Here is a 55,718-nt window from a genome sequence, read left to right on the forward strand (position 1 = left end):
ACAGCCCGGGCGCCTTGCGCCGCGAGTCCGAGATGGCGTCCTCGACGGCGACCGCGGCTCGCTCGTGGACGCCGACGCCGTGACCGACGAGCACGCGCTCGGGGTCGAGCCCGGAGAGCGCGCTCGTCGGCGGGGTGAGCCGCAGCATCGGGTGGACGCCGAGGCGCTCGCGGTCGCCGCGGAAGTACGACGCGGACCCGAGCGACTCCGGGACGATCAGCGTCTCGCCGTCGAAGAGCCCGACCTCCTGCCACGGCGGCACCGACGAGTCGCGGATCCGGATCGCCTCGAAGCCGGTGTCCGCGAGCCGCGACCCGAACCGCTCGACGTCGACATCGGGGCCGAGATCCTCGGTGACGCCGGTCATCCACTCGGGGACGTACACCGGGGCGTCGTGGCGGGCGGCGAGTTCGCCGCTGTCGCGCACGTGGCGGTCCAGTCCGACCACGACGCCGGCGACGGAGCCAAGCCCGTCGAGGAGGTCGTCGACACCGGGCGCGTCGACCGGGTCGACGACCCACACGTCGTCCGCGTCCGCCTCCTCGTTCTCGACCGCGAACGCGTGGCTCGCGCGCTCCATCGTCTCGTTGGGGTACGCGATCCAGCCGACGCCGCCGTCGTACCGGTCGATCTCGTGGAGGTCCGGCTCGTCGCCTTTCATGCTCATACCACCCGTTCGACCCGGTCCCTTGTTAAGTCGTCTCTGTTAGTGCGGCGTTCCGACTTCGGGAGGGCGTCGGTCGCTCACTACCGTCCGCTACTCGCCGGGCCACTTGATGGAGCAGCCGCGCGAGGGCCGGTCCGGAATCTCGACGTCCTCACCCGCGAGGACGGCGTCGACTGCGTCGCGGATGTAGAGCTCTGTCGGCTCGTCGTCGGGGTTGAGCGCGTCGTCGAGCCGGCCGTGGTAGCGCAGCCGCCACTCGCCGTCCTCGCGGCCGAAGAGGAACGGGTCGGGCGTACAGACGGCGTCGTAGGCGGCCGCGACCTCGCCGGTCTCGTCGCGAAGGTACGCGTCGTACGCGACGGTGCCGTCGGCGACGGCCTCGCGCATCGCCTCGAAGGAGTCCTCCGGGTATGCGTCGGCGTCGTTGGGGTTGATCCCGACGACCGCGAGATCGTCGTACTCGGCCGTAAGCTCGTTCAGCAGGTCGATCTTCGCCTTCGCGTACGGGCAGTGATTACACGTGAACACGACGAGCAGCGCGTCCGTCTCGAAGTCGTCGCGCGCGTGGGTTTCGCCGTCCGCGCCGGGCAGTTCGAAGTCGGGCGCGGCGTCGTCGCGGTCGAGTTCCGAGTCGGATTCCATCTGGACCATACGCGGTTGTACGGGCGGACACTGAAAAGGCGTTGCGAGCTACTCTAGGTGTCGAGTCAGGGTCCACGACGGGCCGCACACTCGAGACCGGCGAGTCAATGTCTGATCTGATCTATTAACTACCTAACTCAACGCTAGCGTTTTATATGACCAAACAAAAGTATTAATAAGAAATAGTATAAGCGAGACGGAGTCTGAAAAGGTGGTGTCCGTAACGTCGCGCGGGCAAGCCACAATCCCGAAGAAGTTCCGTGAGGAGTTGGGTATCGACACGCCCGGCCGTGTGAAGTTCATTCGCACTGAAGAGGGCGACATCGTTGTCCGCCCCATCCGCTCGGTTACAGACCTGCGTGGAGTTTTGGAAGGAAAAACCGATGAGCAGGGGTGCTCAGCAACGGAGCGCCTCCAAGAGGAACGTACAGCGGACAAAGCCAGTGAAGAAGAGTTGCGACAGCGCTACGCCGGTGACGACGAGGCTGACGAACGACGGACTGCGCTGAGATTCCCGAAACGATCGTCTTCGACGCTGAACCACTAATCGCGTGTTTTTGTAACGAACCAGGGAGCGACACCGTCGAAACGTACGTTGACGCCATTGAAGGCGCAGCAGACGGTTACATCTCGGCGATCAATCTTGCCGAGGTCCACTATATCGTGCGGGCAATCGACGGCGAGGACCGGGCTGATGCCGTCGTCGACGTCCTCGAGGAAAGTGGCATCCGTCGCATCGACACCGAACAGACATGGGCGCGAGCAGCCGACTTCAAATTCCGCTACTCGCCAGCACTCGATGATGCTTTTGCGCTCGGGACAGCAGCCCACGTCAGCGGGGTGCTGTTGGTCGGTGCCGACGACGGCTACGACGATGTCATCGATGTTCCGATCACTCGGTTCCGGACCGAACCAGCTTGACTTCCTCCACGACTGTTGTGGGCTCTCCCCTCTGTTCTCTGTAAGGTCGGCCAGAACCCGGGCCACCGACAAGGCCACCCATTTGGGGGTGGTTGGTGACGGCAGACTAGCTGTGACCCGCTTTCCCTTCTTGGCCGCGACCGGACCCGCCGCTCAGTACTCGATCGCCGCGGAGTAACGATTCAGAACGGCCACGAGCCCGGCACCGACGAGCGCCGCCAGCGCGAACCGCGGGGCGGCCGCCCGCCACGACTCGCCGCTCTCGGCCAGCCGGGCGGACACCTCCACGAGCGGCGCGCGCAGCGCCCCGACGATCAGGCTCACGAGGAAGGCGAGCGTCGCGGCCCGCGCCCGGGCCAGCGCGTATCGGACGGCGTGGGCGATCGTGAAGAGCCCGCCGACGCCGCCGAGCAGGAACGCCGCCACCGGCGGCAGCGTCTCGACGAGCGCGTCTCCCCCGTTTCCGAGCGCGAGCGCGCCCGCGCCGTCGACGAATCGAGACACGACGCCGGACATGTACTCGTACTGGCCGAGGACGATAAGCAGCAGCGAACCCGAGATCCCCGGCAGCACCATCGCGCTGACCGCGACCGCCCCGGCGACGAAGACGACCGGCAGCGAGCTCCCGAGCGCGGTCGCGGCGACGCCCGACGCGAGGAACGCGAGCGCGAACCCGGCGACTGCGGCGGACTTCCGGCGCGGCGTCGAGAGGTCGACATCGCCGAGCAACACCGCGGCGCTCGCCGCGATCAGCCCGAAGAAGAAGCCGTACGTCGCCACCGGTTGCGTGGCGAGCAGGCGGTTCACCGCGCTCAACACGGTCACGACCGCGGTCCCGATCCCACCCCCCAGCACGAGGAGGAAGGCGCCGTCGACCTCCCGGAACGCGGCCCGAGCGTCGGCGCGGCGTCCGGGCCGCACGCCCGCGAGCACGCGGCGCGCTCGCTCGGGGTCGACCGCGGTGACCGCCGCGATCAGGCGCTCGTAGATCCCGACGATCAGGGCGATGGTGCCGCCGGAGACGCCCGGGACGGCGTCGGCGCTGCCCATCGCCACGCCCTTCAGATACAGCGTCGCCCAGTCGCGGAGTCCGGCCATTCGTACGATGAAAAGCGGAGCGTCCGTAATGAAAGACCCGAGATCAGGCGGCCGCGGGCTCGGTGGGGGCGACCAGTCCGCTCGCGGTCGTCGCCGCGGTCGGCTCGGCGCCGAGCGGCGATCCCGCGTCGGTCGAGTTCGTCGAGCCGCCGCCGTCACTCCCGCCGCCGACCGGGCAGTCGGCGTCGCCGCTCGGACAGTCCACGATTTGCTCTTCGAGTTCGACGGTGGCTGCGGCGTCGTCGGCGCCGACGACTTGGCCCTCGGTCACCTCGACTTGGCCGACGTGCTGTGTAGTGTAGAGGTCGTCGCCGGTCGTTCGCTCGGTGGTGACATTGTACGGGCCGGTCGCGCGGACGCTCGTGTTCGTGTACCCGTTCTCGGGGCCGAACTCGTCGTACCCCGTCGTCGAGTACGGGAGCGTGAACTCGAAGTTCCCGTCGTCGTCCGCGGTCGCGTACTGCGTGTACTCGAACGTCTGTCCGTTCGGCTTCTCGAGTTCGACCGTCGCCTCGACCTCCTGACCGGGGGCCGCGCCCGATCCCTCGACGGTCGCGCCCGGCACCCGCTCGAACGTCTTGACGAAGTCGTCGCTGAACGCGCCGAACAGCGACTGACCGAACGTCGCCCGGAGGTCGACGCCGAACCGCTGGGCGAGTATCTGCGCCTGCTGGGCGTACGGAGACCGACCCGGCGCCTGCGTGGCGTGGACCAACCGGTAGTGTTCGAGTGCGTCGATGCGGTCCGTCGGGACGCCCATCACGCCGCCGATCTGCGCCGAGCCGTCTTCCTCGACGTATGACCGCGCGGCAGAGAGGTTGTCGAACCGCTGGACCGGCTGTCCTTCGCTCGGCAGGACCTTGATATCGACCTGCTCGCCGGACTGGGTCTGTGCCGTCTGCGGCTCCCAGTCGAGCACGACCGGGTCCGGCTCGACCGCGCTCCCGTAGTGCTGGTAGAGCCGGATCATCTGGCTCTCGTGGTAGCGCTGGGTGCGCGTCTGGAGGGCCGGCCGGAGTCCTCCCTGCTGCCCGTTCTGCCCTTGGACCCGCTCGTAGAGTAGCTCGTTGAAGTCGTTGACCGACTCGTTCCCCGAGTAGAAGGTGACCGGCGCGTTGAACTTGGAGTTCGGCGACGCCATCTGCCAGTCGACCATCACGTAGCGGGTCTCGTTGCCCTCGGTGCTCTGGCTCGCGAGCACCTCCGCGGCCTCCTCCTCGCTCGGTGCGAGCAGGTAGTCGGCCGCCTCGCCCGCGTTCTGCTGGAACGGGTTGGCGTTCGGGATCCGCTCGGCCCGCGTGGTGATCCAGTGGCCGTAGTCCCACCACGACTGGACGCCGTACGCGCCCTCGGGGTACTCGAAGTCGCCGTCGGCCGGCCGCTCGTAGGTGCCGTACAGCTCCATGGGGTTGTCGGCGCCCTCGAGCTCGCCCGGCGCGGGCGTCTCGTCGTTCATCCACTGGAGGCTCTCGTCCCACTGGACGACGCTGCCGGGCTGGCTTGAGTTACCGGCCTGCCAAACGGGCGTGGCGACGCCGACGAGCGGGACGATGAGAACCGCGAGTACGGCAGCGACGGTTAGTATCTGCCACCCCTCGATCTCGCGGACGGCGTCGAACGATGTCAGGTCGAGCGCTTCGAATGCGATCTGGAGGAAGTACGCCGTGCCGACCGCGACAACGACGGCGAAGTAGTAATTGAACCGCCCCTGAGTGAACGCCGCGCTGGCAATGAACGTCGCCCACACGACGAAGTACAGCTCCTCGGCGTCGTACTCGACGAGCAGCGTCGCGCCGACTAGGAACGCCGCCGCGATGAGCAGGCCGATCACCTGCCAGTCGACACCGACGAGGCCGCCGACTGCGCTGTACGCCTGCGGAACCGCGTAGACGGTGCCGACGACGGCGAGCGCGGTCGGGATGTAGAGGGTGTGGTTGATGTCGTCAGACCGGTAGAGAGGTCGTGCGACGACGTAGAGGACGGCCGCCAGCGCGAGGAAGAATGCGAGTCCGTACTGCCCGAGGATGAAGTCGGCGAAGGAAGCCCCTTGGAGCGGAGGTTGAGCCTCGCCGATGGTGCGGGCATTCGCGGTCGCAGAGAAGCCGACGGTGCTGAGCAGTCGCCCAGTCAGAACGGACCACAGTGACGGAATTGCGACCCAAATAAAAACCGCTGAAGCGAGAATTAACCCCATGACGGCTGCGGGGTAGGTGTCGCTACCGAGTTCATGCGACTCCCATTGGCGCGCCAACCATGCGAGAAAGACCGAGCCGAGTGCGACACCTAGCGGAAGGATAATCTGAAGATAGGAGTACTCACTCACCGCAAAGCGGAACGTGTCAAGCGGGATCACTTGCATCAGGCCCGCAACCGTCATCGCGACGGCGCCGGCGAACGTGACCGGCTCGGGGCTTCTCCCGTGGTAGGTGTCGCTCGTAAGCTTGACTGCGAGGAAGATTCCCGTGAAGCCGACCATCAGGATACCAGGCTGCCACGTCCACATGTAGAGACCGAGCGCGACGCCGGCCGCGGCCGCGTAAGCGACGGGCCGACGGAGTGCCTCCCAGTCTTGATCGATGACGAGCTCCCACACCGGCTTCTCGCGTTCGGCGACGCCAAGCGCGACGAGGAACGCGAGGACCGCCGTACTTTGGAAGAGCACTTCGGCCGCGCTGTGGTCGGGGAAGCCGACGAGCGTGTACCGGAGGAAGGTGCCGGAGAACAGCGCCAGCGTCGCCGCACCCGTGAGTGCGGGCACGCGGTCGACGAACCGGCGGGCGATGGAGTACGTCGGTACCGCAACCAGTGCACCCGCGATCGGCGCCATCACGAGCATGACTTCTTCCGCGCTACCCATGATCGGCCGGGCGATCCAGATCCCGACGGCCATGATGTGGTCCCACAGCGTCCCGAACTGGCCGGCATTCGTTCCGAACGGGAAGCCGGTCCAGACGTCGTACGGCAGGGTACTCGGCCAGTTTTCGAGGAGATAACTCGTCGTGCGGAGGTGATACCACGCATCGTTGCCGCGGAAATACACCTCACCGTTCTGAATGAAGTTCCCGTACGAGCGCAGCCGCGTCCACAGCATGAACGCGACCACCCCGAGGAGGACGGGAACGTGGTACCACCGCGCGAGGAGATCGGACGGGGACGAGTCCGATTCGTCCGGCGGATCGTTCGAATCGCTCATTGTCCCATGGCACTGTCAAAACGCGCATAAGGCTTGTCATATACTCGCGTTCGCTTCGCGTGCCCGCGCTCATTCAACTGCGAATACTTCTGGTCTTGAGGTCGAGGCGGAAACCCTAAGCGCACGCGTCGAAAGCGTCTCGATGTGAAGATATCGGTCGTTGTCTGTACGTACACACTGGACATGTACGAGCACTTCCGCGAGGCTGCCGACAGCGTCCTCGCGCAGACGCACGATGACATCGAGCTCGTCGTGGTCGTCGACGGAACGCCCGAGGTGTACGAGCGCGTAGTGGAGGACTACGGCGACCGTGAGGACACGGTGCTCGCGTGCAACAACGAGAACGTGGGGCTGCTGGCGAGTCGAAACCGAGGTGCGGAGCTGGCTAACGGCGACGTGGTCGCGTTCATCGACGACGATGCGGTGGCGGACGAGGCATGGGCCGAGCGGCTGGTTCGTGCCTACGAGGAGGAGGAGGCGATCGCGGCGGGCGGAAAGATGACGCCCGAGTGGGTCGCCGGGAACCCCTCGTTTCTTCCCGAGGAGTTCTACTGGCTGGTCGGGGTGACGCATCGGGGATTCGCGGACGGCCCGGGTGAGGTGCGGAACACCTTCGGCTCAAACATCTCGTTTCGGGCGGACGTGTTCGCGGATTTGGGCGGGTTCGACGTCGACATCGGCGGGCGGAAGGGTGACAAAAATCTCCAGGGCGGGGAAACTGAGCTGTGTGCCCGGATGCGAGGGGAGTACGGACAGGGCGTGTGGTACGATCCAGGGGCCGAGGTGGCACACAAGGTGTTTGGGTATCGGACGGAGTTCCGGTGGTTGGTCGATCGCGCGTTTTGGCAGGGGTATTCGAAGCGGGCGATGGATTCAATGGTTGATGACAGCCATAGGAACGAGGAGAAGTTTCTCAAGCGACTGGTTATGGAGTTCATTCCCAGTCGTCTGGTGGCGCTTCTACGGAGCCCGTCCATCTCGGGAACGGTTCAACTGATCACACTGTTCGTATTTATCGCATCAGTCGGTGTCGGCTATTTGTACGGTTATACGCGCTACTGAATGAACAGCGATAAACTCTCGTCGGTTAAACAACGCTTCATGACGGACCGTGGATTCTGTGTCGTAACTCACCCGCTGAGTGCCGCCGGGGAGAACGCGACGCGGACTCTTTTAAATATTCTCGCAGAACTCGGACCGGTATCATTGATAACTGCGGACCTCCCGGGTGACTCCACAATCCGTGAAGATCGAGAGATTGTTGAACTGACACAGGAGGGAACAGGCGATAGCGTCCCAGTCGCAGCCATGCGATTCATCTTGAACCAGCTGCGGATGTGTGCCGCTATCTGGCGACGTCCCGAGGAGACGATCCTGTTCTTCGGAGCGACTGCGTACCTCTTACCGATCCTGTTTTCCCGTTTGATCGGCAAGACTGTCGTCGTCGAACCCCGGGGCGACGTGCCGCTAACATTGCGACTGACATGGGAACGGCGGATGCTCGACGCCTTCGCCGCGGCGCTTGCTGGATGCGTTCGCTTGCTCGAACGGATTGGGTTCCTGACTGCCCACACCGTAGTCACATACACGCCGAATATGGCTCGAGAATTGGGTCTCGATCCCGATTCCCCGAGGGTGTACGCCCGTGGTGCTAGGTATGTCGACACCAAAGCCTTCCGGCCGGTGATCCCGTTCGAGGAGCGTGACCCAGTCGTCGGATTTGTGGGTCGACTCGACGAAGAGAAGGGGATACGAGAACTTGCGGCGGTCGCAAGTCGACTCCCCGACGAAGTCACCTTTCGCTTCGTTGGCGATGGGCCTCTCCGGGAGTGGCTGGAATCGGAGTTAAGTGAGGAGATCGAAGACGGGAAAGTCGAACTTGCGGGATGGGTCAACCACGACGACGTGCCAGCGGAACTCACTCGGATGAAACTGCTAGTAATGCCGTCGCAGCCAACGGAAGGTCTCCCGACGACAATTCTGGAGGCGATGGCGTGTGGGACACCGGTCTACGCCACTCCTGTCTCGGGGATTCCCGATGTCGTCCTGGGTGAAAAGACTGGGTTCTCAATGAACGAGGTTGACCACGAGGAAATGACGCGACGTATTGGCTCAGCTCTCAAGAGCGGGGAATTGAACGAGATGAGCCGTCGGTGTCGGGAACTTATCGAGACGGAATACAGCTTTGACGCGGCGGTGCGGAGGTATCAGCGCCTCTTCAAGAAAGAAAGCTCGTAAGCGTCCATCGGCTTCCGAGCCGTTCGACGGCGGATCCGTCGGGGATGTCGGCAGACCGTTCGAATTATGAACGCCAAGAGGCTAGTTGTTGAAAGATGATCGAGTTCGACAATGAGCGGATCGGCCGAAATCAACGACCATACGTCGTCGCCGAGGCCGGTGTCAACTTCCGCGACGATATCGATCTTGGAAAGGCCTTCATTGAGGAAGCAGCCGCTGCGGGAGCCGATGCCGTCAAGTTCCAAACACACGTTCCAGACGCCGAGATGGTTGAGTCGGAGATGGATGCCCTTGGGATGTCCGACCTGTACGAGCGGATGGGAGTCTACGAACTCTCTCTGGAGGAGCATCGAGAGTTGAAGCATCACTGCGAGGAACACGGTGTCACCTTTCTCTCGACTCCGTTCTCGCCGGCAGCCGTCGAGCGCCTCGAAGAAGTTGGTGTCAGCGCCTACAAGGTCGGTTCAGGCGAACTAACCAACTATCACCTCCTCCAGACCATCGCCGAAACAGGCAAACCGATGATCGTCTCCACTGGTATGCACGACATGGAGACTGTTCGGGAGACGGCCGCACTACTCAACCAACACGCCTCGGCGTTCATGTTCCTTTACTGTGTCTCAGAGTATCCCACTGAGCCGTCGGACTTCAACCTCGGTCTCATCGAGCGGATGGCAGCGGAGTTCGACGTTCCGGTTGGATTCTCGGATCATTCGACCGGCGTCGAGGCCGCCGCGATCGCGATGGCGCGCGGGGCCGTTCTCGTCGAGAAGCACTTCACGATTGACCGACGTCTGCCTGGTGGTGATCAAGAAGTGTCGATCGAGCCCGAAGAACTCGAGAAGCTGGCCGAGTATGCGACCCTCTGCCACGAGACGACAGACGATGAGAAGGAAGTCCGGGACGACGAATCCGCGATCGCCGAGTGGGCTCGACACAGCGTCGTCACGGCGGATCCCATCGCGGCTGGCGAAACTATCACTGCCGAACAGTTAACTACCAAGCGCCCGGGAACCGGCATCCCAGCGGCTGATTTCGACGACATCATAGGCCGTGTTGCGGCCAATGACTTGGTCGCGAACACGATGCTCCGAGAAACGGATCTTGAGTAACACGTCGGATTTCTAAACGATAGCCAATCAACAGGATATTCGGTGGCCTTATATACAAACGCGGAAGCTACTGGCCCGTATCTCAAGAGGGATTTGTGAGCCCCTATCGGCCATATCTCAATTATCAGTGTTAAATCAATCTTCTTGTAGACTTTTACTCTAGTTAAGAAGTATACGGGAATATGCTGATCATGCCGTGAACCGGTTAGAGAGTTACCCACTGAGATAATCGGATACAACTGTTTTACGCCCTGTTGAACGACCTCTCAAAAGAATTTTATACCCAAATATACCCTCTATCTACATGACAGTCAGTTTCTCGGGATGGATTTCGGAGAGCATCTCGGCGATCATGGACGGTGATAGATCTCTCCCTGTACGGGTCCTTCGACCGCTCTATCTACTGTACGAGGGCGCATTTCTGTCAGTCACCAGTCGTTATCCCATTGGAACAAACGTTTTCGAACTCGACTGGGACGCACTTATAATACTGGATGCTTGTCGTGTCGACGCGCTTGCGGAACTCGCTCCGGAATACGAGTTTCTTGAAGGAGTCGACTCGATCCGATCGGTAGGTAGTAGTTCCTTCGAATGGATGAACCAAACCTTCCGGACCGCATACCAGGAGGAAATCAGAGACACTGCCTATGTGACACAGAATGGATTCCACGATCGGATCTTGGGCAAGGGGGGTATTACCGGACAAGCCCTGTTACCGATTGGCCCATCGCATTTCGATGTCGTGGATCCGTCTGACCTCGGCTATCTGGAGGGGCTCTGGCGGGCAGACTTCGAGGATGATTCGAGTGGAAGGTCCAAAGCGAAGTCACCACGCGCGTCCATCCACGGTACACGACCGACCGGGCCATTCGAGCTGGTCGGTCGGTCGACTGTGAACGCATGATTGTCCACTACATGTATCCACACGATCCCTATATAGTATCTGATCCCAAGCTCCAGCCCAATTTCGATGCGGCACTGAAATCGGGGGCTGCATCCAGAGAGGAGGTCTGGGAAGCCTATCTTGACAATCTCCGGTTCGTTCTAGACGAAGTCGAACTGCTCCTTGAAAACCTAGATCGGGACAAAGTCATCATATCGGCTGACCACGGCGAGGCGTTCGGTGAGTACGGCTTTTATCGTCACCCACCGGCATGTCCGATCCCATCAGTCCGAAGAGTCCCATGGGCGAACACCGACGCTAGCGACAAAGAGACATACGAACCGAAAGCACCAGCCCCCGAAGCGACCGAAACCAGTTCCACGGTTGACGACAGACTCAAAGAGTTAGGCTACTTGTAGCTCCTTCGGAGCCCGAGTTGAGGTGTTCGGCGCCACCCTAGTGCGGTTTGTATGTATCTTAATCAGATGTCTGTAGTTCAGGTGCCGGATCAATCCCCGGCAGATCAGTTGACTTCATGGGCCCTTTTCGCTCGATATCCAGATCAGTGATGAGACGAGCGATCTGTTCTCCAGCGGTGCCGTCCCCATACAGTGTGGATCCTTGGTATCCCCCAGAGACAACTTGTGCTTCGATCCCCTCTCGGATGTCGTCTGTCTGGCACGCGGTGTCGATCACGTTCTCGGCTCGTTCTCGATACGTCTGTCGTTCACCGATGTTGAGGGAGGGCTGACCCAGATAGGAACACTCTCTGATGCCGACACTGGAGTTTCCGACGAGACAAGCCGAATTGCTGACTACAGTAAGATAGTCGCGGGGTCGAAGATTGATGTAGAACTTCACGTCGTCAGGCTGTCGCCGGTTCCGATACTCTCTGATGGCTTTCGACACTTGGTCGGTACCGGCGTCCATATTGGGCCAGAACCAAAATGCTGGGATGTCAAGCTCGTCTACCGCCTCAATTACCTCCCACGTCTTGTCGTATTGAGACTGGTAGTCGGTTGGGACGGGGTGGTACTGGATAACGAGGTAGTCGTCAGTGATATCGATATCCGAACCAGTTCCGTCGTACTCTTCCTGTGGATCGTACGTATCATCCCCGTTTTCCTGTATGTCCTTTGCGAGGTCGATAGACGGACAGCCGACATCGAACACTCTCTCAGGCTCTTCGCCGAGACGTTCGACGATCTGCTTGCTGCGTTCTGTTGAGACAAAATGATAGTCGGCCATCTTGGTCGTCGCGTGTCGTACCTTGTCGTCGATCGACCCAGTGAGTTCACCGCCTTGGGTGTGGAGAACGGGAATGTTCAGGTACGATGCCGCTAACGTCACCGCCATTGTTTCGTATCGGTCGGCAATCGTTATCACCGCATCGGGGTCCAGAGAGTCGAGTTCGTTTGCGAACTCCATCATGCTCAGCCCGGTCGTTTTGGCTGCACTGATCGGTTTCCCCCCTTCGATCACGTTGTGGAAGGTATTCGTAACATCGAGCCCGTCCTCGTTCAACATCTCTGTGAGCGTTCCATACTTTCGGACTACCGATGCACCGCCGACGATGATATCGAGATTTACGCTCGGATCGTCTTCCAACTCGTGGAGGATGGTCCCTGTCCGGGCGTAGTTCCCACGACTAGTCAAACAAATAACAATATGTTTTGTCATTCGCATGGGCGGTTGGGCTAACTACTACATAGGCATTCTGCTCTCACAGTCGATGAGACCACAGTTCATATTATCGCACAGGGATCGCTACCGGAAAGAATAAAATGAACGTGATAGTTGTACAAGCTAGTGAACGTGTTATGGCATTAGTTGTGTACAAACCCCGGGGCTCCCGTCCCCAGGTAGGTGTCCGTAAAGGATCTAACATAGTTTCTGTCAATTCTCTAGATAGTGGCGGGGATGCGGACGGAGTAAGAGACTGTGTACCCATCATCCACACGCTTGAGTCAGAAGCAGAAGAGGCCATATCGGGCGGTCCTAGCCCCGTCAATATCCATGACGTATCTCGTGTCAACTTACGATCACCCGTCGATCCCGAGAAGATTGTGCGAATCGAAGGCAGCTACGAGCACGACCTCGTGGACGATAAATACAACCCGTTCATCGATACCGAGGGTCTCCGTGAACGTGACTGGCCCAGGTTCTGGGTAGCACCGATGTCGGCGCTGGCTCAGGCTTCTGACCCCCTCGTGGTCCCGACGTTCACGAGCGAGGCGAAACCGAGTGCCGAACTCGCGTTCGTCGTCGGCTCCTCGGGGAAAAATTGGTCATCCGAGAAGGCAACTGAAGCTATCTCCGGCTGTCTAGTGATGGTCGACATCGGAATCTACGATTCGCTTCCCGGACAGTGGGGTTACAAGTTCTTCGATTCGGCGATGACATTCGGAACCGATCTCGTTTCGGCTAATGGGCTGAATCTCTCGTCTCTTGAGCTATCTCTTGAACTGAACGGAGAGGTCGTTGACACGAAATCGACCGACGGGTGGCGGTTCACGCCCGGAGAGATAGTGTCGACCGTCTCCGAGGTCATGTCATTACAGCCAGGGGATATCATCACGACCGGGAATCCGATGCGGGTCAATGGGACGGTTGATTCAGGAGACGAGCTTCGGGCGACCGTCGAAGATGTCGACACGGTCGTTTCTTCGATCCGCCGAGAAGAGACCGACGCGGAGGTTCTCATATGAGCCAGTGCGATGAGTTCGGTTCCCGTCTATCTGCCCCATCTATAGACTCACGAAGAGGTGACAGATGAAGCTCGTTCGGTTCAGTCCCCGGAGTGAATCGACGACAGTCCACACCGGGATCGTCCGGGACGATGAGATCGTACAGGTTGAAGTAGTTCCCGGTGCCGACGACGGGGCATCTTTCGGGACGGCCCTCGCCTCGGTCACCACAGAGGATGCGGAACTGAGCGATCGAATCGAGGAGGGTGATGTGTTCGAACGGAGCGAAGTGACGCTTCGAGCACCGATCTCGAATGCTGGTCGATTGTTCTGTTTCGGTGGCGTCTACACCGGCCATCTTCGTGACGCGGGTCTCGAACTAACTGTAGACCCCAACCAGTGGATTATCCCGGACAACGCGATTGTCGGTCCGGAGGAAACCATCGTACTCCCCAGCCGAGTGGCCGGAAACGTCAAGCCCGCAGCTGAACTGTGTATCGTCATCGGGCGAGCAGGCAAGTATATCGAACCATCCGAAGCTTACAACCACATTGCCGGCTACTCCATTTCGAACGATGTGACGGCTCGAACGGAGTGGCCCGGACCAATGGCATACAAGATGATGGACACGTTCTCTCCTATCGGACCGCACGTCACGACGGTTGATGAGGTGGATCAGCCTATGAATTTGAATATTGTCATGCGACAGGACGGTGACGTGATCTGTCAAGGAAACACGTCTGGAATGCGATTTTCACTCTCTTTCCTCGTGAGCTATCTTTCGACAATAACTGAACTCCAACCTGGTGACGTTATATCGACGGGTGACCCTGGAGGGATCGAAGGCAGCCTCCAACCGGGATCCACCGTCGCGATTGAGATCGAGGATGTCGGTGAGTTGAAGAACCCAGTCCGGCTGGAGAGTTCCCAGTCGGCAAAGTCGAACTAATACTGAGTCTCAGGTGATCTCAGGGGTCGTGGCGATATAAATATCGCCGCTCGACTGGGGATCGATCTCCCTGAATTCATACGTAATCCACCTAACAGCGTTTGAACTCAGTTCTCTCGGGCTGCGAGTGCCCGAGCAACCTCCAGATCGTGAGGAACATCGATGTCGAGCGATCGTTCTGAAGGCATTCGATAACCGACAGTCTCATCAGTATAAAACGATTCATATTCCCTGAACCCGCTGACAGTCGCCACGAACACGGCCCCGTTCGGGTGGTAGAGCGTCGGGACCTTCTGTGCCTGAGTCTCGATCCAGAGGTTGGACTCATCAAAATACGGTGAAATCGAGCAGTCTTCGTTGTCGAAGTCAACCGCAGAGAACGGCGGCGAATCGTAGCCGACGATGCTCATTCCCGACTTTGCGCCCCTCTTTCGCAACAACTCAATCGTCTCGTCGATGTCTTCCGGTTCCCTGAACGGCGTCGTTACCGGGACTGAACACACTTCAGAGAACGTTGTTCCGCGTTCCTCGAACCAGTCGAGTGCGTGGAGCACGACATCATCGGTCGTCGCATCGTCCGACGCGAGCTCTTGGGGCCGGGTAAACGGGGTGTCTCCTCCCCAATCGTTGGCGACTGACCTGATTTCATCATCTTCGGTCGACACAATAACTTTGTCGACGGTGTCTGCAGCTTTCGCGTCCTGGATGGCAAACGCTAAAAGAGGCTTTCCGTTTATATCACGGATATTTTTTCGGGGTACCCGCTTCGATCCGCCGCGAGCCGCGATGACCGCTAAGACATTTCCCATGAGTTGCCTTTGATTAAATCGCCGCTGTCAAATATCGATCGGTCTACCCGGCCTCATCGATCGAAGCAGAACGACTTCCTCAGTCACAGATACCCCAAGTCTACCAACCTGTCTTCCACGAACTCTTCCTCTAAATACTCGAACCCGATGGGTGATTCTGCCGTGATTGTCTTTCGCTCCTCAAACGGTAGTTCCAGCCACGGAACGAACCTCACCTCTTTCGATTGGCTTCCGTGGGCTGTGAGCGTTATTCCGAATATGGTCTCGCCCAGGTTTTCACCGTGATCAGCACTAATGACGGTTTTTCCTCGCAAAGAGGCTACTAGTTCTTTAACATCTGCTTCGACTAATTCGAGGTTCTCCCGATATGATCTCTGAAGTGTCGATTTAGAAATTTGACCGTCCTCATACAGCGCAAATATTTTTTCACCTTCTTTTCGTTTTTCGACCCCGTCACGACCGGCAAACTTATCGAACCCGGGTTGTGCGAGGTCTGCGTCTAGGTTCTGTGCGGTCTCGCCAAGGTGAGGCGTATGAGGCTGCATGTAATGGACAATGAGGCGCTTATTCGGATACTTCTCTTGGGCCTCGATCGCTGCCTCGGTGACAGCCTTCGGCGGAACTGTTCCAGTCTTTGGGTCCCATTTATCAAGTACCGTTTCCACCGTGTAGAATACATCCTGTTCGAGTCGTTCCGGATGCGGGTTTGCCGTCACATAGACGGTATCGTGTATCTCTCTCCCAGCGAAGTTATCCCGGATGAACTCCCAGCTGCCTCGTCCCCTCGACACGACGCGTGATAGTTCACCGTCGAAACCCGTGTATTCTTTAAAATAATCGTAGCGAGCACAGTCGAGCAGAATCAGATTGTCCCAGTCTTGTTCAATCACGTCGAGACCGGAACCGTAGTTTTGCTCGAAATTCCACTTAAATACCGGCTCCAGTGTCTTATATGCGCGCCACTCGAGGTAATCCGGTATCTTACGAATTAGAGGTATAAACCCCTCGGAGCGCAGTATTCTGGCCCCCTTTTGAATGTCTGATATCTTTATCATATTAACTTATCGTCTCCATCTTGAGAAGTTAAACTTTTCGAGGTCAACTTTCTAGTCTGTGAGTCCAATGAGGACATGGAACCTTCCCATCGTTAAGCGTGATCGAAGGAATCGGCGAGGGTAGCAGCGAGAGCCGCAGTTTGATTCCCCCGATTGACCACAGGTATCGGAAATGACAGAGCATCACGGGGCGCGACCAGCGAATTTGGCCATCGACTATGGTAGTAACGACATCAAGTGGGACCGTATCCGCGGAGAGATTCCAAGTATAACAACGCCATAGACCGCAGCACCGGCGAAGACTATGCCAACGGTCGTAATCGGGTTTGCCGGGATCGCCTGCGCCATCACATATACTGGGGCTACCATTATCAAACTCGCGAAGATCTCTTTCCCGATCTCTCTAACCGGGACTACGACCTTCGAGAGGACACCGCTGACGTAGTTATAGCTTAGAACTAACATAATAATAGACGACAGGGATGTCGCAATGGCTGCTCCCACCCAACCAATGGTGGGAATTAAAGAAAAGTTTAGCATGAGGTTTGCTGATATGAATATTGCGTTACTTCTGAACGCTAGGTCGGGGCGATCGACTGCCTGGAGTGTGTTCCGGAATTGGCTACTAAAAGAGTTTGACAGCCTAGCCGTTATGAGAATCAACAAGATGAGCCATCCTTGGTCAAACTCTGGTCCGAATATTTCGAGCACGCGGGTCCCGATTACGGTTCCGCCGAGGAGTCCAGGTATCGCAAAAAATCCGGCGAATACCAGTCCCTCGTTGAGAAACTCTTGGACCTCTTCCCGTCGGTCCTGTGCGTCAAGGCGGCTCATGCTGGGAAACACCGCGTTCTTGATTGCGGTACTGATGATGCCGAGAGTCGAGGCGATAGTCCAAGACACCTCATAAATACCGATCAATGAGGAACTCACGAACAACCCTAACAGGATGGTGTCCATCCAATTGAAAGCCTGAGACGAAATGTCACCTATCCAAGAGTATCTGGCGTACTCTAAAAGGCTCCAAAATTTTTCACGAGACGGAATCCGTGGGCGAATATCGAACAGTGTGATTCCGGCGAGTATCACGACCACGAACGAAATAGTGTGGCCCCAGATCAGGCCTGCTAGTCCGAGCCCCACAAGCAGCGTCAGTGAAATTTGGAGTCCGGTCCGGACTACTCGACTCGATGTCCAAACTAAGCTGCTGACGGCCACCTTATCTTGGCCGTGGAGGGCAGCAATGATTGATTTCGCTCCGAACCAACTGAGGACAAACACTGCGACGGTCCCACTGACAGAGGAACCGACGTATTCGTTCACCTGCCCATCAAATACGATCATACCGAGGGCAACCAGCAGTGCGAGTGCGAGGTTAATCGCGAAGCCGGCAAACAGAAATTGACCTTGATCGGTTCCCTCGCTGACCCGTTTAGTGAGCGCGGAGTCGATCGCACTGGCAGGAACGTGAATCCAAAACAAAAGCGCGGTGACTACCGCGTACATACCTAAGGTCGCTGAGCCAAAGTACCGTGCGATATAGAGCGTAGCGATGAAGCCGACGATGGTACCCAGCTGTGATGATCCAAATACGACCAGTGCTGTCTTAGCTGGTCGCATGATTAGTACTTTATACTGTCGGATAAAACCCCTTCTATTTTCTGCGAACCGATTTTCTCACCCCGGTTTGTCATCGGTCTAAACCCCCTTTCTCGGGTATCACACGCCGATGTGGTAGGGCACGCCTTCCCCAACATCCAACTCAGCTACAACTACGGGCTCCGCACGGCTTACGCTTCGATCCGCCTTCCGACGACGACTGATTTCGCATCTACACGGGGCTTCTGTTTCCGAACTGTCGTTGAGTATCTGCCGTCCAAGATGTTTGTGATCTTTGAGACCGGAGCCCCCTTCGACGGGTGGGATTCGCAGAGTATCGTTTGCGGATTCGTCCCGAGGTTTTCCAAGATGCTCTTTTCTGCTCCTTCACAGTCAAGCACCAGAACATCACCAACAGATAAGTCGGACGGAGAGATCCGCTGGGCGCTCGACTGATCGCCGTACACGTCTATCGGATCCCCAACGACAGCGTGTCGGACACGGAGCGAAGCCTCCCCAGCATAATTCCGTTCGACTGTCCGTTTACCCTTTTTTATCATGTTTGCCGCTCCCTCATAGCCGGTAACTGTTTCTGCCCCCGCCTGGAGGATATGTGTAGTTGATACACCACGGCCGAAGCCGACAATTTCCACGTGGTCCCCTTCCGATACGTGGTCGTAAATCGCCATTATTAATCCGATCTTGTACAACGGTCGTTCCACGTTAAGATCGAACAACGGGGCGTCATCTAACGTTATCCCCGCTAAAGTTCGTGATTTTGTTGGTAGCTTATTACGTATTGTGGAGTTGTATAGGGACTGTACTCCTCGGTAGATATCCATGTTTCTGTCTCAACGAACGTAGTTCTAATCTTTTCGGTTTGATAAGTACAATATGGGTCACCTACCGCTCAACCCTCAGATGTATCCAAGATCTTTTAAACGCTCGGTGGGGCCGTCTGTCGCCCAGTCGTTTGCGTCCACGCCGTCGAACTGGAGTTTGAACTCCTCGATCGGTACGTCGAAATGTGCGAGAGCGTGCTCGGGTATCTCGATGTCGGCTGCCACTTCCGTCTCTTCACAAGGCTCGTCGCCGACTCGGTAATGTTGACGACTGCCGAGAGAGTCCCAGACGTACTTGTTTTTTCCGTCGTAAGCTGCTCGTATCATCCGATTCCAATAATCGAAGCGTTCTGTCCCTTCGGGCACAGAGGAACCGACGACCTCGGCTGGAATGCGGTCTCGGTATCGGACCGAAAGCGTCTCTTCGGTCAGTCCGCGCATCAGCGACGGCAGATCCAAGTGACTGAAATATCGCCCGTCAGACTCGTCTACAGTATCAGGAGGATTAATTATCGATAGAGGTACGTGAAGCAACGACTCCGACAGCGCACCTATGTGACTGATCAACCCGCCGTCGGCCTCGGAACCGAGCTGTTCACCGTGGTCTCCCGTGATGACGAACGTTGTCGCGCCGTCCAAATTGTCCACACACCAATCAACAAATTCGGATATCCGTCTGGCTGTGTACTCGATCGAGTCCTCATAGAGTGCTCGGTAGTTCCGAGGGTAGTCGGAAGGTCGTTCCTCGGGGGCGAGGTTATTGTAGGTGTACGTATCGAAGCGGTTCGACGACCATGACGCCGGGACGCCGTCACCTTGGTACCAGATCGAGTTCGCGAACGGGTTGTGCGTCTCCATGAGATTCATGAAGACGAAGGCTGGTTGCTCGACCGCTCTCAACCGTTGTTTCGCGACTCGAAGCGAGGTTCGCGTACCGTAATCCCACAACCGGGGCAATGGGCGACCGTCCGCGAACTCGTGGTACTTAAATATGAGACCGTTAATCAAGCTCCGTGTCAGCGTCCCTTCCTCCTGAGCCGCCCGCAGGTATTCCAGATATAACCGCATTCCCTCTCGGTCTGACTCAGATCTGAAGGTGTCTATCTCTTTTACACCCGACAGAACCGAGTGTCGTGACAAACTCACAAACTGGTCGAAATAACTATCAAAGCCGTGCGCTTTCCCAGCAAACAGATTTGAACTGACACCGATCTTCGTGTAATCATTGAAAGCTGACAGAAAGGTGTCCTCGGTTTTGATGTTATTCCAGTTCGGATCGTGAGCGTGTACGCCGTTTTGATGGGGTAGGTCCCCGGTGAACATCGATCCGTGGCTCGCTGGGCTCCAATTACTGGCGGCTCGACACTCGGCGAGGTCCAAGTCTATCTGGTCACGTAGCGGGCCCGCGTTGGCGTCAAACAGATCCTTACGAGCGGAATCCAACACGAGTAACACGACGTTTCGGCTCATGTCCCCACGCCGATCAGTTCGTCGACTACGGCCGACCAACTGTGGTTTTCGCTCACGTACTCGCGGCCTCGTCGCCCCATCGTTCTGCGTTCGTCCGAAGACATACTATACAAATCCATTAACGCGTCGTGTACTGACTTCACCGTTACTCTATCCATGGCTACGCCCACTCTCTCTTCCTCGACGAAACCGAGCTCCGGTGTCTGGGTCGTGATAACTGGTCGTTCACACGCCAAATATTCGTATATTTTGATTGGGTTTGACGGCTTATCGGGATCGGAGATACCGTACAGGACATCACAGGATGCGATGTACCGGGGTACCACTTCGTGTGGTACGAGTCCGGTAAATACCGTTGAGTCTCGGATACCCGCCTCCTTCACGAGTTCCTCTAACGTGGTTTGCTGTGGACCGTCACCAACGAGAACGAGAGCCGGTTTGACCGACTGAGGTAATGAGGCGACTGCTTCCACGAGGATATCGACGCGATGTCGATCTTCCATAGATCCAACAAATCCGACTACGAACGCGTCGTCGTCTACCGCGTCGCGTATCTCCTCAGGTGTCGGTCCCTCGTCGGAGACGAATCGGTTCGGATCCACGGCGTTGGGGACCACGCTGATACCGCCCCTAACTCCCAGATCTCTGAGCATTTCCGCTATCGCTTCGAAGGCAACGACAGTTTCGTCGGCCACACTCGCGTTGGCCCAAGTGAGTGCTTTGACCGGGAGTTGTATGGAGAGGTTCCGGTGGACGAATCCACGGATAAGTACTTTATACTCCACACCGGGAAGCAGGCCGAACACGATCGGGAGAACCGTTGATGGCCCTACCCGGACGATGACCAGTTCCGGTCGTTCAGAAATCAATGCGGTAAAAAGGGCCCGTGCCATCGACGGCTGGTGTCGAATATGCCACTTAATTGTTCCCGCGGGCTTCGTTGTCAACCAGTAACTGGATACGCTTTCTGGGACTACCGACGGATCATCTGGCGTCGGAGCGATAAGAGATAAATCGACGGTGTCGCAGTCAGCCATCGCTCGAAAAAGCTCGGTAGTGGCGACCGTTGATCCCGACTTGCCGGTCAGGTTCTCGGTCGTAATGAACAATACGCGCGGCATTTGATTTCATCAACCGTATCGTACGAAAGCCGATATATATTTCCATTGGCAATCTGGATTGGATACTATGGCTGATGAAGGTGGAATTGATACGATTTTGGAGTGGCCGACGCTATCAGAAGAGACACAATTGCTGAGCGACGAGATGCGTTCGTTTCTGCGGTCAAACCCAGTTGCCTACGCTGGTCACCGGATAATTGCGAATTTTGTACAGGTGAGTGACTACGATGAGACGACGGAACACAACGAAGTCCCATTTCTAAACTGGTGGTTCTTTTCTATCGCTCTAACTGGATACTGGCTGCTTCGGCGTTTCCTCCACGTACTCGGACGTAATACCACCCCATCCGGATTTAATGGTCATATATTTGTAATGAACTCCGACCGTCACGACAAACGATATACGCTGACTGCTGTGAGTGAACGGCTCAGGGATCAGGATTACGATGTACTCCTGCTTTGTTCGCCCGAAGCACAGAGCTATCGGGAACGATGGGAAGACCGAGGGCTGTCTACTACATCATTCGTTGAGTTACTCGGTGCCATCCCGCTCCGCAGATGGCTCTCGCTATTTGGTACCACGATCCGACTGATTCGTGGACTTCGGGGCCGGGATCCCGACTCATTTGCCGCTGCTTCGAAGACTCTCGTTTTTAATTTCGTTTTTCTTGAAGCCGTCAAATCGGAATCTCTCCTCCAAACGACAAACCAACCGACGATCCATACCTACGCCCCGATGGGCTACGTGCTGGATGTCACGGACTTCGACCGCGTTTTCAGTTATCAGCATGGAATTATGTACGGTCAAGAGTCCGAGACCGGCAATCAGGAATATCGCCGGGGATACCCGTTTTTCGCCCCGATAAATTACCTCACGTGGGGCGAACCTTGGCACAATAAGTTTCAATATTCGACCCCCCCAGACACTGAACTACACCCTACTGGGACGCCGTGGCACGAGTTTTTGAATCAATATAAGACCGATAGCGACAGAGAACACGACGTAGTCTTCCTCAGTTCAGCCGGAAGACAAACTGTCGAAGGCGAGGAAGCGTTCGAGAGGTTTGTTCGACGGTTGATCGATGTTTGCGAACAGCGGAACTGGCAGTTGGGAATCAAATTACACCCGAAAGAAACCGGAGATTGGTACGCTGAACGTGGCTGGGCTGAATACGTTCTCAGTTCCGACTCAGCGATTCAGGACGTCCTTTCGAACTCCAGAGTTGCCATCACCACTGGCTCTTCGACACTGGTGGAATCCATGTTGCTGGGTACTCCTATCTGTAAATGGTTCGATCAGAAGTCTCCAATCGAGCGTAAGGAGGACCTCGAACTGGTATTTGACATACGTCCGGAAACGATTGAGTCGACAATTGAAGATGCGCTGGAGACGGCAGCAAGCGATCCTGATGTCGCGTCAGTACTGAACTACAAGGGAGTGACAGACCAGATTATGGAAATTGTCACCAGAACCGACGGTGAAAAACCGGACGGATAATAAAACAATCTTGCTACACTCAGTTGATCCAGATATTCGATACGCAAACCAAGGAATCACATTAACTTACACTCAGAGTTTTCCCGAATCGAACCGAGTTGGAATATCAGCCAATCCCCTCCGTGAACTGGCTTGAATCCTCTGGGGCTAACTGAGGTGACAGCAGCCCAATCTCGTATGAATACTACATAATAACAAAAATAGGACTACGGTAACACCTTCACATATAGCCGAGATCTTTCAGATGCTCCTGAACTTGTTTCTCATCGTCAACAGATGACTTTCGGCTATCAGCGGACGGTGTTGGTTCGTGGTCGCCCTCGGCAATTGCCTCCTCGAGACTGCTCCGGACATCCACGACGGAATCAACTCGGTCGACAATGCGCGGATCGGTGCTTGCGATCATCGCTTGCTCCGTATGGATCCCGTCCTGTAATCCGTGGTCGCTCACTATTACGAGCGTATCGTCAGATCCGAGATCGGTCAGTAGATCGCCGACGAAGTCGTCCGTTTCGTTATACGCTTGATCCTGAAGTGAGGGATCGCTGTACGCGATGTGCCCGATGAGATCCACACCGCTCGTATACCCAAATACGAGTTCGTACCGATGGCTGCGATAGGCACGGCGGATCCGGGCCAGTCGGATCATCACCATCTCCATAGCTTGTTCGTAAAACAGCGCAGGATCCGCCGAAGAGTGGCCGCCTGGTTGGCTTGTATCTCGCTCAAAAAGATCCCCCAACTGTCGCCGTAGTTCGTGCTCCCGGTCATCCGTGTCGAGGTCTACGACGTAATTCGGAATACCGATGGTTTCAGCGTTACATCCGTCGAATATCGTCTGGATCTCGTTCTTCTCGTAATAACTCACCGGTGTTCGGAAGACGTCCGTCTCCGTGTTGTTCAAAATCCAGGCCCCGAGTTTCGATTGGATTTGATCGGGGAGAACGATATCCGCGACTGACCCACCGAACCGGAGGGTCGGCGACTCCCAGCCGACCCCGGAGTTAAGAGTCAACCCGTGCTTTTCGGGAGGGAGTCCAGTAATTATTGTTGGCCACAGTTCATGGGTACTCAGTTCCCCGTTCGCACTCTCAATAGTTGATATTTGTGAGTGGGCGTTTAGGGTTAGATTCGGGTGCTTGGATTCGGACACTAATTCCGCATCCAAGGCGTCAATGCCGACGACAACAACGGTCATACTACGAGTACCTCCACGGGAACATTTAATCCTTCTACATGGATACTGAGAAGACGGGCGATATCTCGTGAGATCACCGACACCAAACGTATAGAGGGCCCAACTGGGACTAAGCGGTTCTTTCAGATCAGAGATATGAATACCTGAGTGAAGAAATACAAGTAATCGAGGGTAGTAATAGACATATAATAAATTATAAATCACCGATTCACTACTCTTCTCTATCTCTCACTGGAGTAGTCCGTGAAATTAGTTGTTTAGGCAGTTCACCGCAACAACTCGTATACCGACTCGTCGATACTTTTTTTCGGCACCCAGCCCGTCCGCTCTCTCAGATCCGAGATGTCCACTCCGAACTCTTCAACCATCGTCTCCCCGTCCCGTGGGTTCTCTACCAACTCCACATCCACGTCGATGCCACGCTCCTCTGATGCCGTTCTCCGCACGATCTCCGCGACCTCCATCACGCTCATATCCTCCTCACTCGCAATTTCATACGTCTCCGTCCCGGTCTCCCCGCGTTCCAACTGTTCTACCAACCGCTCCGCGCTCCGCACGTACACCCGCGCCACGTCCTTAACGTGAACGAAGTTTCGTGCCTGCGTCCCGGGCTCATATACAGTCAGAGTCTTGCCAGCGAGCGCCCGATTCACGAAGAAGTTGATCACTGTCGGCTTCCCCACCTCCGTCCCGTCGACGGCGTGTTCGCCGTAGAGGTTCGACTTCAAAAAGAGGTGCGCCGGGAACGCACCGTCAGCGAAGGCCTCTATTGACCGCTCACCAAGCAGCTTCGTCCGCCCGTACCAATTCAACGGATCACGCGGCTGGTCGGCCGTGATCGGGAACTCCTCAGGATCACCTAACACGGCCATACTGAACGGGAACGCCAACGCCGCACCCGTCTTCCGACAGAACCACGCCACGTTGTTCGTACCCGTGACGTTCACCTCGTACGCTAAGTCGGGGTTCTCATCACAATCGTCGACGCCGCTGATCGCCGCCAGATGACAAACGACATCCGCGCCCGTGAGCGCGTCCTCTAACCGGTTCCGATTCCGAATGTCGACGTGTTGAATCTCGACATCACCGATCGCATCGACCTGCGCGCGGTAGCCGTTGTCGAGCGCAATGATCTCCCAGTCAGGGTACGCCTCCTGAAACTCAACGACGACGCGGCTTCCGATGTACCCGCCTGCGCCCGTGACCGCAACCGTCGGGGTCTCAATCTCTCTGCCGTCGTTTCCGCCGTCCGTCTTCATCTGTATCGTGTCCGTCATGCGTTGAACGTCTCCGTGCCGGTCAGCTCATTCGCGATATCTCGAATGCCCTCCCGCAGCGTCCACTCCGTCTCGAAGCCGGTCTCGGCCAGCCGGTCAAAGTTCACGTGATACGAGGGGCCGGGCTGTTCGTCTTCCAAGTATGTCACGTCCAGATCCCGATCAATCTCCTCGCGGACCATCTCCGCAATCTCGCTGATCCGGTAGTTCCCCCCGTTCGAGCCGACGTTGTACACCCGCTGCGGCCACGAATCGGGATCCAACGCGGCGTCGAGGTACGCTCTCGCCGCGTCGCGCACGTGGATGAACGGGCGCCAGTTCGAGCCGTCGCCGTACACCGTCAGCGGCCGGTCGGTGAGCCCGCGGAAGACGAAGTGGTTCACCACGAGGTTGAAGCGGACCCCCGGCGACCACCCGTAGTTCGTGCTCATGCGGAGCGCGGTCGCGTCGAAGTCGTACGCCTCGACCGCCTCGTCAAGCAGGCGCTCGCAGGCGACTTTCGACTCGGCGTACGGGTTGAGCGGGTTCTGCTCGGTCGTCTCGTCGATGTCGCGGCTCGCTGCGCGCCCGTAGTTGTTACACGAGGAGGCGACGACGACGCTGTCGACGTCGAACTTCCCCGCGGCCGTGAGCACGTTCTCGGTGCCGTCGCGGTTCACGCCGAACGTCTCCTCGCGCCGGTCGTGCGTCGACGCGGCGCCGGTGATCGCCGCGAGGTGGATCACGGCGTCGACGCCGCGAGTCGCGCTCTCGACGGCGCCGTACTCCCGCACGTCGCCGCGGCGGAAGTCGAGCCGGTCGCCGACGCAACCGGCGAGATGGGCCGGCGAGCCCGCCGCCAGCGAGTCGAGGACGACGACATCGCTCACGCGGGAATCGTCGAGTAGGCGCGGGACGAGCGCGCTCCCGATGTAGCCGCAGCCGCCGGTGACGAGGACGCGCCGGCCGTCGCCGCGGGCGGCGTCGGTCTCGCCCGACTCACTCATCGGTCAGCACGCCCGGCAGGAACCGGTCCTCGTGGGCCGCGATCCGGTCCCGCTCCTCGACGAGCGTCCCGAGCACGTCGCGGATACCCGCTTCGAGCTCCTGCCGCTGGCCGCCGACCAGGTCGAGGAACCGCTCGTTCTCCATCTCCATCTTGTGTTCCTCGTCCTCTTCGCGCGGGTTCTCGTAGTGCTTCACTTCCGCGTCGAGGTCGAACTCCGCCCCGACCTCGGCGATCGTCTCCGCGAGCTCGACGATCGCGATCGGCCGGGTGACCTGGTTGTACACGTCGATTCCGTCGTCCCCGGAGTGACCCTCGTCGACGAGTCGGACGAGGCTCTCGACGGCGTCTTCGAGGCTCACCATCGGCTTGCGCTGCTCGCCTTTGCCGTACACCGTGATCGGGTAGCCGGCGACCGCCTGCGCGCAGAACCGGTTCACGACCGTGCCGAAGTAGTAGTCGAAGTCGAACCGCGTCGGGCTCTCGTGCGCCCGCGTCTCCTCGGTCTCGGTGCCGTAGACGATGGCGGTCCGGACCTCGCTCATCGGGAACTCGAACTGCGACTCCGCGAGCCGCATGTTCGCCGCGTCGAACGACTTCGTCTGGTGGTACCAGCTGCCGCCCATCGCCGGGAACGGAACCTCGTCCGTGCCGCCCTTCCGATCGACCTCCAGTCCGCCCTCGGGAATTGGGAAGTGCGGGGCGCCGTAGATGCCGGTCGTCGTCGTCTCGATGAAGTGGGTGTCCGACAGCCCCGTCTCGTGGAGGCCGTGGAGCAGGTTCAGCGTCATCGAGACGTTGTTGCGCTGGGTGTACAGCGCGCGCTCGCCGTTGATCGACGAGTAGGGCGCGCTGGGCTGGGCGGCCGCGTGGAGCACGGTGTCGGGCTCGTGGGTGTCCAGCAGCTGGAGGACGAAGTCGCGGTCCGCGAGGTCGCCCTCGACCAGGCTGAGGTTCTCGACGCGCCCGAACCGCTCTTCGGGCTCTTCGACCCGCGTCGCCGACACGCTACCCGACTCGGCGACCCAGTCACGCCGCGAGAAGTCGTCGACGCAGACGATCCGTTCGTCGACGCGGTCGGCCAGTCGCAGCGCGGTCGGCCATCCGAGGTACCCGTCGGCACCGGTGAGTAGCACAGTCATCGTTACTCGGCAGTCGAGTAACTACGAGTAAATGCTTTGCGGTTAGGTTCGCTGTCGCGAGAGCGACCGGGGCGAGAGCGACGCGTCCGCGCCGGCCGACGCCGCCCCAGCCGGCGCTCACACTACTCGACGGCGCCTCCGCCCGCGGTCGGGTCGCGTTCGGCGTCGGGGTCCGGATCGGCGGGGACGCTCTCGTGGCGCCACAGCAGGTCGAAGTACTGCCACATGCCCGCCACGAACGACGGGTTCTCCGTCACCGCGGCCTGCCGGTGGTGGTTCGGCACGTCCTCCTGTTCGACCATGAGCAGCCCCTGTCCGGACTCGTACGACAGGCTCGGGTCGGCGAAGGTTCCGCGCCACGGAAGTACGCGGTCGCTCACGCGCACCGCGACCGACGGGAACTCCGCGGCGAGCGAATCGCGGATCTCGGCCTGTCGCTCCCGGTTCTCCGCCGAGAGCGAGTCGGGGTTCAACAGTAGCACGTCGATGTCGACGCCGCGGTCGACCGCGTCCCGCATCGCCGGCCGGACCGCGTCGACGTACCCGAAGCTCTTCGAGAGCACGTACACCGCCTCCTCCGCCTCGCTGAACAGCCGCCGCGTCTCGCGCTCGCTCGGCTCCCCCACGTCGACGACGTGGAACAGGTCCTCGGTCGGGCTGAGCTCGTCGACGCCGCGGTCGCGGACCGGCGCGTACTCGTCGACGAACGCTTCCTCGACGGCCGCCACGTCCTCGCGGAACCGCTCGTAGGCGTGCCGGCGGTTCTCGACCGCGCGCTCGGCGATCGCCGCCGGCTCGTGGGGCTCGTACCGCTTCGGACGGCCCGGGATCACCTTCACGTACCCGGCCTCCGAGAGCGCGTCGAGGACGCCGTAGATCCGCGCCTTCGGGATCCCGGTCGCCTCGGCGAGGTCGGGCGCCGTGGTCCGGCCGAGGAGCAGCAGCTCCTCTAACGCGTCGGCTTCGTACTCCGTCAGATCGAGCAACGAGAAGAGGTCTTCCCCGGAATCGGCCATAGGCGTTCGTCCTCGTTCGCTCCGTAAGTACGTACTGGTGCCGCCGGAAAGGTTATTACGTGGGCGCTAATACGGTTACTCAGAACATGAGTAACTCAGACCCCACCGACGACGCGCACCTCGCCGACGTCCCCGACGGCGCGGGCTGTACGGAAATTTGGGAGCGCCTCTCCGACGGCCGCGACGAGGAACCGGACGAGGAGTAGCGACTAATTTTCTGGGCGCCGATTTCTGCGGTTCACCGGCCCGATGCCGGCTCGACGCCGGTTCGAGCCTCGGGTACCGCCGGGTGTGGGTGCGGAACAGACGCCGGGTGTCGAACGGAGCAAACACCGGGTGTCGAACGGAGCAAACACCGCGGAACAAGCGCCGCCGAAAAGAGCCGAAACTGCGCTACTCGACCGTGACGCTCTTCGCGAGGTTCCGCGGCTTGTCGATCGATCGGCCCTTATCGTTCGCCACGTGGTACGCGAACAGCTGGAGGTAGACGTTCGCGACGAGCGGTTCTGCGATCCCAACGTCCGGGACCGGAAGCGACACGTCCAGCGTACTGTACTCGTCGCCGGCGGAGACGCAGCCGATCGCGGGCGCTCCGCGCGTCTGCGCCTCGGTCACGTTGTTCATCGTCTCATCGGCGCGCGCGCCGTCGGTCAAGACGGCCAGCACGGGGGTGTCGGGCGTCACGAGCGCGAGCGGGCCGTGTTTCAGCTCGCCGGCGGGGAATCCCTCGGCGTGGTCGTAGGAGATCTCTTTGAGCTTCAGCGCGCCCTCCAGCGCGACCGGGACACCGAGCTTCCGGCCGACGAAGAAGAACGCCTCGCTGTCGCCGTACTCGGTCGCGGCCTCACGCACGCGGTCCTCGTTGTCGAGGACCTGCTGGACCGCACCGGGGAGGTCGCGGAGCCCCTCCAGCACGGGGCGCGCGTCAGCGGCGGCCAGCGCGCCGCGCTCGCGGCCGATCGCCACCGCGAGCATCGTCAGCGTCGCCACCTGCGAGGCGAACGTCTTCGTCGCGGCCACGCCGATCTCGGGGCCGGCCCGGATGAACGCGGTGTCGTCCACCTCGCGCGTGACGGTGCTGCCGAGCGTGTTCGTCACGGCGAACGTCCGCGCCCCGGCCGCGTTCGCGCGGCGGATCGCACCGAGCGTGTCGGCGGTCTCGCCGCTCTGGGTCACGGCGACGACGAGCGTGCGGTCGGCGCTGCGGCCCGCGCCGAACTCGTACTCGCTCGCGGTCTCGACGGTCGCGCGCACGCCGGACAGGTCCTCGAACAGCTGCGCGGCGTAGCGGCCCGCGTAGTTGGAGGTGCCGCACGCGACGATCTGGATCTCCTCGAGGTCAGCGAGGAATCCCGGCGGGAACGAGACGTCGAGGTCGGCGTCACCGGCGTCGACGTCGAGCCGTCCCGCGATGGTCTGGCGCAGCGACTCCGGCTGCTCGTGGATTTCCTTCCGCATGTAGTGTTCGTAGCCGCCCTTCTCGGCCGCGTCGGCCTCCCACGTCACCGTCTCCGTCTCGCGGTCGACCAGCTCGCCGTCGGCGTAGACCTCGACGCCCTCGGCCGACAGCGACGCCACGTCGCCGTCTTCGAGGTAGGTCACGTCCCGGGTGTGTTCGAGGAACGCCGTCACGTCGCTGGCGACGAAGGTGGCGTCCTCGTCGTGGCCCAACACGAGGGGGCTGCCCCGGCGCGCCACGACGATCCGGTCGTCGCCATCGCGGACCGCACAGATCGCGTAGCTCCCCTCCAGCCGGCTCTCGACGGCTCGCACCGCGTCGAGGAGGCCGCCGGCGCCCGACGCCGCCGCGAGTTCCTCCTCGATCAGGTGCGGGATGACCTCGGTGTCGGTGTCGCTCGTGAACTCGTGGTCGGACAGCTCCGTCTTGAGCGCCTCGTGGTTCTCGACGATCCCGTTGTGGACGACGGCGACGTCGCCGACGCAGTCGGTGTGCGGATGGGCGTTCTCGTCCGTCGGCGGACCGTGCGTGCTCCAGCGCGTGTGCCCGATCCCGAGCGCCGCGTCGGCCACGTCGGGCACGGTGAGGTTGTCGACCTCGCCCGACCGCTTCGCGACGGTGAGCCCGCTCGCCTCGCCGACGAGCGCGACCCCCGCCGAGTCGTAGCCGCGGTACTCTAGATTGCGGAGCCCCTCGTGGACGATGCCGCCCACGCGGGCGAACCCGCCCCCGTCGCCCGCGGCGTCGCCGGTCGCCCCGTCGTTCGCGGCCGACTCTCCGTCGTCCAGCGCGATACCGTCGCCGATGTAGCCGGTGATTCCACACATCGTTATCCCCTCCGAACGACCGCGCCCGACTCGATCCGCCCGTCGATCACGACCCCCGCGTCGGCGGTGACGTCGTCGCCGACGACCGCGCCGTCGGCGAGCGTCGCGCCGCTCCCGACGGTGGCGTTGTCGCCGACCACGCCGCCGAGCTCAACGCCGCGGTGGACGGCGTCGCCCACGACGACCGTCGCCGGGCCGCCGGCGACCGTCGCGTTCGGACCGATCCGGGCGTTGCCGGCGACGATCGCGTCCCTGACCACCGCCCCGGCGCCGATCACGGCGTCGGGGAAGATCACGGCGTTCTCCACGACCGCGCCCGCCTCGACGGTCGCGTTACTGCCGACCGCGGTGCTGCCGCCGATCGTCACGTTCGGGCCCACGCGGACGTTACCCGCGAGCGCGGCGTCGTCGGCGACGGTCACCGAGTCGCCGAAGGTGGGACCGTCGGCGTCCGACGCCCCGGAATCGCCGATCAGTGCCGCGTTCACGGTCAGAAGGTCCCACAGGTTCGACACGTCGAGCCAGCGGCCGTCGTACCGGACGGCGGACAGCGTTTCGGTCGCGGCGAGGTCGTCGAGCGTCGCCGTGATCGCCAGCTCGCCGGCCACGTGCGTCTCGCGGATCGCGTCGAAGACGGCCGGGGAGAAGGCGTAGACGCCGGCGTTGATCTGGTTCGTCTCGACGGCCCCTTCCGGCTTCTCGTCGATGTCTGTCACGCGGTCGCCGTCGAGCGTCACCACGCCGTACTGGCGCGGGTTCGCGGCGGTCGTGACGGCCATCGCGGGGAGGTCGTCGTCGATCGCCCGGTCGCGGACCTGCGAGACGACGGCGGGGTCGACGATCCGATCGCCGTTGAGCACGACGAACGGGCCGTCGACGACCGGCTCGGCCTGTAACACGGCGTGGCCGGTTCCCAGCTGGGTCGACTGCTCGACGTACTCGATCGTCACCCCCCAGTCGTCGCCGTCGCCGAAGTGGTTCCGGATGCGCTCCTGCTCGTAGCCGACGACGAGGACGATCCGGTCGATCGCCGTCGCCGTGATCGCCTCGACCACGTGTTCGAGCAGGGGCCGGTTCGCCACCGGCACCATCGGCTTCGGCCGCCGGTTCGTCAGCGGCGTCAGGCGCCGTCCCTCGCCCGCGGCGAGGATCACCGCGGTCACGGATTCGCTTCCCATACGGGAACGGTCCGTCCGCCGCGATTTAAATCGTTCGCGGGACCGAGCGTCGGTGCCGAAAAGTAAAGTGGCCAACCGAACGTATTTCTAACGTGGCTAAATCGGCCGTCATCGCGGACGACGACGAGACGATCCGGTCGATCCTCCAGTACAAACTGTCGAACGCGGGGTACGACCTAACGGTGTGTCTCGACGGCGAGGAGTGCCGGCAGGCGTTAGACGAGGCCGACGCCGCCCCCGACGTGGTCGTCCTCGACGTGATGATGCCGCGGATGAAGGGTACTCAGCTGCTGCGGACGATCCGGCGCGGCGAGCTCGCGGTCGACCCCGAGGTCCCCGTCGTGATGCTCACCTCGCGCGGCCAAGAGGCCGACGTGTTGAAGGGGCTCGACTCCGGCGCCGACGAGTACCTCACGAAGCCGTTCAGCCCGAACGAACTGCTGGCCCGGATAAACCGACTGGTCGAGGCGTAACCGTGCCGCTCGCGGCCCCGACTACGGCGACGTCCGTGTACGGTCCGCTCGCGGGTCCTCAGTCGGGGACGCTCTCGCTCGCCGTCGTCGTGCTCGGCTCGCTGCTGTTCGCGGCCGCGGTCCTCACGCTCGGGTACTCGCTTCTCGCGGCCCGGCGACGCCGGCGTCGCGTCCCGATGCGCGCCGCGCTGCGGTCGGAGCTCCTCGACCGGCTCTACGGCCGCGACGACCCGGCGTGGGACGAGTGGGTCGCCGGCCTCTCGGCGGCGGAGCGGGACGAACTGGAGTCGCTGCTCGACGTGTACCTCCGCGAGCTCGACGGTCGCGACGCCGACGCGCTGGCCGGACTCGGGCGAGCACTGGGCGTCCACGAGCGGGCCCGCCGCGAGATCGCGAACGGCGGCTACTGGGACCGCACCCACGCGCTCGTCTGGCTCGCCCTGCTCCGCGACGCGCCCGACCGCGACCTGCTCAGAACGCACTGTACCGAGACGCCGCGGGAGCGCGCCGCGGCCGCTCGGATACTGTACGCGGCCGAGACGGACGACTGCGCGACGACCGGCGTCGACCTGCTCCTCCGCGACGAGCCGGAGTCGTTCTCGGTGTTCGGCGTCGACACGCTGTACCGCGTCGCCGAGCGCGACCCGAGCCCGTTCTTCGAGCGGGCGGCCGCCGACTTCGCGAGGTGGCCGCCGGCGCTCCAGCGGCAGGCGCTGCTCGTCGTCCGCCACCTCACCACCGTGGTCGGGGATGCCGATCTCTCGTGGGTCGTCGGGTCGCTGTCGAGCCCCGACCCGAGCGTCCGGTCGGCAGCGTGGCGGGCGCTGGGCGCGTACGGGTGGAACCGGGCGGTCAGGGACACTGTCGACCTCGCCGCGATCGCCGCCGACCCGACCCCGCCGGTCCGCGCGAGCGCGTACCGAGCGCTCGGGACGTGGGGGGACGCGGAGGCGATCGCGGCGATCGAGGCCGCCGGGACCGCGGACCCCGACGCGCGGGCGCGGGTCACCGCGGCCGAGACGCTGGTCTCACAGCGGACCTCGGCGGAAGCGGTGGACCCGAACGACCCGCCGCGCGCCGACCTCGGGGCGGACCGAACCGCGTCCGCCAACGGTCGCTCCGTCGACGAGACCGCCGCATTCGACGTCGCGTGGGCGTGGGCGGTCGAGCACGCCCGCTTCGATCGGCTCGCGCGAGACATCTCCCGCGACCGCGACCGGCTCCACGACGAGGTGCGCGGATGACGACGCTCGAAGCCCTCGGGACGACGCTCGTCGTCGGGTCCGGCGTGTTCATCGTCACGTACTACCTGCTGATCAACGTCGGCTACCTGCTGATCCACGTGCTCGCGCTGGTACAGCTCCGGGACAGCGTCCGCGAGTCGGAGTGGAACCCGTCGTTCCGCGCGTTCGACAGCCCGTTCTACCCCGGCGTCGCGATGGTCGTGCCGGCGTACAACGAGGCGGCGAGCATCGTCGAGAGCGTGCGCTCGATGCTCGCGCTCAACTACCCCGACCAGGAGATCGTCGTGGTCAACGACGGCTCCTCGGACGCCACGCTCGAACGGCTCGAAGAGGCGTTCGGGCTCCGCCCGGTCGACGCCGAGGTGCCGTACGACGTGCCCTCGGAACCGATCCGGGGCGTGTACCGCTCCGCGACCCACGAGAACCTCCTCGTGGTCGACAAGGAGAACGGCGGGAAGAGCGACGCGCTCAACGCCGGCGTCTGGCTCACCGATCAAGAGCTGTTCTGCGCGGTCGACGCGGACACCGTGATCGACAGCGACGCGTTGTTAGACGTCGTCGCGCCGTTCCTCGAGGAGCCCTCGCGGACGGTCGCCAGCGGGGGCACGATCCGCGTGGCGAACGAGTGCGTCGTTCAGGACGGACAGGTCAAGGAGGTGAACCTCCCGAAGACCGGGCTCGCGGGCGTTCAGGTGATGGAGTACCTGCGGGCGTTCTACTCGGGGCGGCTCGGGCTCGCCCGGCTGAAGGGGCTGATCCTCATCTCCGGCGCGTTCGGCGTGTTTCGGACCGACCGCGTCCGCGAGATCGGCGGCTACCGCCACGACACGATCACGGAGGACTTCGACGTGGTGGTCCGCCTCCACGAACACCTCTCGGACAACGACGTCGACTACCGGATCGAGTTCGTCCCGGAGCCCGTCGCGTGGACCGAAGTCCCGGAGACGCTCCGGACGCTGGGGCGCCAGCGGCGGCGCTGGTACCGCGGCATGATGGAGACCGTTGTCGCGAGCCGGCGGATGTTCTTCCGTCGGGCGTACGGTCGCGTCGGCACGGTCGTGTTACCGTTCTTCACCGCCGCCGAGGCGCTCGGCCCGCTCATCGAGGGGTTCGGCTACGTGTTGCTTCCGCTGGGGTGGTACCTCGGCATCCTCAACGTCGAGTTCTTCCTCCTCTTCCTGCTGCTCACGGTCGGCGCCGGCGTGTTCCTCTCCTGGTTCGGCGTGTTCAGCGAGGTGTGGAGCTACAACCGCTACGAGTCCCCGTGGGAAGTCCTCCGACTGCTCTGGTACGGCGTGTTAGAGAACTTCGGCTACCGCCAGTGGAAGACGATCGTCGCCTGGCACGGCCTGATCGAGTACCTCCGCGGCGACCAGTCGTGGGGCGCCATGGAGCGGCGGGGCTTCGGCGATGCGGGGACCGACAGCGCCGAGGCGGCGGGCGCCGCCGGGCCAGGTGTCGCAACGGCCGCGGCGACGGACTCAGAGGCCGGACCGGACGATTCGGCGTCCGAAACGGGTGCCGCCGCGGCGGCGGCGGACGACGGCGGATTCGTCTGGGTCGACCGGCTCGTCGACGCGCCGGACACGGACGGGTTCCGCTGGCTCGCCGGGGTCGCGGCCGACGAGAGCACCGGCCGGTTCGTCCCGAGCGGGGAGCTGACCGCCGGCGCCGGCGACGGGGGATTCGTCTGGACGACCGACTTCTCGGAGGGGGTCGGCGACGGGGGATTCGTCTGGGTCACCGACCCGTCGCTCGGCGCCGGCGACGGGGGGTTCGTCATCGCGCTCGACGACGACGGATCCGCGCGGCTCGCGGCGACGACCGACTTCTCGGAGGGGGTCGGTGACGGCGGGTTCGTCTGGGTCACCGACCCGTCGCTCGGCCCCGCTGACGGCGGATTCGTCTGGACTCGCGACCCCCTGGACGGCGCCGGCGACGAGGGGTTCGTCTGGGTCCTCGACGGGGGCAGTTAGTCCGAGCGCAGCGCCTCGTGGACCGGCTCCGCGGCGTTGACGTCGCTCACGGCGAACCGCGTCCCGTCGTCGTCGCTGTCGACGGCGAGGTCCCAGCCGTGGCCCGTCACCACGCGCTGGACGACCAACAGCCCGAGCCCGAACGACTTGACATTCTCCGCGTCGGCCGCGGTGAGCGCCGCCTCGACCGCCGGCGGGAGCCCGGGCCCGTCGTCCGCGATCACGAAGCCGTCCGCGTCGCCGGTCACGGTCACCGAGACGCCCGGCCCGCCGTGTTCCACGCTGTTGCGGAAGAGGTTCTCGAAGAGCCGTCGGAGGCGCATCTCGTCGGCGACGATAGCCGTCTCGGAGGCCACGTCCACCGTCAGCGTCGCGTCGCGCGTCTGGACCGTGTCCCACGCCTCTCTGACGAGGGGTTCGAGCGCGACCGAACTCCGCTCGCCCACGTCGGCGCCCTCCTTCGCGAGGATCAGGCACTCCGCGATCATCGACTCCATCCGGTCGAGCGCCCCCCGGACGCGGTCGAGGAACTCGGCCGTCTGCCCGCTGACGCGCTCCTGCGCGAGTTCGACGAAGCCGATGGCCCCCGACAGCGGGTTCCGGAGGTCGTGCGCGACGATCCCGGTGAACTCGTCGAGGCGCTCGTTCTGTTCGCGCAGCTCCGCGTAGTGTTTCCGCCGTTCGAGCTCGGTGCTCACCCACCGCGCGAGCACCGAGACGAAGTCGCGCTCGGCGTCTGTGATCGGGTCGTCTCGCGGAACGTCGTCGGAGAAGCAGAGCGTTCCGTACGTCTCTCCGTCGACGGCCACCTCGGCGCCGACGTAGCAGTGGAGCCCGGTCGTCTCCAGCGCGCGGTCGTCGCGGTACTCGGTTTCGCTCGCGTCCGCGAAGCCCATCGCCTCGCCGCTTTCGACGACGTGGCGACACCACGTCCCGTCGAGGTCGACGACGCCCCCCTGGGTGTAGGGGCCGGTCTGGATGTTCGTCTCGACCACCTCGTAGCGCCCCTCGCCGGTGTACGAGAGCACGCCGTTGTCGACGCCGAGGTACTCCCGGCCGACGTCTATCGCCTTCAGGAGGCGCTCCTCGGTCGACTGGTCGGTCGCGGTCAGCTGTAGCAGGCTCTTGAACGGTTCGGAACGGGACGTGTCAGATACCATGGTGAAGCGGGTCGCTGGCTAGGATCCGGTTTGTCGCGGGTCCGGCATAAAACCGCATCTCGGACCGGGCCGAAGACAGCCTTATTCCGGTCCGCCGACACGTGCCCTCATGCGCAGACGCCGATTCCTCGGTCGCGTCGGGGTCGCCGGTGCGGTCGGGACCGCCGGCTGCGGCTTCCGCGGTCTCGGCTTGAGCGAGGGCCCGCCGCGCCGGTTCCGCGTCGGCGACGACGGGTTCGAGGTCGCGGTCGACGGCGGGGCGTTCGACTCTCTGTCGGTCCGCGGCGTGAACCTCGGGATGGCCAAGCCCGGCCGGTTCCCCGGCGAGGCGGCGATCACTCGCGCCGAGTACGACCGGTGGCTGGGGCTGATGGGCGAGCTGAACGTCAACGTCGTCCGGGTGTACACCGTCCACCCGCCCGCGTTCTACCGGGCGCTCGCGGCGTACAACCGGTCGCACGCGGACCCGATCTACGTCATCCACGGCAACTGGATCGGGGAGGAGACCCTCCGGGAGGCGGGCGACGCGACCGCGCTGTCGCCCTCGTTCGACCGCTCAATGCGGCAGGTGGTCGACGCCGTCCACGGCGCGACGACGATCGACCCGGAGCCCGGGTACGCCAGCGGCACGTACGACGCCGACGTGAGCAACGCCGTCCTCGGCTACGTCGTCGGCATCGAGTGGCCGCCGGCGGTCGTTCGGGAGACCGACCGGCTCGGCGAGGCGACCGGCTACGACGGCGAGTTCTTCGCCGCGCCAGCGGCGAGCCCCTTCGAGGCGTGGCTCGCGGCCCGCCTCGACGCCGCCGTCGCGTACGAGGCGGACGAGTACGGCGCGCAGCGCCCGGCGGCGTTCACGAACTGGGTGACGACCGACCCGCTCGAACACCCGTACGAGCCGTTCCACGACGAGGACTCCGTTTCCGTCGACCCCGACGCGATCCAGGCGACCGACGCGTCCGAGGCCGGCACGTTCGCGGCGTACCACGTGTACCCCTACTACCCGCCGCTGTTGAACGAGACGCCCGAGTACGCGAACTACGTCGACCACCGCGGCGAGCCGAACAGCTACGCCGGCTACCTGAACGACCTCGTCGGCGCGACCGACCACCCGCTGCTCGTCGCCGAGTTCGGCGTCCCGGCCTCCCGCGGCATCGCCCAGCGCGACGTTCACAGCCGCGATCAGGGCCGACACACCGAGACGGAGCAGGGAGAGATCCTCGCCGCCATGTACGAGGACATCCGTGAGGCCGGCACGCTCGGCGGGATCGCCTTCAGCTGGCACGACGAGTGGTTCAAGCGGACGTGGAACCTCGCCCCGTTCTCCGACTCCGACCGTCGGCCGTTCTGGTCGAACGTCCAGACGCCCGAACAGCGGTTCGGCCTGCTCGCGTTCGACCCCGCGGGCGCCGTTCCGCTCGACGGGTCGGCCGACGCGTGGGCGGACGCGGCCACCGCGACGCCCGAGCGCGACCCCGTCCGGCTCGGCGACGGCGCGGACGCGAGCCGCGAACTGACCGGGCTCCGCGTCACGAGCGACGCGGCGTACCTCTCGGTCAGGATCGAAGCGGACGCCCTCCGCGGCGGGGTCGACTGGGACGCGACCAACTACTTCCTGGCGATCGGGCTCACCGACCGGGGCGAGCGAGCGCTCCCGCACGGTCTCGGTGCGGCGGCACCGGCTGACTTCGTCGTCCGCCTCGGCGGTCCCGATGCCTCTCGAGTGACCGTCCGTCCCCGCTACGACGCCTTCGCGTACGAGTACGGCGCAGAGGCCGGGCTCGACCTCGACCGCTACCGGGAGCCGGACCCGGGCGTCTTCTCGCCGCTGCGGCTGGTGATCAATCGCGGCTACACGGTTCCGAAGACCGGCGAGCGCGTTCCGTTCGAGTCGGTGGAGACCGGACGGCTCCGCTACGGTAACGGGAACCCGGACTCCGACCGGTACGACTCGCTCGCTGACGTCCACGTCTCGCCGTCGAACGACGCGATCGAGGTCAGGCTCCCCTGGCAGCTGCTCAACGTCGCCGACCCGAGTCGCCGCCGTCGGCTGGGCGACTTCTGGAGCGAGGGACTCGACGACTACGAGACGTTCGAGGCGATCGACGTCGCCGCGGCCTCCTACGTCCCGGTCGACGCAGACGGGACCGCGGCCGAACTCGACGCCGAGACGAACCTGACGCACGCGGTTCCGGGCGTCCCTGACGGGAGTCTGCGCTCCCTCCGGTTCGAGCCGCCGACGTGGGACCGACCGGCGTACACGGAACGGCTCAAGGAGTCCGGTCGGATCGTGGGCGACGTGTTCGCGCGCTACGCGAACGGAGAATAACGCGAGCGGTCGCCGCGCAGGCGTCCCGAGCGGCCGACCCCGGTTCACGCGTCGACGAGCGCCGTGACTCCGAGCCCCCTATTCGGAGAGCCGGTCCCGCGTCAGCGACTCACCCGGCCCGGTGGTCTCGCCGGCCCCCAGTTTGACGCCGGCGTTCAGGGCGGTGTTGATGCCGGTCTTCGCACCGCCGCCGACGATCGCGCCCAGCTTGCGGCGCCCGGTGTCGACGCGCTCGCCTTTCACCGTCAGCCGCACGTTCTCGCCGTCGTGGCGGAGGTTGGCGACGTTCGTTCCCGCGCCGAAGTTGACGCCGCGGCCCAGCACGGAGTCGCCGACGTACGAGAGGTGCCCGACCGACGCGCCGGCCATTAGCACCGAGTTCTTCACCTCGACGGCGTGGCCGACGTGGGCATCCGGTCCAACAACGGTGGCCCCGCGGAGGTAGGCGTTCGGCCCCACGTCCGCGCCCTCGCGGATCAGCGCCGGCCCCTCGACGTACGCCCCCGAGCGGACGCGCGCGCCGTCTTCGACGACGACCGGGCCGCGGAGCTCGACGCCGTCCTCGACGGTACCGCCGATCGCCGTTCCGTCGTCGAGTGCCGCCAGCGCCAGCTCGTTCGCTTCCAACAGCTCCCACGGGCGCCCCACGTCGAGCCACGTCCCGTCGTAGGTCGCGACCGCGATCCGCCGACCGTCACCGAGCAATCGGTCGATCGTCGTCGTGATCTCGTACTCGCCGCGCTCGCTCTCCGGGGTGTCCTCGATGTACTCGAACACCTCCGGTTCGAACGCGTAACAGCCGACGTTCGCGAGGGTCGTCGGCGGGTCGTCGGGCTTCTCGACGATCCCGGCGAGCGCTCCGTCGTCGCCGACCGAGAGCACGCCATACGCCCGTGGGTCCTCGACCTCGGTGGCGGCGATAGCGGGGGCGCCGGCCTCGGCGAGCGCGTCCGGGAGCGACGCGTCGACGACCACGTCGCCGTTGAGCACGAGGAAGTCGTCGTCGACGACCGGTTCGGCCTGCGCGACGGCGTGGGCCGTCCCCAGCGCCTCGGCCTGCTCGACGTAGTGGACCGGGCGGCCGCGGTACGACTCGCCAACGGCATCGCGGATCGCGTCGCCGCGGTACCCCGTCACGACGACGAACTCGTCGACCACGTCGCGGGCCGTGTCGAACACCCGTTCGAGCAGCGAGCGGTCCCCGACCGGCAGCAGCGGTTTCGGGCGGCGGTCCGTCAGCGGTCGCATCCGAGTCCCGCGGCCGGCCGCGAGCACGACTCCGTACATGTGCGGAGCCGACGGCGGGCCGAGGTTTATTGACTGCGGTCGGATCCGGGGCGTCAGTCGAGGCTCGCGTCCGCTCGATCGATGAGCCCGCGCGCCGTCTCGAACAGCGCGTCTGCGTCGGCCTCGTCGCGCGCTTCGGCCGTGATCCGCACCAGCGGCTCGGTCCCGCTCGCGCGCACGAGGAACCAGCCCGCGTCCGTCTCGACACGGACGCCGTCGAGGGTCGACACGTCGTCGTACTCGGCGGCCGCGGCCTCGCCGACGCGCTCGACGGTCTCGGACTTCCGGCCCGTGCGCACGGAGTCGCGGCGGATCGGGTACTCGGGGAGGCCGTCGACGAGCGCCGCCAGCGATCCCTCCGCGCCGACGAGCGCGGTCAGGATACAGGCCGCGAGCGGGCCGTCGGGACACAGCGTCCGGTCCGGCCAGATCCACGCGCCGCTCGGCTCGCCGCCGAAGGCGACGCCGGGCTTCGCCGCCTCCGCGGCCACGTACGCGTCGCCGACGGGCGTGTACGTGACCGCGGCGTCGACTTCGCTCAGCGCGTCCGCGACGAGGAGGCTCGTGTCGACCGGGACCGCGACGCGGTCGCCCGCGCCGGCCTCGCGGCGGGCGAACAGCGCGAGTAGCGCGTCGCCGGCGACGAACCGCCCGCGCTCGTCGACCGCCATCAGGCGATCGGCGTCGCCGTCGTGGACCAGCCCGAGGTCGGCGTCGGTCGCGGCGACCACCTCGCAGGCGGTCTCGCAGTTCGCCGCGGTCGGCTCGCTCGGTCGCCCCGGGAACCGACCGTCGCGCTGCCCGTTGAGCGTCTCGACGTCGCAGCCCGCGGCGTGGAGCGCGTCGGCGGTGACGCGCCCGACGCCGTTGCCGAGGTCGACGACGACAGAGAGGTCGTCCGGCAGCGGAACGGTCTCGCGCAGCGCGCGCTCGTGGCGTCGTCGGGCGTCGCCGCCCGCGACCGCGTCGCGCGTCTCGACCGTGCCGATCCCGTCGTGGCTCGCGAGATCGAACGCCTCCGTCCCGATGATCTCGGCGATCCGATCGTTCCGGTCCTCGTCGAAGGCGCGCCCGGACGCCGTCCAGAGCTTGATACCGTTGTCGGGCGCGGGGTTGTGCGAGGCCGTGACGACGGCGCCGGCGTCCGCGCCCTCCCGGGCGACCGCCCGCGCAACCGTCGGGGTCGCCTCGACGCCGACGTCGATCACGTCGCTCCCGCACTCGGTGAGTCCCGCGGCGAGCGCCCGCGTGAGCATCGCGCCGCTGTCCCGGGCGTCGCGCCCGATCACGACCGTCTCCGCGCCGTCCGTCGCGAGCGCGCGCCCCACGTCGAGCGCGAGGGCCGCCGTGACCTCGTCGCCGACCGGGCCGCGAACGCCGCTGGTGCCGAACATACCGAAGCGATCGCCGGCCACCGCAAAGACGGTTCGGGACGGCGGCCAGAACGGAATCGCTCCAAGGCTTTTACCGATCGAACCCCGCAGCCTCGCGCATGGTCCCCGGCCCCTCCTCGGTTAGCAGACGGACGGTTTTGGCGACGCTCGGCGGCGGCGCCGCGGTACTCGCCGGCGGCACCGCGGTCGTCGGCGTGACGGAACCGACCGCGCTGCCGGACTCGATCACGGACGCGGCGACGACGCATTACCCGACCCCGCCGGAGGTCGACGCCCTCTGGCGGCCGCCGGTGACCGAGGCGCACGCCCGCGAGGCCGTCGAGACGCTCGCGGAAACGGTCGCGGAGAGCCGGCGCCGGTGGGCCGAGATGGACTCCGTCGGGGACGACGCCGCGCCGATCACGACGGATGCGGGCGGCTGGCTCGAGGACGCCCGCGAGGCGCTCGACGAGGCCGACCACGACACGGCCCTGTTCCGAGCGCGGTACGGCCTCCAGTTCGCGGGCGAGGCGCTGGGGTACGCCCGCGCCGAGCAGGACGCGGTCGACCGGGCGACGCTCCGCGACCGCGCCGCCGTACTGACGGACCGCGCGCGGGCGGTCGCGGACGACCTGAAGCCCTACCCGACGACGGATCCCGCGCGCGACCTCGGGTGGTACGTCCGCATCGAGGGCGAGGTGCAGTCGGCGAGCGCGCTGGCGGCCCGCGCGCTCCCGGACGATTCCGACTCAGGGCAAAACGCCGATTCCGGGGGCGAAAGCGACGCCTCCGCCGACGCGGTCGACCCGGAAGTCGCAGGTGAGGTGACGGCCGCGCTGCTCCGAGGCGAGGTCGACGCCATGACCGCGGAGCGGTACCGCGACACCCTCTTCGACCGCCTCGGGAGCGACACGGGCCCGCACGCGGAGGCGCTGCGCGCGGCCGCCGAGCGCTTCCGCGCCGACCTCCGCGAGTACCCGTCCCGGGACGATGTGCGGGACCGGTACGTCGGGGAGGTCGACGAGTACGGGCCGTGGGAGTTCGCGCACTCGCGGCTGGCGCGGTGGTGTCTCGGATCGACCGCGCCCGTTCCGTGGCGGACGCCGATCGACACGGACCTGCTCGCGTTGCGGACCGTCGCGCTCTCGATCGGGGTAGCGCGCCGTCGTGCCCACGGGACGGCAGTCGACCGGCTCGTCGTCGAGCCGGACGACACCGCGTTCGACTCGGGCCACACCCTCGCCGCGAAGCGCCGGGCGCAGGCGACCTACGAGTCGGTCGTCGGCTCCGCCCCTGAACCCCTGCTCGTCACGCAGATCGGCCGCGCGGTCGAAGACCTCCAGGTCGCGGAGGTCGGGTTCGGCGGCGGCCGCGACCGGCCGATGTGGCGCGAACGGTTGGAGGCGTACCTCTACGCGCTGGTCGGGCGCGCCAAGTTAGAGGCCTTCCCGCCGCTACGGGACGCGATTCTCGACCCCGACTGATCGGCCGCGGCGTTCCCGCCGTCGAGGGGGCGACGGGCCGCCGGCACGCCCGACCGCGTCAGTCGGTCACCGACCGCGCCAGCGCGCCGAGTCCAATTAGGTGCGCCACGGTGACGCCGAACACGGTCGCCGCGTCGGAGAGCCCCAACAGCGGCGTCAGGCCGTACGCGACGACGTACGGGAGGACCGCGATACAGACGACGCCGACGGCCAGAAGCAGCATCGTCCGGCTCTCGTTCCGGCGCCAGCCGTCGTAGGCGAGGTACGACACGTACGCCCCGAGGCAGGCGGTGGCGACCCCGCCCGCGGTCGCGACGACGGAGAGCGTCACCGGTAGACCACCCCGAGGATCAGCAGGAGCCCGCAGAGCTTGCTCGCGGTCACGACCACGGTCCGCTCGGTGGCGGTCACCCACGCGACGTTGCCGGACGCCAGCCGGAGGAACATCGGGAGGGGCGCCAACAGCAGTAGCCCGAGCGTCAGGAACAGCAGCGGCCGGCGGCGCGTTCGCAGGTATCCACGCGCGAAGCGGTAGGTGACGAACACCGCGAGCAGCACCGACAGGAAGAACGCGGCGATCGTGATCGCGGCGAGCCCACCGCCGCCGCCGACCACGTCGACCTGAATCGGGAGACTCTGTCGCCCGATTACCGAGACGCTCTGCTCCATGACCGCCGCAAGCGCCGTCGCCACGGGCCACGTTCCGATCATCCCGAAAGCTCCTCGTAGAGCCGCGTCAGTCGGTCGGCGGCCGTCTCCTCGACATAGTCGACGCTCACTTCGAACCCGCTCGCGGTCAGGTCGACGGAGACGCGGTTGAGCCGAGCGGCGTACACCTGCTGGGGACCGCGGTCCGGGTCGACCTCCTGTACCGTCTCGACGAGGTCCTGTTCGCGGAGGCGTTCGAGCCGGCGGTAGACGGTCGCCTCGGAGGCGTCGCAGGCCTCGCTGAGCGCGCTCGCCGACCGCGTCTCCTCGTAGGTCTCGATGAGGATCTGCCGGGCGTACTCGTCGTCGAGCAGCGAGTACACTTCCCGCGGATCGACCGACGCCTCCGTGCCCATTCGGTCGAACCTCGTAATCGGGAAACTTAGTCTTCCCGCCGAGGACTGAGTTCGGTCGCGCCGCAGTCCGGCGCGCAGCGTCGGTCCGCGTCACGAGAACCGTCGGATCGCTGACGAGACCGAGATTTCTTACGGCTGCTGGCCGACGCTTCACTCAGCCGATGGCCCTCTCGGACGCGCTCTCGGATCCCCCCGCGAACAGACGGGTCGCCGAAGCGGTGCTCTCAGCGCCGTTCCGGATTCGGACCTACGCCGCTGCGGCGTACCTGGCGCTGTCGTTTCCCCTCGGGATCGCGTACTTCGTCTGTACCGTGGTCGGGCTGTCGCTCGGTGTCAGCCTCTCCGTACTCCTCGTCGGCGTACCGATCCTCGCGGCGACGCTGGGCGGCGTGGTGCTGGTGTCGATCGGCGAACGCGTGCTCGCTCGTCGGCTCCTCGGCGCCGACATCGCCGACCCGTCGTGGAAGGTGACGGAGGCGTCGGGCATCGCCGACCGGGCCCTCGCCGCGGCGACCGACCTCGCCGTGTGGGGCGCCCTCCTGTTCGTCCTGTCGAAGCTGATCATCGGCGTCGCCGGCTTCACGCTCCTTACGGTCGTGCTCAGCGTCGGCGCGTCGCTGCTGGCGGCGCCGCTGTACTACGACGCGCCCGGCGCGTCGGTCGGGCTCATCCTCCCGGAGCCGATCCGTCGGGAGCTGTCGCTCGTCGTCCCGTGGGAGCAGTTCGAGGTCGGCGTCTCGTTCATCGTCCGACTCACGTCGTGGGAGGTGTCGACGTTGCCGGGCGCGCTCCTCATGTCTCTGTTCGGCGTGCTGGCGGCCCTCGTCGGGCTGAACGTCGTGAGCGCCGCCGGCTGGCTCTGCGCGCGGTGGGCAGAGTTCGCGCTCGGCGCTGGCACCTCGCCGGTGAGCGACGACTGACCCGGCGTTCGCCCGCTGCGAAAAACATCGTACTTATATTTTTGGTGGCGTTGCCCGCTGAGCAGCGTTCGATTCTTTATATGTGAGCTCGGTCGCAAGCGGTAGGTACAGCATGAGCGATCACCGCTGGTCCCCACGCTCACCGGTCGCGGCGCTCGCGCGCTTCGTCGGTGTGCCGTTCGACGCGCAGACGTATCGCAACCTAGCGTACCTCCTGTTAGCGTTCCCGCTGGGCATCGCCTACTTCACCGTCGTCACGACGGGCCTCTCGACGGGACTCGGGCTCCTCGTCACGTTCGCCGGCGTCCCGATCGTCCTCGCGACGCTGGTCGTGACGCTCGGTATCAGCTCGTTCGAGCGCCGGCTCGCCGACCACCTCCTCGACGTCGAGGTCGACGGCGACGACGGAGGGATCGAACTCGCCTTCGGGTCGGTCGAGGAGGCGATCGGCACGACGAAGCGGGTCCTCACCGCGCCGGCGGCGTGGACCGGGCTGCTGCTCGTCGGGCTCAAGTTCGTTTACGGCGTCGTCGCGTTCACCGCGCTCGTCACCGCGTTCGCGGTGTCTGCGACGCTGCTCGCCGCGCCGGCGCTCTACGACGCGCCCGGCGTCACCTACACGTTCGGCCCGTACGTGGTCGACACGCTGGGCGAGGCGGTCGCCGGGGGCGGCCTCGGCGTCCTTCTCGTCCTCGTGTCGCTCCACGTGACCAACGGCGTCGCCCGGTTCGGCGGCTTCCTCACCGACGCGCTGCTCGGCGGCGCGGCGCGGTCCGCGGAGGCGGCCGATGCGTGACCGTTCGGCAGCCGACGGGTCGTCGACGCGGCGGCGACTGCTCGGCGCGGTCGGTGTTGGACTGGGAACGACCCTCGCCGGCTGTAGCGGCGTCGTCGACGTCGACCGCCGGACGGAGACGGAGCGGCGCAGCGTCGACCCCTCGACGGTCTCGACGCTCGCCGTGACGGAGGCCACCGGCGATATCGACTTCCGCGCGGAGTCCCGCGACGACATCGCGGTCGTCGCCCGGAAGCGCGCCCTCGGCCGCGTCTCGTTCGACGAACTCGGCGCGACCGTGCGGACCGTCGGCGACCGCCTCGAAGTGACGACGGACGAGCCGCGGGTCGTCGGGTTCGGCGGCGGCCGCGTCGACCTCGAGATCCGCGCGCCGCCGAGCGTCGCGGTCGACGAGGTCCGCACCGCCGACGGCGACGTGCGGGCGGAGTCGGTCCCCGACGGCGCGACGCTGGCGACGACGGACGGCGACGTGTCGGTCACCGACGCCCGCGGCGACGTGCGCGCCGAGTCCCGCGACGGCGACGTTCTCGTCGACGGGACCGACGGAACGCTCTCGGCGACGACCGTGGACGGCGAGATACGCGCGCGGGATCCCGCCCGCGTCGACGCCCTGCGGACGCGGGACGGCGACGTCGTCGCGGACGTGCCCGCCGCGGCGTCTGACGCGGTCGTCGCGTCGACCGACGGCGACCTCCTGCTCCGGCTCGGCGACGATCTGAGCGCGACCCTGACCGCGAGCACCGACGACGGGGAGTTCGTCGTCACGGACGGCGGCGGCGCGGTCAGCGTCCGCGAGCGGACGGAGTCTCGGCTCCGAGCGGCCGTCAACGGCGGCGACGCCGCGGTGACAGCCCGGACCCGCGACGGCGACATCACGATCCGGGCGTGAGCCGTCGGCGTCGCCGTTGTCGACAGCGGCGACCTGCGCTCCCGCGCGAAACCGAAGCGCTGAATTGTCGCCTCCGAGGACACTCGATCATGCAAGGCAAACGCGTCCTCGTCACGGGCGGCGCCGGGTTCATCGGCTCGAACCTCGCGAACCGCCTCGCGGTCGATAACGACGTGATCGCCGTCGACGACCTCTACCTCGGCGCCGCCGAGAACCTCGACGACGCCGTCGAGTTCGTCGAGGCCTCCGTGGTCGACGACGACTACCCCGTCGACGTCGACGTCGTCTTCCACCTCGCCGCGCTCTCCTCGCGGAACATGCACGAGAACGACCCCCAGCGCGGCTGCCGCGTCAACGTCGAGGGGTTCGTCAACGCTGTCGAGCGTGCCCGCGAAGCGGGCTGTGAGACGGTCGTCTACGCCTCCACCTCCTCGATCTACGGGAGCCGCACCGAGCCCTCGCCCGTCGACATGGACGTGGAGGCGCACACCGCCTACGAGGCCTCGAAGCTCGCCCGCGAACGCTACGCCGAGTACTTCGCCAACCACCACGACATGAACGTGGCCGGCCTGCGCTTCTTCTCGGTGTACCAGGGCTTCGGCGGCAACGAGGAGCACAAGGGCGAGTACGCGAACACGGTCGCGCAGTTCGCGGACGCGATCGCCTCCGGCGAGGCGCCCGAGCTGTTCGGCGACGGGAGCCAGACCCGCGACTTCACGCACGTCTCGGACGTGGCCCGCGCCTGCGAGCTCGCCGCCGACCACGAGCTGACGGGCGTGTACAACGTCGGCACCCAGGAGGCGTACACGTTCAACGAGATGGTCGCGATGATCAACGACGCGCTCGGGACGGACGTCGACCCCGAGTACATCGAGTGCCCGTTCGACGGCTACGTCCACGACACGATGGCCGACTACTCGACGTTCCACGAGGCCACCGGCTGGGAGCCCGAGATCGGCTTCGAGGAGGGCGTCGAGAGGGTCTGCGAACCGTATCAGTAGCGCGACGACGGCCCGGTAGGGAGGGCCGCGGCCTCCGGCGACGACCGGCCGCTCGACGGCTCAGATGATCGAGGCGACCGCGTCGAAGAGCGACGCGTCGCCGTCGGCGACGTCGCGGCGGTAGTGCATATACACCGCGCCCAGCGGCGGTTGGACGACGTAGGCCAACGTGATCGGCAGCACGGCGGTCTCGGGGACCGCCGGCGCGGCGACGACGACCGCCACCGCGATCGAGAGGTTGCGCATGCTCGTGGCGTACACGAGCGCGACGCCGCTGGCGGCGTCCCGGACCGCGCGTCCGAGCCCCGACCCGACGCCGAGCAGGAGCGCGTAGAACGCCACGATGGGGACGATCGTGGCCCCCGATGCGACGGGGTCGGCGAGAATGCTCTCGGATCGCATCGCCATGGCGATGAACACGATCAGCATGACGCCGAAGGAGCTGAGCCCGCCGAGCGTCGGCTTCAGTCGCCTGAACCCGTCCGCGCCCAGCCGACCGAGCAGCACCCGCCGCGTGAGCGTGCCGGCGATCATCGGGAGGACGACCACGCGGGCGAGCTGCCCGTACAGCGCGGCGGCGTCGAAGCCGACGCTCGCTGGGATCAGCGCGGCGAGGTACGTCGGCAGGACCGCGACGGCGACCAGCAGGTTCACCGCCATCGCCACGAGCGCGGACTCCAAGTCGCCGTTGGCGAGCCCGGTCCAAGCGGCGGTCATTCCGGAGGTCGGGATGAGCGCGATGAAGTAGAGCCCGAACGCGTAGCCGACGCTCCCGTCGAAGAACAGCCGCGCGAGCCCGACCGCGAGTAGCGGGGCGACCCCGAAGTTGACGAGGAGACTGAGCGCGACGACCCGCGCGTGGCTGCGGACGTTCACCACCTCCCTGAGGTCGATGTTGATCATCATCGGGTAGATCATCAGGAACAGCACGGGGACCACCGCGGACTGGAGGAGTCGCTTGAACGACGCCCCGGTGAACTGCCCGACGATCAGCCCCGCCGCCAGCGACCCGACCACGACGTAGATCAGGTTCGACTTGATCCCTGTGAGGAACCGCCGTATCATCGTGTATATTATTGTGGTTACTACACAATAATATTTCGGGCAGAACGCGGGTGACCCGACAATTTCCGGCGCGGCCCGACGCGCACGGCGATGCGGGCCGACGCGTGCGGCGACGCGAGCGCGCGGGGGCTGCTCCTGTCGAGACGGGCGCGTCGCGGGTCGCGGCCGGGCTAGTGCCCCTCGACCGCGCTGCCAGCGGCGATCAGGAATCCGGTGATCGCGGTGATCAGCGCCACCGTCCCGATCGCGATAGCGCCGATCCGGAACGTGTCGCCGGAGAGGCGCTCGGCGATGAGAAACAGGAAGACGGTCGTGACGAAGCCGATGAGCACGAGCGTTCGCCCGAAACGGCCCGTGTCGATGCCGGGCTCGCTAGACACGATTTAATATCTCCTTGAGCACGCCCTGATACTCGTCCTCGGTGGCGGCGTTGCCGAGCGAGTGGATCGACTGGCAGATCCACAAGCCGGCGGTGAAGTTGATGAACGCCGCCATCGAGACGACGCCGAGCTGTCCGTCGACGAACAACCCCGTGACGACCGCGCCGACGAACCCCACCGCCATGAGCGCGTGGGTGACGAGCGATCGGGTGCCGAAGTCGGCGAGCTGTAGTGATAACCGAGTGCCAACGGCCATGCGATCCGTTGCGGCTGCCAGTGTAAAGAGGTAGCGCGTCACAGCGTCCTGCCGCGTCGGGTTCGGCGGCGTCCCGGTTCCGGCGACGCGTACCCCCGTTGGTTTAGGCGGCCGGCCCGTACGCGCTCACGGATGTCGAACGCGGATCGGAAACACGACGTGGTGGTGTGGGGCGCGACCGGCGTCGCCGGGCGCTTCGCGGCCGAGTACCTGACCGAGCGATACGACCCCGAAGCCCTCTCGCTCGCCGTCGGCGGGCGGAGTCGAGAGCGGCTCGACGCGCTCGTCGACGACCTCACGCGGCGGAGCGACGCGTGGGACGACGTGCCCGTCGTCGTCGGCGACGCGACCGACCCGGAGAGCCTGCGCCCCATCGCCCGCGACACCGAGGTCGTCTGTACGACGGTCGGCCCGTACACGGCGTACGGAACGCCGCTGGTCGAGGCCTGCGTCGAGGCCGGGACGGACTACTGCGACCTCACGGGCGAGGTGAACTGGGTGCGCGAGACGGTCGACCGGTTCCACGAGGCCGCCGTCGAGAACGAGGCGCGGATCGTCCACAGCTGCGGGTTCGACTCCGTGCCGGCGGACATCGGGACGCTGCTCGTCCAGTCGTTCGCGGCGGAGACCCACGGCGCGCCCTGCGAGTCAGTCCGGATCTACCTCGACGGCGGGAGCGGGAGCGTCAGCGGCGGTACGCTCGCGAGCTTCGGCGAGCTGTTCGAGGCGGCCGCGACCGACCCGCTCGCCCGCGAGGCGCTCCGGAACCCGTACTCGCTGGCCCCCCGCGGCGAGCGGACCGGCGTCGACCCCGGCGAGCAGCGCTGGCCGCGGCGCGATCCGCTCCGGGGCGAGTGGACCGCCCCGTCGCCGATGGCGCCGGTGAACGAGCGCGTGGTCCGGCGGAGCAACGCCCTGCTCGGCTACCCGTGGGGCCGCGAGTTCAAGTGCGGAGAGGTCGTGCCGACCGGGTCGGGACCGGTCGGCGCGGCGACCGCGACCGCCGCCGCCGGCGGACTCGGGCTGTTCTCCGCGGCCATGTCGGTCGGGCCGGTGCGCGACGCGCTGCGGCGCTACGTCTTCCCCGACCCCGGCGAGGGGCCGACGCGGGAGGAGGCGGAAGCGGGGAGCTTCCTGATCCGGGTGTTGGGCCGCGGGACGGGCGCTGACGGGCCGTTCACCGTCGAGGCCGAGTTCGGGGCCGACCGAGACCCCGGCTACGGCGCGACGGCGCGGATGCTCGGCGAGTCGGCCGTCTGTCTGGCGCGCGACGACGTCGACTCCCCGTTCGACGGTGGCGTGTTGACGCCGGCGTCGGGGATCGGGCTCCCGCTCGCGGAGCGACTCCGCGACGTGGGGTTCACCGCAGCGGTCGGCGAGTCGTAAAAGAAGCGTATCGGGCGGACCGCTCCCGCCCGTCGATTACATGTAGCCGAGGTCGCGCAGGCGCTCCATCAGGTCCTCCTTGTCCTGGGCGCGGCCGGCGCGCTCGGTCGTGCCTTCGAGGTTCTGGAGCCAGGCGGGCTCCTCGGTCGTCTTCTCGGTCGAGACCTCGCTGCCGAGCGAGCGGAACCCGGCGAAGTACTTCGGCGAGATCGGGATGTCCTCCTGCGTGACACCCTCCGGCAGGTCGTCGTCGGCTTGCGGGATGTACCCCTCGTCGGGGAACGCCTCGACGGTGTCGGGAACGACGAAGTTCCAGAAGGCGTCCCACACGTCGGCCTCGGCGAACTGGAGGATAGGCTGGATGCGGTCGTGCGGCGGGAACAGGTCGGGGTCGTGGCGCGGCGAGAAGAACGTCTCGTCGGCGCGGGCCTCCTGCTCGTCCCAGCGGACGCCGGAGATGACGCCGTCGATGTCGTACTCCTCGAGGGCGTCGTTGAGCGCGACCGTCTTCAGCAGGTGGTTGCCGACGTAGGTGTCGAGCAGGAACGGGAACGTGTCCTCCTCGAACTCGAGGATCTCCTGGATGTGGTGCTGGTTGTGCTCCGAGAGCGCGTCGACGGGGATGTCGTCGCCGGGTTCGAGGCCGTGTTCCTCGACGTACGCGCCCACGTCGTCGTTGCGGGCGTACACGAGGTCGATCCCCCACTCGTCCGCCCAGTGCTCGACGAAGTCGGTGATCGAGTCGAAGTGCTGGAAGTGGTCGATGAACACGGCCGTCGGCTTCTCGTAGCCGTACTCCTCGGCCACCTGATTGATGAAGTACAGCGTCAGCGTGGAGTCTTTCCCGCCCGTCCACATCACGGCGGGATTGTCGTACTGTTCGAGCCCGCGGCGCGTGACCTCGACCGCCTTCTCGATTTTGTGCTGGATCGACGGGTAGTCGTCGGGGGTCTCCCCCTCGCCGTCGGCGTAATCGACGTCGACGCTCGCCGGGAAGTCGTCGCTCATACGCCCGAGATGTCGCCGCGAAAGGAAATAGGCCTTCTGAATCGCGGCCGGGGGCCGCCGGTCCGTTGCCGGGCCGTCGTCGCCGCGCCCTCGCGGAACACAAGGGATATGCCGGCCGCCCCGGAATCGTCGGTCATGGGTCTGTTCGACCGGCTCCGCGGCGAGGACGACGACCGCGTCGTCTTCCTCGGCATCGACGGCGTACCGCTCGACCTCGTCGAGGACCACCCGGAAGTCTTCGAGAACCTGACCGACATCGCCGAGACCGGCTCCGGCGGGCGGTTGGAGAGCATCGTGCCGCCGGAGTCGAGCGCCTGCTGGCCGAGCCTCACGACCGGCGTGAACCCCGGCGAAACGGGCGTGTACGGCTTCCAAGACCGCGAGGTCGACTCCTACGAGACGTACGTCCCGCTCGGGCGCCACGTACAGGCGACCCGGCTGTGGGACCGCGTCACCGACGCCGGGCGCGACGCGACCGTCCTCAACGTCCCGGTCACCTTCCCGCCCTCGACGCGGATCCAGCGGATGGCCTCCGGCTTCCTCTCGCCCGACCTCGAGTCGGCTACGAGCGACGAGTCGCTCCGCGAGACGCTCGACGGCTTCGACTACAAGATCGACGTCAACGCCAAGCTCGGCCACGACGACGACAAGACGGAGTTCATCGAAGACGCGCACGCGACCCTCGACGCCCGGTACGAGGCGTTCGACCACTACCTCGCCGAGGACGACTGGGACCTCTTTTTCGGCGTGTTCATGAGCACCGACCGCGTGAACCACTTCCTCTTCGGCGACTACGCGACGGACGGCGAGTACGCCGAGGAGTTCCTCGAGTTCTACCGCACGCTCGACGAGTACATCGGCGCGATCCGCGACTCGCTCGACGACGACACCACCCTGGTCGTCGCCTCCGACCACGGCTTCACCCGGCTGGAGTGGGAGGTGAACTGTAACCAGTTCCTCGCCGACGAGGGGTGGCTCTCATACGAGGACGACGACCACGATTCGCTGACCGATATCGACGACGAGGCGCGCGCGTACTCGCTCATTCCCGGGCGCTTCTACCTCAACGTGGAGGGCCGCGAGCCGAACGGCGTCGTGCCCGAGGACGAGTACGAGGCGACGCGCGAGGAGCTCATCGACGACCTCGAATCGCTCACCGGCCCCGACGGCCGACAGGTGTGTAAGCGGATCGTGAAAGGCGAGGACGCCTTCGACGGCGCCCACGACGACATCGCCCCCGACCTGGTCGTCATCCCCGCGGACGGGTTCGACCTCAAGTCGGGCTTCTCCGGCAAGGAGGCGGTGTTCACCGAGGGACCGCGCAACGGGATGCACAAGTTCGAGAACTCGCTGCTGTACGCGACCGATCCAGACCTCGACCTGGCCGACGCGAACCTCTTCGACGTGACGCCGACGGTGCTCGACCTGCTCGACGTCGACGCCGACGCCGAGTTCGACGGCGAGAGCCTGCTGTCGTAGCGACCTCGCCGACGCCGCCGTCCCGCGGCGGGCGTATCCGACACGGTCACCCTCCGGGCGGACGGCGTATCGCGTGTGATGACCGACGGCGTTCGCTTCGTCGCGCTCGGCGCCGTTCGACGAACACAGCCGCGAGGGGGTCGTCCGCGAGTTCGACGAGATGCTCGGCGTGGAGCCGCTCGACCCGACGGCGGTCGGTACCTTCGAGCGCGTCTTCGAGCGCGGCGGGGAGCCTGCCCACGAGGTGTGGCGCGTCTACGAGGGTCGAATCGCTGAGGAATGGCCGTATGCCCGCGATTCGTTCGCGCTCGTTGAACCGGAGCGAGGGACCGAACACGTCTCGCGGTGGATTCCGATCGACCGACTACGGCAGCCCAACACGACGTTCTCCGTCTCGGATGTGCTCGACGCGCTCACCGCGTAGCCGGACGACGCCCCGGACTCACAGCCCTCACAGCGGCGACCAGCGCTCGCCCAGGGCCGCGCGGAACGCGTACGCGCTCTCGCGCTCGACGGCGACCAGTCGGCCGCCGATGGCGAACAGGGCCCGCGGTTCGATCTCGTCGGGAAACGGCGCCTCCCACCGCATGGACCCGCCGGAACCGAGCGCGACCATGCGCCCCCGGGTGGGATCGTTGAATCCGCCCGAGTTCTCCGCGACGTACGCTCCCGTCGCGTCGACCGCGAGGTGGTCGGACGGGAGGTCCGACCGCTCGTCGCTCCCGAACGAGGGAATGGAGGGCGACATCGGTGTCGATCGGCCGGTTCGACTCCGACCGTTAAATGCTCTCGGTCGGCGTCGAACACCGCAGACAGAGGATCCCGGTGCCGGCCCAGTTCACGTGGGTCGACCCGCAGTTCGGACAGCGGTTCCCGTCGTTGTTGTACTCGGTCGTCCCTCGGGGCGCGGCGAGGTGGCCGTCAGCAACCGCGCGCTCGATCAGGCCGCGGAACCGCTGCTTCTTGAATCGGGCGCGGTGCGCGAGGAAATCGCCCGGGCGGTCGGGGTCGGCGCCGTGGAGGTCCTCCCACTTGATCGCGATCTCGCCGTCCGCCTGCCCCCGCGCGACCTGCTTGATCGTCGCGGCCGCGGCCTCGAAGAGCGGCGTCGTCGCGAGCGCCTGCGGCGCGTCGACGCCGTCGCCCGCCGCCTCGTAGCGGGCTGCCGCGTCGTCGTACGCGTCGTCGGCGCCGCCCAGCCCGCCGGCGACCCGGAAGTCTGCGACGAACTCGCTCAGGCAGGCCCCCTGCCCCGGCTCGTCGAGGACGCGTCCGAAGTCGCGGCTCGCGGCGATCCCCTCGACCGCGCGCTGGGTCGCGCGACCGTCGGCGCCCGCGACGCGGTACGCGACCGCCGCGGCGAGCAGCTGTTGGAGCCCCTGTCCGATCCACCCCTTCTCGTCGGGCTCGAAGGGGTCGACCTCCGGCCGCGGGTCGGCCAGCACGCGTCGCCCCCCGCGGGTGTAGCGGTCGCCCGCCCGCTCGTACGCTCGCGCCGCCAGCGCGTCGACCGCCGCGTCGTGGTGGCCGCCGTCGTCAGTGTTCACACCCTGCTTACGGGCGGCGATGAGTTACGCTTGACGGGGACCGCTCGCGCGGCGGCGCCGACGCACCGCCGACCCACGCACCGCCGCCCCGACGCCCCGACCATACTTACTTCCGGGCGTCGAACCGCTCGCATGGAGAGACCGGACGGCGCTTCGGGGTCGGGGGCAGGGTCGGGGTCGCAGTCGTCGGCCGAATCGACCGCACGGCCGGAGGCGGAATCGAGGCCCCGACCCGCGTCGAAGTCGGACGGCCCGTCGACCAGCGGGCGCGTCGAATGGCTCCTCGCCGCCGCGTTGCTCGCGGTCCCGATGGCGGTCGTGCCCGGCGGCGACGGGACCGCGACGCTGGTGAGCCTCTGGGGATTCGTGACGCTCGGCGCCGACGGCGGGATCGGCGGGTACCCGGTGTGGTCGTACTTCCTCGACCAGCCGCGGCCGTTCGCGACGCTCCCTCCGTCGATCCGCGCGTGGCCGCTCGCCGTCGGGTTCCACCTGCTCGCGCTCGGGAGCGCCACGGGCGGAGTCGCGCTCGGTCGCGAGGACCGGCGGGTCACCGGCGGCCTGCTCGTGTTCGCCGCGGCCGCGACGCTGTGGGTCGCCGCGGGGCTGGGCGTGCGCTTCGGCGTCGGGTCGACCGCTGGCTGGCTCTCGGTCATCCCCGCGGGCGCGGTCGCGGCGCTCCTCGTCGCCCTCGGGGCCTACGGGCGCGACCTCGCCGGGATAGCCACTCGCTGA

General features: G+C 64.8%; 54 protein-coding genes (1 of these 54 cut by a window edge). 23 read left to right on the forward strand and 31 right to left on the reverse strand.

What is annotated here, in order from left to right; all coding sequences use genetic code 11:
• A protein-coding gene (locus tag EXE51_RS00590; protein ID WP_049930102.1) for a hypothetical protein crosses the window boundary here: on the reverse strand, positions 1 to 661 show its 5' portion. 35 nt of this gene lie to the left of the window's left edge; the window shows 661 of its 696 coding nt (coding positions 1-661); the start codon lies at positions 659 to 661; the stop codon falls past the left edge of the window.
• 96 nt (positions 662 to 757) lie between these two features.
• A complete protein-coding gene (locus EXE51_RS00595; RefSeq protein WP_137691851.1) occupies positions 758 to 1,318 on the reverse strand; it encodes a thioredoxin family protein in 561 nt (186 codons plus the stop codon).
• A 178-nt stretch (positions 1,319 to 1,496) separates the two neighbouring features.
• On the opposite strand from EXE51_RS00595, the gene EXE51_RS00600 reads away from it, so the two are divergent.
• Positions 1,497 to 1,856 carry an AbrB/MazE/SpoVT family DNA-binding domain-containing protein gene (locus tag EXE51_RS00600; RefSeq protein WP_137691852.1) on the forward strand — a complete coding sequence of 120 codons (360 nt, stop codon included), beginning with the start codon at positions 1,497 to 1,499 and terminating at the stop codon, positions 1,854 to 1,856.
• The gene (locus tag EXE51_RS00605) at positions 1,856 to 2,230 is read left to right on the forward strand and encodes a PIN domain-containing protein (protein WP_233125205.1); all 375 of its coding nucleotides are present in this window, start codon (positions 1,856 to 1,858) and stop codon (positions 2,228 to 2,230) included. Before EXE51_RS00600 ends, EXE51_RS00605 begins: the two co-directional genes overlap by 1 nt.
• A 153-nt stretch (positions 2,231 to 2,383) precedes the next feature.
• Here EXE51_RS00605 and EXE51_RS00610 read toward each other — a convergent pair whose 3' ends face one another.
• Both EXE51_RS00610 and EXE51_RS00615 read right to left on the reverse strand, forming a co-directional pair.
• Positions 2,384 to 3,328 (reverse strand): DUF368 domain-containing protein, encoded by a 945-nt coding sequence (locus EXE51_RS00610; protein WP_086216406.1) that lies wholly within the window; start codon positions 3,326 to 3,328, stop codon positions 2,384 to 2,386.
• A 43-nt stretch (positions 3,329 to 3,371) separates the two neighbouring features.
• The gene (locus EXE51_RS00615) at positions 3,372 to 6,521 is read right to left on the reverse strand and encodes an oligosaccharyl transferase, archaeosortase A system-associated (protein WP_137691853.1); all 3,150 of its coding nucleotides are present in this window, start codon (positions 6,519 to 6,521) and stop codon (positions 3,372 to 3,374) included.
• Positions 6,522 to 6,665: 144 nt separating this feature from the next.
• Here EXE51_RS00615 and aglG point away from each other — a divergent pair, with 144 nt between their 5' ends.
• The 5 genes from aglG to EXE51_RS00640 all read left to right on the forward strand — a co-directional run bounded on the left by aglG (position 6,666) and on the right by EXE51_RS00640 (position 11,173).
• Positions 6,666 to 7,583, forward strand: a complete 918-nt coding sequence (gene aglG, locus EXE51_RS00620; RefSeq protein WP_137691854.1) for a glucosyl-dolichyl phosphate glucuronosyltransferase — start codon at positions 6,666 to 6,668, stop codon at positions 7,581 to 7,583.
• A 39-nt stretch (positions 7,584 to 7,622) separates the two neighbouring features.
• Complete coding sequence (locus EXE51_RS00625) at positions 7,623 to 8,759, forward strand: glycosyltransferase (RefSeq protein WP_137691922.1); 1,137 nt, start codon at positions 7,623 to 7,625, stop codon at positions 8,757 to 8,759.
• A 95-nt stretch (positions 8,760 to 8,854) separates the two neighbouring features.
• Positions 8,855 to 9,871 carry an N-acetylneuraminate synthase family protein gene (locus EXE51_RS00630; protein WP_137691855.1) on the forward strand — a complete coding sequence of 339 codons (1,017 nt, stop codon included), beginning with the start codon at positions 8,855 to 8,857 and terminating at the stop codon, positions 9,869 to 9,871.
• Positions 9,872 to 10,175: 304 nt separating this feature from the next.
• On the forward strand, positions 10,176 to 10,775 hold the full coding sequence (locus tag EXE51_RS00635; protein ID WP_137691856.1) for a hypothetical protein: 600 nt from the start codon (positions 10,176 to 10,178) through the stop codon (positions 10,773 to 10,775).
• Complete coding sequence (locus EXE51_RS00640) at positions 10,772 to 11,173, forward strand: hypothetical protein (protein WP_137691857.1); 402 nt, start codon at positions 10,772 to 10,774, stop codon at positions 11,171 to 11,173. The genes EXE51_RS00635 and EXE51_RS00640 overlap by 4 nt, the downstream gene beginning before the upstream one ends.
• A gap of 58 nt (positions 11,174 to 11,231) precedes the next feature.
• Here the strand turns inward: EXE51_RS00640 and neuC are convergent, their stop codons facing one another.
• Positions 11,232 to 12,434: a UDP-N-acetylglucosamine 2-epimerase gene (gene neuC / locus EXE51_RS00645; RefSeq protein ID WP_137691858.1), complete on the reverse strand. Its 1,203-nt coding sequence runs from the start codon at positions 12,432 to 12,434 to the stop codon at positions 11,232 to 11,234.
• Between the two features lie 386 nt (positions 12,435 to 12,820).
• Between neuC and EXE51_RS00650 the strand changes: the two genes are divergently transcribed.
• Together EXE51_RS00650 and EXE51_RS00655 are read left to right on the forward strand one after the other, a co-directional pair.
• Complete coding sequence (locus tag EXE51_RS00650) at positions 12,821 to 13,462, forward strand: fumarylacetoacetate hydrolase family protein (RefSeq protein WP_158413868.1); 642 nt, start codon at positions 12,821 to 12,823, stop codon at positions 13,460 to 13,462.
• Between the two features lie 64 nt (positions 13,463 to 13,526).
• A complete protein-coding gene (locus EXE51_RS00655) occupies positions 13,527 to 14,390 on the forward strand; it encodes a fumarylacetoacetate hydrolase family protein (protein ID WP_137691860.1) in 864 nt (287 codons plus the stop codon).
• A gap of 107 nt (positions 14,391 to 14,497) precedes the next feature.
• On the opposite strand, the gene EXE51_RS00660 is transcribed toward EXE51_RS00655, so the two are convergent.
• From EXE51_RS00660 to EXE51_RS00685, 6 genes are all read right to left on the reverse strand, one after another.
• Complete coding sequence (locus EXE51_RS00660; RefSeq protein ID WP_137691861.1) at positions 14,498 to 15,199, reverse strand: cytidylyltransferase domain-containing protein; 702 nt, start codon at positions 15,197 to 15,199, stop codon at positions 14,498 to 14,500.
• Between the two features lie 83 nt (positions 15,200 to 15,282).
• A complete protein-coding gene (locus EXE51_RS00665) occupies positions 15,283 to 16,254 on the reverse strand; it encodes a hypothetical protein (RefSeq protein WP_137691862.1) in 972 nt (323 codons plus the stop codon).
• A 216-nt stretch (positions 16,255 to 16,470) separates the two neighbouring features.
• On the reverse strand, positions 16,471 to 17,874 hold the full coding sequence (locus EXE51_RS00670) for a polysaccharide biosynthesis C-terminal domain-containing protein (protein WP_137691863.1): 1,404 nt from the start codon (positions 17,872 to 17,874) through the stop codon (positions 16,471 to 16,473).
• Between the two features lie 170 nt (positions 17,875 to 18,044).
• Positions 18,045 to 18,695 carry a hypothetical protein gene (locus tag EXE51_RS00675; protein ID WP_137691864.1) on the reverse strand — a complete coding sequence of 217 codons (651 nt, stop codon included), beginning with the start codon at positions 18,693 to 18,695 and terminating at the stop codon, positions 18,045 to 18,047.
• 75 nt (positions 18,696 to 18,770) lie between these two features.
• Positions 18,771 to 20,165, reverse strand: coding sequence for a sulfatase-like hydrolase/transferase (locus tag EXE51_RS00680; RefSeq protein WP_137691865.1), 1,395 nt, complete (start codon positions 20,163 to 20,165; stop codon positions 18,771 to 18,773).
• Complete coding sequence (locus EXE51_RS00685) at positions 20,162 to 21,058, reverse strand: glycosyltransferase (protein ID WP_158413869.1); 897 nt, start codon at positions 21,056 to 21,058, stop codon at positions 20,162 to 20,164. The genes EXE51_RS00680 and EXE51_RS00685 overlap by 4 nt, the downstream gene beginning before the upstream one ends.
• Before the next feature lie 295 nt (positions 21,059 to 21,353).
• Between EXE51_RS00685 and EXE51_RS00690 the strand changes: the two genes are divergently transcribed.
• The gene (locus tag EXE51_RS00690) at positions 21,354 to 22,784 is read left to right on the forward strand and encodes a hypothetical protein (protein ID WP_137691867.1); all 1,431 of its coding nucleotides are present in this window, start codon (positions 21,354 to 21,356) and stop codon (positions 22,782 to 22,784) included.
• A gap of 220 nt (positions 22,785 to 23,004) precedes the next feature.
• Here EXE51_RS00690 and EXE51_RS00695 read toward each other — a convergent pair whose 3' ends face one another.
• From EXE51_RS00695 to EXE51_RS00725, 7 genes are all read right to left on the reverse strand, one after another.
• On the reverse strand, positions 23,005 to 23,982 hold the full coding sequence (locus EXE51_RS00695; protein ID WP_137691868.1) for an alkaline phosphatase family protein: 978 nt from the start codon (positions 23,980 to 23,982) through the stop codon (positions 23,005 to 23,007).
• Positions 23,983 to 24,248: 266 nt separating this feature from the next.
• Positions 24,249 to 25,259, reverse strand: a complete 1,011-nt coding sequence (locus EXE51_RS00700) for an NAD(P)-dependent oxidoreductase (RefSeq protein ID WP_137691869.1) — start codon at positions 25,257 to 25,259, stop codon at positions 24,249 to 24,251.
• Positions 25,256 to 26,245, reverse strand: coding sequence for an NAD(P)-dependent oxidoreductase (locus EXE51_RS00705; protein ID WP_137691870.1), 990 nt, complete (start codon positions 26,243 to 26,245; stop codon positions 25,256 to 25,258). Before EXE51_RS00705 ends, EXE51_RS00700 begins: the two co-directional genes overlap by 4 nt.
• The gene (locus EXE51_RS00710; protein WP_094552933.1) at positions 26,238 to 27,386 is read right to left on the reverse strand and encodes an NAD-dependent epimerase/dehydratase family protein; all 1,149 of its coding nucleotides are present in this window, start codon (positions 27,384 to 27,386) and stop codon (positions 26,238 to 26,240) included. The genes EXE51_RS00705 and EXE51_RS00710 overlap by 8 nt, the downstream gene beginning before the upstream one ends.
• 122 nt (positions 27,387 to 27,508) lie before the next feature.
• On the reverse strand, positions 27,509 to 28,402 hold the full coding sequence (locus EXE51_RS00715) for a TrmB family transcriptional regulator (RefSeq protein WP_137691871.1): 894 nt from the start codon (positions 28,400 to 28,402) through the stop codon (positions 27,509 to 27,511).
• Positions 28,403 to 28,795: 393 nt separating this feature from the next.
• Positions 28,796 to 30,688, reverse strand: a complete 1,893-nt coding sequence (gene glmS, locus EXE51_RS00720) for a glutamine--fructose-6-phosphate transaminase (isomerizing) (RefSeq protein ID WP_137691872.1) — start codon at positions 30,686 to 30,688, stop codon at positions 28,796 to 28,798.
• A 2-nt stretch (positions 30,689 to 30,690) separates the two neighbouring features.
• Positions 30,691 to 31,866, reverse strand: coding sequence for a sugar phosphate nucleotidyltransferase (locus EXE51_RS00725; protein ID WP_086215936.1), 1,176 nt, complete (start codon positions 31,864 to 31,866; stop codon positions 30,691 to 30,693).
• Between the two features lie 92 nt (positions 31,867 to 31,958).
• Between EXE51_RS00725 and EXE51_RS00730 the strand changes: the two genes are divergently transcribed.
• The 3 genes from EXE51_RS00730 to EXE51_RS00740 all read left to right on the forward strand — a co-directional run bounded on the left by EXE51_RS00730 (position 31,959) and on the right by EXE51_RS00740 (position 35,559).
• The gene (locus tag EXE51_RS00730) at positions 31,959 to 32,339 is read left to right on the forward strand and encodes a response regulator transcription factor (protein WP_094494912.1); all 381 of its coding nucleotides are present in this window, start codon (positions 31,959 to 31,961) and stop codon (positions 32,337 to 32,339) included.
• A gap of 176 nt (positions 32,340 to 32,515) precedes the next feature.
• Entirely contained in the window at positions 32,516 to 33,583 is a 1,068-nt protein-coding gene (locus EXE51_RS00735) for a HEAT repeat domain-containing protein (protein ID WP_049930097.1), read from the forward strand.
• Entirely contained in the window at positions 33,580 to 35,559 is a 1,980-nt protein-coding gene (locus EXE51_RS00740; protein WP_137691873.1) for a glycosyltransferase family 2 protein, read from the forward strand. The genes EXE51_RS00735 and EXE51_RS00740 overlap by 4 nt, the downstream gene beginning before the upstream one ends.
• Here the strand turns inward: EXE51_RS00740 and EXE51_RS00745 are convergent.
• Positions 35,556 to 36,719, reverse strand: coding sequence for a GAF domain-containing sensor histidine kinase (locus tag EXE51_RS00745; protein WP_241990571.1), 1,164 nt, complete (start codon positions 36,717 to 36,719; stop codon positions 35,556 to 35,558). The two genes, EXE51_RS00740 and EXE51_RS00745, sit on opposite strands and share 4 nt — an antisense overlap.
• Positions 36,720 to 36,828: 109 nt before the next feature.
• Here EXE51_RS00745 and EXE51_RS00750 point away from each other — a divergent pair, with 109 nt between their 5' ends.
• The gene (locus EXE51_RS00750) at positions 36,829 to 39,048 is read left to right on the forward strand and encodes a hypothetical protein (protein ID WP_137691874.1); all 2,220 of its coding nucleotides are present in this window, start codon (positions 36,829 to 36,831) and stop codon (positions 39,046 to 39,048) included.
• Positions 39,049 to 39,126: 78 nt separating this feature from the next.
• Here EXE51_RS00750 and glmU read toward each other — a convergent pair whose 3' ends face one another.
• Together glmU and glmM are read right to left on the reverse strand one after the other, a co-directional pair.
• Positions 39,127 to 40,335 carry a bifunctional sugar-1-phosphate nucleotidylyltransferase/acetyltransferase gene (gene glmU, locus EXE51_RS00755; RefSeq protein ID WP_049929704.1) on the reverse strand — a complete coding sequence of 403 codons (1,209 nt, stop codon included), beginning with the start codon at positions 40,333 to 40,335 and terminating at the stop codon, positions 39,127 to 39,129.
• Between the two features lie 53 nt (positions 40,336 to 40,388).
• Entirely contained in the window at positions 40,389 to 41,729 is a 1,341-nt protein-coding gene (glmM, locus tag EXE51_RS00760; RefSeq protein WP_137691875.1) for a phosphoglucosamine mutase, read from the reverse strand.
• Positions 41,730 to 41,827: 98 nt separating this feature from the next.
• Between glmM and EXE51_RS00765 the strand changes: the two genes are divergently transcribed.
• Positions 41,828 to 43,192 carry a hypothetical protein gene (locus tag EXE51_RS00765; protein ID WP_094582773.1) on the forward strand — a complete coding sequence of 455 codons (1,365 nt, stop codon included), beginning with the start codon at positions 41,828 to 41,830 and terminating at the stop codon, positions 43,190 to 43,192.
• A 58-nt stretch (positions 43,193 to 43,250) separates the two neighbouring features.
• Here EXE51_RS00765 and EXE51_RS00770 read toward each other — a convergent pair whose 3' ends face one another.
• The 3 genes from EXE51_RS00770 to EXE51_RS00780 are packed head-to-tail and all read right to left on the reverse strand — an operon-like array spanning position 43,251 to position 44,256.
• Complete coding sequence (locus EXE51_RS00770; RefSeq protein WP_137691876.1) at positions 43,251 to 43,523, reverse strand: hypothetical protein; 273 nt, start codon at positions 43,521 to 43,523, stop codon at positions 43,251 to 43,253.
• The gene (locus tag EXE51_RS00775) at positions 43,520 to 43,903 is read right to left on the reverse strand and encodes a hypothetical protein (RefSeq protein ID WP_241990572.1); all 384 of its coding nucleotides are present in this window, start codon (positions 43,901 to 43,903) and stop codon (positions 43,520 to 43,522) included. Before EXE51_RS00775 ends, EXE51_RS00770 begins: the two co-directional genes overlap by 4 nt.
• Complete coding sequence (locus EXE51_RS00780) at positions 43,900 to 44,256, reverse strand: winged helix-turn-helix domain-containing protein (RefSeq protein WP_049929700.1); 357 nt, start codon at positions 44,254 to 44,256, stop codon at positions 43,900 to 43,902. Before EXE51_RS00780 ends, EXE51_RS00775 begins: the two co-directional genes overlap by 4 nt.
• A gap of 161 nt (positions 44,257 to 44,417) precedes the next feature.
• Between EXE51_RS00780 and EXE51_RS00785 the strand changes: the two genes are divergently transcribed.
• From EXE51_RS00785 to EXE51_RS00800, 4 genes are all read left to right on the forward strand, one after another.
• A complete protein-coding gene (locus EXE51_RS00785; protein ID WP_094582774.1) occupies positions 44,418 to 45,176 on the forward strand; it encodes a sensor domain-containing protein in 759 nt (252 codons plus the stop codon).
• 112 nt (positions 45,177 to 45,288) lie between these two features.
• Positions 45,289 to 45,972 (forward strand): sensor domain-containing protein, encoded by a 684-nt coding sequence (locus tag EXE51_RS00790; RefSeq protein ID WP_233125175.1) that lies wholly within the window; start codon positions 45,289 to 45,291, stop codon positions 45,970 to 45,972.
• Positions 45,965 to 46,861, forward strand: a complete 897-nt coding sequence (locus EXE51_RS00795; RefSeq protein ID WP_137691877.1) for a DUF4097 family beta strand repeat-containing protein — start codon at positions 45,965 to 45,967, stop codon at positions 46,859 to 46,861. Before EXE51_RS00790 ends, EXE51_RS00795 begins: the two co-directional genes overlap by 8 nt.
• A gap of 89 nt (positions 46,862 to 46,950) precedes the next feature.
• Positions 46,951 to 47,862 carry an NAD-dependent epimerase/dehydratase family protein gene (locus tag EXE51_RS00800; RefSeq protein ID WP_086220510.1) on the forward strand — a complete coding sequence of 304 codons (912 nt, stop codon included), beginning with the start codon at positions 46,951 to 46,953 and terminating at the stop codon, positions 47,860 to 47,862.
• Between the two features lie 60 nt (positions 47,863 to 47,922).
• On the opposite strand, the gene EXE51_RS00805 is transcribed toward EXE51_RS00800, so the two are convergent.
• The 3 genes from EXE51_RS00805 to EXE51_RS00815 form a co-directional block, all read right to left on the reverse strand.
• Complete coding sequence (locus tag EXE51_RS00805) at positions 47,923 to 48,927, reverse strand: arsenic resistance protein (protein ID WP_137691878.1); 1,005 nt, start codon at positions 48,925 to 48,927, stop codon at positions 47,923 to 47,925.
• 170 nt (positions 48,928 to 49,097) lie between these two features.
• Positions 49,098 to 49,307, reverse strand: coding sequence for a hypothetical protein (locus tag EXE51_RS00810; protein ID WP_049911035.1), 210 nt, complete (start codon positions 49,305 to 49,307; stop codon positions 49,098 to 49,100).
• A complete protein-coding gene (locus EXE51_RS00815; protein ID WP_049929695.1) occupies positions 49,300 to 49,563 on the reverse strand; it encodes a hypothetical protein in 264 nt (87 codons plus the stop codon). Before EXE51_RS00815 ends, EXE51_RS00810 begins: the two co-directional genes overlap by 8 nt.
• A 132-nt stretch (positions 49,564 to 49,695) precedes the next feature.
• On the opposite strand from EXE51_RS00815, the gene EXE51_RS00820 reads away from it, so the two are divergent.
• Positions 49,696 to 50,949, forward strand: coding sequence for a trans-acting enoyl reductase family protein (locus EXE51_RS00820; protein WP_137691879.1), 1,254 nt, complete (start codon positions 49,696 to 49,698; stop codon positions 50,947 to 50,949).
• Between the two features lie 36 nt (positions 50,950 to 50,985).
• Here EXE51_RS00820 and EXE51_RS00825 read toward each other — a convergent pair whose 3' ends face one another.
• Both EXE51_RS00825 and EXE51_RS17450 read right to left on the reverse strand, forming a co-directional pair.
• Positions 50,986 to 51,957: a phosphoadenosine phosphosulfate reductase family protein gene (locus tag EXE51_RS00825; protein WP_137691880.1), complete on the reverse strand. Its 972-nt coding sequence runs from the start codon at positions 51,955 to 51,957 to the stop codon at positions 50,986 to 50,988.
• Entirely contained in the window at positions 51,954 to 52,094 is a 141-nt protein-coding gene (locus EXE51_RS17450) for a hypothetical protein (RefSeq protein ID WP_158413870.1), read from the reverse strand. The genes EXE51_RS00825 and EXE51_RS17450 overlap by 4 nt, the downstream gene beginning before the upstream one ends.
• Here EXE51_RS17450 and EXE51_RS00830 point away from each other — a divergent pair.
• A complete protein-coding gene (locus EXE51_RS00830; protein ID WP_049929693.1) occupies positions 52,093 to 53,436 on the forward strand; it encodes an alkaline phosphatase family protein in 1,344 nt (447 codons plus the stop codon). The genes EXE51_RS17450 and EXE51_RS00830 overlap by 2 nt on opposite strands.
• A 160-nt stretch (positions 53,437 to 53,596) precedes the next feature.
• Complete coding sequence (locus EXE51_RS00835) at positions 53,597 to 53,860, forward strand: hypothetical protein (RefSeq protein WP_137691881.1); 264 nt, start codon at positions 53,597 to 53,599, stop codon at positions 53,858 to 53,860.
• A gap of 27 nt (positions 53,861 to 53,887) precedes the next feature.
• On the opposite strand, the gene EXE51_RS00840 is transcribed toward EXE51_RS00835, so the two are convergent.
• Positions 53,888 to 54,184: a hypothetical protein gene (locus EXE51_RS00840; RefSeq protein WP_137691882.1), complete on the reverse strand. Its 297-nt coding sequence runs from the start codon at positions 54,182 to 54,184 to the stop codon at positions 53,888 to 53,890.
• A gap of 31 nt (positions 54,185 to 54,215) precedes the next feature.
• Positions 54,216 to 54,983: a hypothetical protein gene (locus tag EXE51_RS00845; protein WP_137691883.1), complete on the reverse strand. Its 768-nt coding sequence runs from the start codon at positions 54,981 to 54,983 to the stop codon at positions 54,216 to 54,218.
• Between the two features lie 132 nt (positions 54,984 to 55,115).
• Between EXE51_RS00845 and EXE51_RS00850 the strand changes: the two genes are divergently transcribed.
• On the forward strand, positions 55,116 to 55,718 hold the full coding sequence (locus tag EXE51_RS00850) for a TIGR04206 family protein (protein ID WP_137691884.1): 603 nt from the start codon (positions 55,116 to 55,118) through the stop codon (positions 55,716 to 55,718).

This window comes from Halorubrum sp. CGM5_25_10-8B (assembly GCF_005435095.1).
In the GTDB taxonomy this organism is placed as follows: Archaea; Halobacteriota; Halobacteria; order Halobacteriales; family Haloferacaceae; genus Halorubrum; species Halorubrum ezzemoulense.

Excerpts from the sequence above, each read along its gene's own strand:
- EXE51_RS00595 (WP_137691851.1), bottom strand. The coding sequence starts at position 1,318 with ATGGTCCAGATGGAATCCGACTCGGAACTCGACCGCGACGACGCCGCG.
- EXE51_RS00610 (WP_086216406.1), bottom strand. The coding sequence starts at position 3,328 with ATGGCCGGACTCCGCGACTGGGCGACGCTGTATCTGAAGGGCGTGGCG.
- EXE51_RS00615 (WP_137691853.1), bottom strand. The coding sequence starts at position 6,521 with ATGAGCGATTCGAACGATCCGCCGGACGAATCGGACTCGTCCCCGTCC.
- EXE51_RS00625 (WP_137691922.1), top strand. The coding sequence starts at position 7,623 with ATGACGGACCGTGGATTCTGTGTCGTAACTCACCCGCTGAGTGCCGCC.
- EXE51_RS00630 (WP_137691855.1), top strand. The coding sequence starts at position 8,855 with ATGATCGAGTTCGACAATGAGCGGATCGGCCGAAATCAACGACCATAC.
- EXE51_RS00635 (WP_137691856.1), top strand. The coding sequence starts at position 10,176 with ATGACAGTCAGTTTCTCGGGATGGATTTCGGAGAGCATCTCGGCGATC.
- EXE51_RS00640 (WP_137691857.1), top strand. The coding sequence starts at position 10,772 with ATGATTGTCCACTACATGTATCCACACGATCCCTATATAGTATCTGAT.
- neuC (WP_137691858.1), bottom strand. The coding sequence starts at position 12,434 with ATGACAAAACATATTGTTATTTGTTTGACTAGTCGTGGGAACTACGCC.
- EXE51_RS00655 (WP_137691860.1), top strand. The coding sequence starts at position 13,527 with ATGAAGCTCGTTCGGTTCAGTCCCCGGAGTGAATCGACGACAGTCCAC.
- EXE51_RS00660 (WP_137691861.1), bottom strand. The coding sequence starts at position 15,199 with ATGGGAAATGTCTTAGCGGTCATCGCGGCTCGCGGCGGATCGAAGCGG.
- EXE51_RS00665 (WP_137691862.1), bottom strand. The coding sequence starts at position 16,254 with ATGATAAAGATATCAGACATTCAAAAGGGGGCCAGAATACTGCGCTCC.
- EXE51_RS00670 (WP_137691863.1), bottom strand. The coding sequence starts at position 17,874 with ATGCGACCAGCTAAGACAGCACTGGTCGTATTTGGATCATCACAGCTG.
- EXE51_RS00675 (WP_137691864.1), bottom strand. The coding sequence starts at position 18,695 with ATGGATATCTACCGAGGAGTACAGTCCCTATACAACTCCACAATACGT.
- EXE51_RS00680 (WP_137691865.1), bottom strand. The coding sequence starts at position 20,165 with ATGAGCCGAAACGTCGTGTTACTCGTGTTGGATTCCGCTCGTAAGGAT.
- EXE51_RS00685 (WP_158413869.1), bottom strand. The coding sequence starts at position 21,058 with ATGGCACGGGCCCTTTTTACCGCATTGATTTCTGAACGACCGGAACTG.
- EXE51_RS00690 (WP_137691867.1), top strand. The coding sequence starts at position 21,354 with ATGGCTGATGAAGGTGGAATTGATACGATTTTGGAGTGGCCGACGCTA.
- EXE51_RS00695 (WP_137691868.1), bottom strand. The coding sequence starts at position 23,982 with ATGACCGTTGTTGTCGTCGGCATTGACGCCTTGGATGCGGAATTAGTG.
- EXE51_RS00700 (WP_137691869.1), bottom strand. The coding sequence starts at position 25,259 with ATGACGGACACGATACAGATGAAGACGGACGGCGGAAACGACGGCAGA.
- EXE51_RS00705 (WP_137691870.1), bottom strand. The coding sequence starts at position 26,245 with ATGAGTGAGTCGGGCGAGACCGACGCCGCCCGCGGCGACGGCCGGCGC.
- EXE51_RS00710 (WP_094552933.1), bottom strand. The coding sequence starts at position 27,386 with ATGACTGTGCTACTCACCGGTGCCGACGGGTACCTCGGATGGCCGACC.
- EXE51_RS00715 (WP_137691871.1), bottom strand. The coding sequence starts at position 28,402 with ATGGCCGATTCCGGGGAAGACCTCTTCTCGTTGCTCGATCTGACGGAG.
- glmS (WP_137691872.1), bottom strand. The coding sequence starts at position 30,688 with ATGTGTGGAATCACCGGCTACATCGGCGACGGTATCGCGCTGGACGAC.
- EXE51_RS00725 (WP_086215936.1), bottom strand. The coding sequence starts at position 31,866 with ATGGGAAGCGAATCCGTGACCGCGGTGATCCTCGCCGCGGGCGAGGGA.
- EXE51_RS00735 (WP_049930097.1), top strand. The coding sequence starts at position 32,516 with ATGCGCGCCGCGCTGCGGTCGGAGCTCCTCGACCGGCTCTACGGCCGC.
- EXE51_RS00740 (WP_137691873.1), top strand. The coding sequence starts at position 33,580 with ATGACGACGCTCGAAGCCCTCGGGACGACGCTCGTCGTCGGGTCCGGC.
- EXE51_RS00745 (WP_241990571.1), bottom strand. The coding sequence starts at position 36,719 with ATGGTATCTGACACGTCCCGTTCCGAACCGTTCAAGAGCCTGCTACAG.
- EXE51_RS00750 (WP_137691874.1), top strand. The coding sequence starts at position 36,829 with ATGCGCAGACGCCGATTCCTCGGTCGCGTCGGGGTCGCCGGTGCGGTC.
- glmU (WP_049929704.1), bottom strand. The coding sequence starts at position 40,335 with ATGTACGGAGTCGTGCTCGCGGCCGGCCGCGGGACTCGGATGCGACCG.
- glmM (WP_137691875.1), bottom strand. The coding sequence starts at position 41,729 with ATGTTCGGCACCAGCGGCGTTCGCGGCCCGGTCGGCGACGAGGTCACG.
- EXE51_RS00765 (WP_094582773.1), top strand. The coding sequence starts at position 41,828 with ATGGTCCCCGGCCCCTCCTCGGTTAGCAGACGGACGGTTTTGGCGACG.
- EXE51_RS00775 (WP_241990572.1), bottom strand. The coding sequence starts at position 43,903 with ATGATCGGAACGTGGCCCGTGGCGACGGCGCTTGCGGCGGTCATGGAG.
- EXE51_RS00780 (WP_049929700.1), bottom strand. The coding sequence starts at position 44,256 with ATGGGCACGGAGGCGTCGGTCGATCCGCGGGAAGTGTACTCGCTGCTC.
- EXE51_RS00785 (WP_094582774.1), top strand. The coding sequence starts at position 44,418 with ATGGCCCTCTCGGACGCGCTCTCGGATCCCCCCGCGAACAGACGGGTC.
- EXE51_RS00790 (WP_233125175.1), top strand. The coding sequence starts at position 45,289 with ATGAGCGATCACCGCTGGTCCCCACGCTCACCGGTCGCGGCGCTCGCG.
- EXE51_RS00795 (WP_137691877.1), top strand. The coding sequence starts at position 45,965 with ATGCGTGACCGTTCGGCAGCCGACGGGTCGTCGACGCGGCGGCGACTG.
- EXE51_RS00800 (WP_086220510.1), top strand. The coding sequence starts at position 46,951 with ATGCAAGGCAAACGCGTCCTCGTCACGGGCGGCGCCGGGTTCATCGGC.
- EXE51_RS00805 (WP_137691878.1), bottom strand. The coding sequence starts at position 48,927 with ATGATACGGCGGTTCCTCACAGGGATCAAGTCGAACCTGATCTACGTC.
- EXE51_RS00815 (WP_049929695.1), bottom strand. The coding sequence starts at position 49,563 with ATGGCCGTTGGCACTCGGTTATCACTACAGCTCGCCGACTTCGGCACC.
- EXE51_RS00820 (WP_137691879.1), top strand. The coding sequence starts at position 49,696 with ATGTCGAACGCGGATCGGAAACACGACGTGGTGGTGTGGGGCGCGACC.
- EXE51_RS00825 (WP_137691880.1), bottom strand. The coding sequence starts at position 51,957 with ATGAGCGACGACTTCCCGGCGAGCGTCGACGTCGATTACGCCGACGGC.
- EXE51_RS00830 (WP_049929693.1), top strand. The coding sequence starts at position 52,093 with ATGGGTCTGTTCGACCGGCTCCGCGGCGAGGACGACGACCGCGTCGTC.
- EXE51_RS17450 (WP_158413870.1), bottom strand. The coding sequence starts at position 52,094 with ATGACCGACGATTCCGGGGCGGCCGGCATATCCCTTGTGTTCCGCGAG.
- EXE51_RS00835 (WP_137691881.1), top strand. The coding sequence starts at position 53,597 with ATGCTCGGCGTGGAGCCGCTCGACCCGACGGCGGTCGGTACCTTCGAG.
- EXE51_RS00840 (WP_137691882.1), bottom strand. The coding sequence starts at position 54,184 with ATGTCGCCCTCCATTCCCTCGTTCGGGAGCGACGAGCGGTCGGACCTC.
- EXE51_RS00850 (WP_137691884.1), top strand. The coding sequence starts at position 55,116 with ATGGAGAGACCGGACGGCGCTTCGGGGTCGGGGGCAGGGTCGGGGTCG.